Here is a 57,671-nt window from a genome sequence, read left to right on the forward strand (position 1 = left end):
ACGCACCGCGCACGTGGCCATAGAGCTCGCTTTCGAGCAGGTTCTCGGGAATGGCGCCGCAGTTCACGGGGATGAAGGGTGCGTCGCGTCGCACGCTCAAATAGTGAATGGCGCGCGCAGCGAGTTCCTTGCCGGTGCCGGTCTCGCCTTCGATCAGCACGGTCGCGTCGCATTGCGCCGATTTGCTGATCAAGGCCAGCGCCTCGACGAAGGCCGGGGACTCGCCTATCAGGCGATGGTCTCTTGCACCGCGAGCCACCGCGCACCCCGGTGCGGCGCCATCTCCGCGTGTCGATTGCCTCATCACAAACCTCGCTTTTCCAGGGCTCACTCTCAAGCCACCGGAGTCTGGCGCGCGGGATGCATCGGTGAAACGTGCAGCGTCGAACAGGCCCGAAAGCCGCATGAACGCTGGATTTGCGAGCCGGCGTTCATGCATGCTGCTCAACGATTATGGATGGCGGAATTGTCAGTTTCAAGGAAAATGTAATACGAATAGAAAGCTAACGTCAGGCAAAGTTTAGGGCTGGTTCAACCCTGACCAGGCGGTCGGGAGCGCGCCACCGTTCATTTGCACGAGCCCCGTGAACACGTTGCCTAGCACGGTGCCGATCACCGTCGGTGATTTCAGTCCGATGATGGCGGCGTAGCGCAGCGCAGCGATGACGGTGTTGTTGCCCAGCACCGCATACGTGGACATGACGGTCACTTCGCCCAGGGCCGACTCGACGCCTCTCGTGTTCGCCTGACGCGTCTGCGATGCGTTATTGGTGTAGTGGCAGGTCGTGACGCCGCCGATCATCGCCACGATCGACCCCGGTGCGGCCTCGACGCGGTTCGAGTGCACGTTGACCGTGCCGGCAAACGACGTCGTCCCAACCGGCGCGGTGATCGGCGTTGCTGGCAGCGCTTCGGATCCATCGATCAGGATGACAGACCATCCGTTGAGCTTCACACCGGTCTGCACGGTCCAGTTCGTCGTGCGAATCAAGTTGCCATCGAGGTCGAGCGTCTCGAACGGACCGGAGATGCCGACTGCGGACATGCGAACATTGCCGAGTTTGGTCGGCCCGACATCGATCATCTGGTTGCGCGAGAGTCGCATCACGGGCGTTTGCTCGACGTAGACCGCGCTGATCGGAATCGTCGTTTCGACCGGGGTTTGCGCGATTGTGTCCAGTCGGTTGTCCGCAAAGCAGAACGACGCGATCTGGCTCACCGACACGCAGCGCACCTCGCCGCCGACGTCGGCAATTTGTGCTTTGCCGACGGGCGTGAGCGCGTTGCCGCTCGCTGTGACGGTGTTGTTGCTCATTGTCAGATCGGCGTTTGGCCAGGCGGCGGCCCACAAGGCGAGGCCGCATTGCTCGAACACGTTGCGCTCGATGCGGATGACAGCCACCGACTTCGGGTTGGTCTGGCCGAGTGCAATCGCACGCGTCGCACAGCCGATGATCGCGTTGTCGACGATCGTCACACGCGGAATGACGGCTGCGTTGCCTTCGGTGCCGTCCTGGGGCTGCAGCATGATTGCCAACTGCGCGCATGCGAAGCGATTGCCGACGACATTGATCTCGCCCAGCACGGCTGCGCCGGGACCGGCCTGCAAATATTGCGCGACACCGGGCTTGCCGCCTGCCGCTGCGCCGTCGGCCGCTGCGGGTGCTGGAATGGTTGCACTGAAGAGCCCGACCGGCGTCGTCACGATGTTGGTATCGAAGTGGAGCGCGTCGAGCAGGTTGGAGCAGGCGACGGCCGCGAACGTATCGTTCGCGGCGGGCGCCACGCCGCCTGAGGGCTGCTCGCTGATGTTGAGCCCGCGCAGCGTGATTTGCTGGCTCGCGTCGATGGCGAGCGCGGCCGTGCCGAACGCCGGATCGCTCACGTAGTTGCCATCGGCGTTCGGCGCGGGCGTTACGCCTTGCAGCGCGAAATCGGCGAGCGTCACATCGGTGCTGCCGGTGATGATAAAGCCCATGCCCGCCGATGCCATCAACTGGGTCGCCGTGCGCTGGCCGCGCAGTGTCAGCGCTTTCGCGCCGCTGATCATCACCGGTTGGGCGAGCGTGTATTGGCCCGCCTCCAGACACACCGCGCCGCCGCCCATTTTGATCACCTGCTGCACGGCGGATGCGATCGTCAGCGTGCCTTGCGCGTGCGATTGCGGGCTCACGCAGACCGTGCACGCGCAGCTTTCGCTCGCGCCGCCCTGCGGTGGCCAGAATTGGCGGCAATCGGTGGGCGCCGTGGGCGGCGGGCTCACGAAGCCAAGCCGGGCGTAATGATGGTGGATGCCGCGCGGCGGTGCTTCGACGAGCTGCTCGATCGATGCATCGCCCGTGCGCGCGGCGAAGACCCAATAATCGCCGGTATGAAAGATGCCGCCCGCTGCGGCAATATCGAACAGCGCGACGATGCCGCTTTCGAGCGCGATCGCAACCGTGTTCGTGGCAGGCACCGTAATCACGCCGCCGTTCGTATCGGCATTCACGTAGTTGGAGGGCGGCGACGTGTCGGTGCGCAGCACCTGACCTTGCTGGTTCCAGCGGCGCACGCGTGTGCAAAGCGTCGGGTCGGGCGTGCCGACGGGGAACTGCGTGGCGTCGATCGGTGAGGTGACGGTGATCGTGAGCGTTGCGCTGTCCACGCCGTTGGTGGCGATCTGCAGCATGAGGCCGGGCAGGCCGTTTAGTTCGTGAGCGTTGTCGATCAGTTCGATCCAGTCGCCTCCTTGCAGGCCGAGCACCGCATCGCGGCCTACGCTGTCGACAGTGAAGCTCGTGCCGTTGACGACATTGAGCACGCGTGCCTCGATCGACGCGTTGTCGCGCGACCACTTGAACGTCGCGGTGCCGGGCGCGCCGGGATGGTGGATCTCGATTCGGTAGAGCTGGTTCTCGAGGCCCGTGTAGCCGCCCACGGGCGGGATGATGCATGGATCGGTGCTGCCGTAGGTTGCGGTCTGCGTACTGAGCCGTCCCGCCGTTGGGGCGATGAGCGTGCTCCAGCCCGGAATGTCGCCATCGGGCGACGAGCACGTGAGCGCGCCCGCGTTGTCGCCGAGCGACAGCAGCTTCACTTGCCAGACGAGTTGCGTGCGCGTCGTCGTATCGACGCCGCCGAGCGCCGGTTCAAGGATCTTGGGCGCTTCGTATTGCGTGACTTCGCGCCTCCATACGTCGAGATACGCGAGGCTCGTGCCGCTCGCCGGCAACGCGAGTGCATTGGGCAGATACGGTTGTTGCAGATACGGCGTCGGCAGCGTGCCGACGTTCTCGGCGAGCTTCGGATCCCACGCATAGGGCGCAAGCCCGTGATTCTGCGCGAGCAGACCGTCGACATAAATGCGGCCGACGCCGATCGTCAGTGCGTTGGTCGCGTCGAACGCGAGCTGGAACGCGTTGGGCGTGGACAACGGCACGAGCGCTGCACCGCCGAATGTGTCGAGCATGCTCGCCTGCGCGAGCCGGAAGCTCTCGGTGACGAGTTCGTTCCAGTCTGCATCGGTGAGCGGGCGGCCCTGTTGCAGGAGCACGCCCTGAAAATCGCAGGACGAATCGAACTCGCAACGGCTGTAATCTCCACTCATGGTTTGGCTCCTTCGTGGGCGGCTCGCGCGCGTCAGCTCGCGTAGATCACGCCTGCTTCAAGGCTGATGCGCAGATACTCGGCGAGCCGCACCTGCAAATTGGTTTCGCGTTGTGCGCCGTAGACGAAATTGAATGCGCCTGGCTGGCACTCGTTGTCGGCGCCAGTGAGGAGGTCCGCGCCCGACGTGGTCGCGAGTTGCGCATAGGCCGGAAAGCCATAGCGCAGCGTGGTGAAGCGCGGCATGCCCGCGGCCGGTGTGCTCGCCGACTCGGGCAGGCATTGATAGCGGCGCGGCACGCGCACGCTCGACGGTAGATAGCTGAAACGTATGCAGCCTTCCTGAAGCCGATCGGCGACGATCGCGGCCGCCCAGGTGTCGCCCGTTGCGAGATCGGCGAGCAGGATCGAGTTGCTCACGAGCGGCAGCGTTTGGGCATGAACCTTACCGATCACCGTGCATTGCTGCAGTTGTAGCGGCGCACCCGGGCCGGTGCCGTCCTCGCCCGCGTACGCGACGGCAGTCGGGGCCGTTGCGTCGATGATCGAATCCGCGGCGCTCAGGGTGCTATTCACATCGATGCGCTGCGGCCCGGCAATCGAGCACGAAAGCGTGACGGCCACGCCGGCAATACCGACCACGAGGCTCGGATCGCCGGGGTGCTGCGGTGTGCAGTCGGGCGCGAGCGAGAGGCCCGGCACCAGTGTGCAATGCGCGATGTCGAGCTGCGCGAGTGCGTTGCCCGCGCCCGCGTTCACGGCGAGCGTCGCGCCTGTGATCAGCAAGCCATGCAGGCCGATCTGCGCACCCGCGCCGCCGCCGAGCGACGATGCACCCGTGAGCACGAGCGTCGGTCGAAAACCGTTGTCCGCACGCACCACGATGCGCTTTCCGGCCGGCACGTTGATGGTCAGCGTCTCTTCATAGCGTCCGCTGTTGCCGATCACGACGACGCCGCCGTTCGCACCAAGATTGTCGATCGCGGTCTGCACGCTTGCGTAGTCGGCGGGCACGCGCACGAGCGCGGGTGGGGGTTCGGCATCGGTGACATCGGCGGTGCGGTCGTACTCGCCGCCGCCCAGCTCGGCGGAGAAACCGTACAGGAAGTCGACGAGCAGTTGCGTGCCCGCGGGGAGGTCGGGGCGCGAGGCGATCCGCCCGAGCACCGGATCGACCGCATACACGCCATTGGACGTCGGCAGATGCGCCCAGTTGCCCGCGACGTCCTGAAGATTGCATATGCACACGTTGTCGCCGTCGACGGCCGTGACGCCCGCCGCGCTCGACTCATAGAGGCACACGCTCAATGGGTAATAGCTGTTGCGCGCGGCGTCGAGCACGCGGCGGCTGATCGGCTCGGGCACGTCGAGCGGCGTCGAGAGACCCGCAAAGTCGTCGCGTGGTGCGGGCCGTGTATAGAGCGGCTGATCGATGCCAAGCGGATGAAACCGGTAGCGGCGCGCATCGACGGACACAGCGGGCGATGCGCGCAGCGCGTAGGCATCGATGCTCCAGACGAACATGCCGATGTTCGGAATGTTGTAGCGTCCGCGTCCGCTTTCGATGCGGCGCATCTCGGGGGTACGCATGATGGTGTCGAACGCGCCGCCGAGCCGCTCCAGCGGCTGCCATTGGCGCAGGTCGGGGGTCGCGAGACATTGCGCACGCAGATGGTTCATGTATTGCGTGACGATCAAGCGCTGGAAGTATTCGACGGCGGTCGCGTTCCAGCCGGTGACGTCGCGCGCGATCTGTTCGAGCGCGACGGCGGTGCCTTTGCGCCGTCGGTAGGCGATCGTGTGGGCGACTTCGGCGCGCGGGCTCGCGATCGCGGGGGTCACCCCGTGCAGCACCTGATAGCCGATCAGATCGCCGATATACGGCACAACCCAATCCGCGCAGGTCTCGACGAACTGGTCGTCGTAGAGCTGCTCGACGTTCTCCTGCAGCGCGGCGATCTGCTCCGCGATGACGCCGACGAGGCTCATCAGCGGTCCCGCCTGGGCACGCTGCTGAAGTTGCGCGAGTGTGTTTTGCTCCGTCGGCGTGAGCGGGTCGCCGTTGGCGACGAGCGTTTGCAGTTCGATCAGGGTGGCCTGGTCGTCGGCGTTCAGGATGCCGGGTGTGAGCTGCGCCCGGGCAAGATCACGGATGCGCAGGATGGCCGGCAGCAGCGTGAGCAGGTCCTGGGTAGCGAGGCTCATGGTGGTGTCTCCGTTGCGCCGGCGTGGCTCAGGTCATCACGCCCGCGTCGATCGCGCCGGCGTCGAGCGTGAGCAGTTCGGCGGGATTGACGCTGCCATCAGGCTGTAGCGCCGAGATGGCCGCCACCAGTTGCGCCGATGGCTGCGGCGCGAGCGGGCCGGTGTCGATACGGTAGAGCTGCTGGATGTCGGCCGCGAGTACGCCGCTGACACCCTGAATCACGGCATAGACCTCATCGAGCGTGACGGGCTGGCCGAAGTCGCGCGTGTCGAACGCGTAGGCCGCGCGCAAGGCCGCGATCACGTCGAGCGGCACTTGCGTCGGGTCCGCGTCCGGCGTGCATGTGATCGCGAGCTTGAGTGTGAACGTGGCGCTCGCGTAGCTCATGACGCTCACGGGAATCAGCGGGTCGCCGTGGCTCGCGAGGCTCGCGGCCAGGTTCGCCTGGGTGTCGCTGCCGGAGGGAATCGCGCTGCCGTTCGCGCCCGCGACACTCAGGTACATTCCGCGCGCGCGCCCGCCTGCGATCCACAGCGCGCTCGCCTTGGCGATGCCGGCGAAGGCGCTCGCAAAGTTCGCGTAGTCGTCGACGGAGACGACGCGATCGAGTGTGAGGATAGGCAACGGGGCGTTGAAGCGGGCGCTGTCGATGGATTCCGGATCTTGACCGCCTGTCGATGCGTTCGCGTTGGTGACGGCGCGCACGCCGAGGGGACGGGTGATCAGCGAGGTCAACTGACCGGAGCGCAGATTGCCGGCCGTGCCGAGTCCCTTGCGATACTGCAGCCGCACGTTGTTCTGGCCGCCCGGCACGCGCGCGCCTTCTACGCCGTCGCCGAACTGGATCGTCGTGACGGCGGTGGCGTCCTGACTCAGCGAGTAGACGTGCGCGTTGCCGGCCTGCGCATAGAGCGCCGGCACTTCCTGCCAAAGCAGATCGTTGACGCGCACCTGCAGCGTCGATTGCGCGCCCTGCGCCGCGCTGGCGCTGGATACGTAGGTGAGCGGCGCCTGGCGCAGCGTGAAGCTCTGATTCGCCAGTGCGGCGTTGCCGCTGCCTGCGATCTCGGTGACGGTCTCGCCGTGCGTCGCGTCGGCCACGTTCGCGTTGATGGCGAAGCTCAACCGGTCGTAGCAGTTGGCGAGCGACGACTGAAAGCGCAGCGTCGTCGTGGTGGCAGTCGCCGTAACGGCGTCGGCGCCGTCGTCGAGCAGCGCGACTTCGCTCAACACCGGGTCACTCGCGAGCGGCGCGATCAGGAGCAGTGCGCCTGCGGGGGCGGTGAGCTGGATGGTCGAGCCGTCGTCGTCCTGCAGCGTCCAGCGCCACGTCGCGCTCACGCCCGTGCCAGGCAGTGCGTCGGGCGTCAGCAACTGCCATTGGCCCGATGCGCTCTGCTGCGCGGGCGGCGCGAGCATCACGAAGCTCTCACCGCCAACGAGCGTGCGAATCCTGCCGCTCGCGAAGCTGATCGTACTTACGTCGCGCGGTAACGCTACGCGTTGCAGTTTGCCCGTGATCGCGAGCGGACGGCCCGGCACGAGACCGGCCTGACTGGAACCAAGCGTCAGCGTTGCACCGAATACCGGGTAGTACAGAGGACGCGCACACGGTGTGAGTTCATCGCTTTGCAGGTGTGCGATGGTCGTATTGAGCGGGAACAGTTGGACATTCGTGGGATCTTCGGGCGCGAGCCGCGTGATCTTCGCGGACAGGCCGAAGTCGGCGCGCGACACCTGACTTGCCGTTTGCACGCGATAGAGCGTGTACCAGCGCTCGTAATGGAAGCGGCTGCCGACGTTGATCGGCGGCGTTGTTTTTGTCACTGGCTGAGTGATGCCGGGAAACACCGTCGCGGCGGCGTTGGCCAATGCCGTGGTGTTCGGTGACAGGGCCTTGAAGCTCGCGGCGGACACTGGCTGGGCGGCCGTGATCAGTTTGGAGAAGTTCGGCGTGTTCAGCACAGGTGCGATGGCGGAATCCAGGTCGCTCAACGCGCTCGATGACAACGTGCCAAGCAGCGCAGGCGAAGTCGTGTTGTCCGAGATTGTCTTGAGCGTGGAGGCGACGTCGGCCGTCGCCGCCGCGATTGCCGAGCCGAACGATTCGAGCAGATCGACGGGGATGCTGCCGTAATACAGTCGCGGATACGCGAGCACGAACCAGCTCTGGTTGACTGCCTTCGGAAAGAGCGCGTCGAGATCGACGGGCCCGCCCGTGCTCACCGCGTAGCCCGGCCACGCCGTGTTCGGCGGCGAGCCGTTGAAGAGGTTCTGGTTCGTCGTGGTGTAGAGCAGATTGGGATTGGGCGCGGCCTGCCCGAAGAGCGCCCCGCGCTGGCGGAACACATAGACATGCAGCGCGAGTGCGGGCGGCGTGCTCCAGCCGCCGTCGAGCGCATCGCTCCACACGAGCCGCGTGAGGCCGCGCGTGCTGTCCTCTTCGACGCGGTCGAGCCAGCGCACATCCGAGAGTCCGGTGTCGGTCGTCGAGAGATAGCGGTCGCCGCCGACGAGTGCGATGACATCGCCGGGCTGGATCTGCAAGCCGGTGCCCGCAACGTACAGATCCGTGCCGCCCGCCTGCACAGCGGGCCATTGCGCGACTTGCGCGGCGAGCGCGTTCCATTCGACAAGCGCGGTGATGTCCTCGACGGTCTCGAAGTTCTGCGGCGACTGGTTCGGGTCGGGCACGCTCTGCACGCGCGTGCCGGTCGGAATCGTCACCGGCTGCGCGGCGAGCGCGGGCTGGCCAGGCGACGTATCGAGCGTGAATGCGAGCGCCGCGCTCGCCGCGACGCCGGGCGCGGGCCGATAGCCGATCAGCTGCGCCAGCGCTGTCACGGAACGCAATTCGGTCGCCGTGCGCAAAAACGATTCGTTGACGATGCGTTCCTGGTAGAACGTGATGACGTCGGCGGCGCAAGAAAACGCATCGAGCAACGCGATGGTCCAGTCGTCGTCGGTGCGCGCGGTGAGCGGCGCGAGCGCGGGATAGTCGGTGCTCGACAGGCGCGCGAGCAGGCTCGCCTTGAAGGCCGGCTGCGTGCCGATCCGGTAGACCACGGCGGGCAGTCCGGCGTCGTTGGTCACGCCGGTCGGCGTCTCGGTGCCGATGCCCGCGCAGCAACCGCAATTTCCGGCGTCGCTCATTATTTGCCTCCGTGCAGGTCGAGGCGCAACACACCATGCTCGGGAAAGTCGGGATCGTTATCGAGCCGTGCGATCTCGTACGGGCCGATCGTGAGCTCGCCCGTGATCAGGTAGCTGCCATCGTTCGTACCCTGACGCTGAAACGTCGTCACCTGCACGGCGGCGACGCCGGGCACCGAACGCGCGGCCTGATAGATCTGGCTCAGATAGACGCTCTGGCCGAACGTGTAGTTGTCGGGCCAGAAGAGGCCCGTGCCGCCGCCGGGCAGACGCCGGTCGCCGAGCCGCGCTTTGAGCCGCTGTGCGACGTCGCTGCGGAAATAGTCGCTTTTCACGCACACGTGCAGCGCGATTTCGAGCGACACATAATGCGGCGCGCTCACGTCGATATCGACGCCGGCCATGCGGTACGGGTCGAGTTCGCCGGGCAACGCCTCGTCGATCTGCGTGGCATTGGCGCCCGCGACGGGATCGGCGGTAATGAAGACCGTGTGCCAGCTGCCGGTCCAGCGCACTTGCGCAACCGCACGCTGAATCGAGGGATCGCGTTCGGCGATCGTCGCGTAGTCATCGGCGGTGACGGCGCGCTCCTGCGTGCGGAATGCCTGCGGCGCTTCGCGACGCACCGTCGCTGCGTCTTCGGCGTCGACTCCGCCGCTCGCCGCCAGCGGATTGCGCACGCCGCTGATCGCGCCCGTGGTGCCGACGACATGGCCGATCGCCTCGGCGCCGACGTTGCCTGCGCTGCCATTGCCGATGCGGTAGCGCGCGGTGAACGCCGTCGTCGAGGGCGGCCGCATGCCGTACGTGCCGTCGCCGAAGCGCAGCGTCGCGTCGCCGCGCTCGTCGACTTCGACGACGAAATTCGCATCGAGCCCGTCACTCTGGAGCAGCGTGCGCGCGGCCTGCCAGTGCGTCGCGACGCCGTTGTAAGTGCTGGCCAGCAGGATCTGCGGGACGACGTCGTTCATGTCGGTGTCGACAACGTCAGCGGCCGGACCGAGCGGATCGTAGGGGGAGGGCAGCGTGCCGGCCGCGCCGCTTGCCACGACCGTGAGTTGCCCGGCGGCCTGGGTGAGGGGCGTACGCGAGAGCATCGGCCGGTAGCGCGGCGGCACCGGCGCGGACGGATTCGGATTGCACGGATCGCCACTGCAGGCAGGCACGTCCTGGAGTGACACTTGCGGCACGCTGCCGAGATTCTCGGGGAGGATCGTCTGCCCGTGATCGACGAGCACGAGGTTGCCGCGCGCGACGCTGATATCGACGAGCGGCAGCGACCCGTGCGCGGCATCGGTATAACCGTTCACGCAGAGCGGGAACGGCAGCGCGTCGGCATTACTCCAGCCGATGATCGTCACGGCCTGAGCGTTGAGCGGATCGGCGCCGCTCGCATCGACGCTCGTGAGGCGCACAAAATGGCGATGTGTCGGGTCGGCGTCGCCGGGCTCGCCGGTCAGCGGGCCGATGCGCTCTTCGAAGACGAGCACGTCACCCTTTTGCAGTTGCGCGAACTGGCCTTTGAGCGTCGCGCTGGTCGCGCCGATCGGCAAGCAGCATTGGTCGTCGCTCCACGTGTAGAACGACATCGTGTCGTGCTGCTGGTAGAGCGTCTGCTGATAATTGCTCGCTGCGAAGCGTGGTTCGAGCAGCGCTTCGAACACGAGTGGCGCGAGCAGCATCGCGTTGGCGAGCTGCGCACCCGGCGCGATCTCGAATGGAAAGTTCGTGCATTGCGTGAGGAACTGCAGCCCCGGCAGCGTGAGCGTGACACTAGCCGCCGATAGCTGGAGCTGCACCCAGGTGCGTGCGTTGCAGCCGTCGTGCATCGGATAGTCGACGAGCACGGCATGGCGGCGCAGCGAGACGCGTCTTCGCGCGGTGCCAATATAGGCTTCAGTCGCGATCGCGTCTTGTTGATAGCTCAGTTGGTCGCATGCGTAAGCGATCAGCTCCGCGACCGCGAAACCCGTGTCGGCCTCGCTGCCCTGTTGCCACTTCGGCACGAGTTGCGCGAGGCGATCGAGCATCAACTGCCGGAATCCTGGGTAGTCCTTCGCGAGATAGTTGATGTCGGGTACGGGCGCGTCGGCGGGCGAGCACGTCGAGGACGGGGCGCAGTCGAAGTCGGACGGACATTGGACCTTGAAGCCGAACGCGATCTGGGACAGACGCGGGTCGAAGTTGGGCGGCGGATCGTCGTCGCTCGCGGAGGTCACGAGGCGCAACGTGTAGGTCGAAAAGTCGCCGGCCACCGCGGTGCGCACGACGAGCGTGCGCGTGCCATCCGCGAGTGCGCTGACGAGCGCGAGCGTGGCGGCTTCGGCGGCGGCGGTGTCGGGCGGCGCGGGCGTGGCGAGCGCCGTCGGCGCGGGCGAGCCGACCGACGCCCATTGCACCGCGATGTGGGTCACGCGCTCGCCGCCAAGCACCTGCACGTTGAGCGCGGTGAGCGCGGCGTTCCCTGTCGGCAGCGGCTTGAAGCAGTGCACGAGCAGTGTGCGCTGGCGCAGCGGATCGGCGTCGGGCAGATCGTGATCGATGACTTCGAGGTAATCGATGCCATTGAGCGTCGGATGCGCGATCACGGCTTCGCGGCGCTTCTCGTCGCAGCAGCGCCACACGATGTCGGCGACGGGGATTGTGCTCATGCCGCGCCTCCCGCGCCTTGCTGGAAGGTCTGCACTTGCCACTGGCTGTCCTGCACCGAGCGGAACGTCACGGTGACGGACAGCGTGGCGTCGGTCGCCTCGACGTTGACGTTTTGCACGACGATCAGCGCGCCGAGCCAGCGTTGCAACGCGCTCTGGATCAGCACCTGGGTCGCGCTCGCGAGTTCGAACGCGTTCGGCGCGAACACGAGTTGCGCGACGCCGCAGCCGAAGTCGGGCAGCATGACGCGCTCGCCGGGCGCGGTGAACAGCACCTGTTCGATCAGGTCGCGCAGATGCGTGTTGTCGTCGGTCTCGGCGGTGCGTCCGCGCGGGTCGTACTGGTAGGGATAGGCGAGATTCACGGCGCGTCTCCGCTGTGCGATGTGCTTGGCGTGGGTCAGGTCGCGACCACGCGCGTCTGCACGACGACGGGCACGAGCGGCGTGCCTGTCGGCGCGCACAGCGACACGCCGCTCTGGATCGCGAGCGGCTGGCCGAGCGCGCTCACGCGCGTGGCGCCCAGCGTCCATTGGCCCGTCGCGCACGGGCCCGGCGCGGGCGACACGAACGGGCAACCCGCGACAGCCCACGGCGCGGCGATGGTCGCGACCGGCTGACCGCTCACGAGCACGCGCGGCACCGGCGCGGTGGGCAGCGCACTGCCGCCATGCGTGCAGAGCACGGTGGCGCCCATATGAAGAACGGGACCCGGCATGATCGCCTCCATTGCCCTAGATGACGGTCAGCGCGCCGAGGTTGATGTCGACTACGTTGGCGGTCAACGTGATCGAGGCGCCCTGGCCGTTCTGGATGAAGATGCCCGCATCGTTGACGACAAGCATCGCGCCGCTCAGGCTCTTCAGCACGACGCCGCCAGTGGCGGGCGTGGGCGGCGCGTCGCTCAGCATCAGCATCTGCTGGCCGAGCGTTTGCAGACAGATGTTGGGCGAGCCGGGGATGCCCGCGAGCGCGAGCGGCGGAATGTCCGATGGCGCGCCCCAGCGGCAGCCGACCCACACCGGTTTTGACGGATCGCCTTGCTCGAACTCGACCCAGACGCCGGCGCCGATCGGCGGCACCATATAGACGCCCATGGGCAGGCCGGTCGGCCCCGCGAGCGGCACGCACGGTTCGGCCCAGCTAGTCGGCGTGAGGTCGCTGACATCGGGCACCTGCAACAGCAGGCGGCCGCGCATCAACGGGTCCAGATTGTCGAGCACGGTGCCGCGAAACTTGCCATAGAACGTGCGCGCCTGCGCTTGGGTGGTCGAGGCTGTCATGGCGTGACTCCTGAGACGTTGGCGACAAGCCCGTCGCGCGACAGGCTGAAGTTCTGCTTGTATTCGCCGCGTTTGAGCGAATGGGTGACGGTGTTCACGTAGTAGAGGCCGTCGTAGGCGATGCCCGCGCCGCGCACACCGACCATCATCCGTGCGCGCAGCACCTGACCGTAGCGCAGCACGTCGAGCGTGCCTTGCGCCGTGATCGAGTCGTTGGCTTTCCACACGACACCGAGTGCCTGGTTGGCTGCCGCGGCGAGAGAGAGCGTCGCGCCGCCTTCGTAGAACTCGACTTTCGAGGGCGGCGTGATGCGCTGGCCCATTGGCGGACGCAGCACGCTGATGTCGGGCACCGGAATCGGGATCGGAATCTTGTGCGTGAACGGATCGAGGACGGTGACGACGGTGATCTTCTTTTGCGTGCCGTCGAGGCTGAAACTCAGCGTCTCCACGTTGGTCGCCGCGTCCGAATTCACCGTGAGCGCGGGCTGCGGATCGGGAATGCGAATGTCGGGTCCGAAATACGCGATGTTCGCGCCGGCCACGGGTCCGGGCTCGATGTAGAACACGTAGCCGCTTTGCTCGGCCAGTTGCTTCAGATAGGCGAGGTCGGTGCCGATGTGCGTCGGCACTTCTTCGGTCGGATTCGACACGTCGGGCAGGATCGGCGGCACGGCGATCGGCGCGATGCCGAGCACCGCGTATTTCGCGAGAATCAGGTAGACGCGCGCGATCACCGGCATCGCCGGATAGCGCATGAACGGCATCTCGACGAGGTCCATCATGCGGCTCAGGTCTTCGCCCGTGAGGGTGAGCGTCGATTTGCCGACGTCGTTGCTCGGCGTGAGCTCGTGACGCGTGACCACGCCATCGGCGATCACGTTCGGCTGGCCGTTCACGGTCACGATCAGGATGATGCGCGTGACGATCGGATCGAAGGCGCCCGAGGGCAGCATCGACGTGAGCAGCGACGAGCCCTTGCCGACCGTGAACGTGAGCTGAAAGCCGGTCAGTTGCGCCGAGGTCGTGACTTGCGCGGTCTGCAAGGCGTCGATCATCTCCTGCGGCGCCGGTTGCGGAACGACCGGGCCGATCAGGATCGACAGATGGATGCCGCCGTTGAGCATCACGCGCCTCCATTTGTGCTGCCGGTATTGCCGGTGCCGGATGGCACGTTCTCGGGCAACGTGATGCGCAGCACGCGCCCGAGCGTGTCGGTGAGCTCCGATGGGCGCAGCGCGCGGTTTGCGTCGCACAGTCGCCAGAAAAGCAGGGGGTCGTTGAAGTACGTGTACGCGAGCGTATCGAGCCGGTCGCCCTGCACGATTGTGTGGCGTTGCAACGGCACGAAGCGCTCAGGCGGCGGCACGACGCGGCGCATGAGGTAGCTCACGGTGCGGCCGTCGGGCAGCGTCATCGTGCAGGTTGGCACGCCGTAATAGCGGCTGTTGGGCGCGAACGCCTGGCTCGCCGCGGCTGAACCTTGCAGGATCGATTCGAGCGTGTTCAATGCGTTGCTGGCTGCGCTCATGGAATGCCTCCAATGCCGAGCGTCGAAAGCGCGGGCGAGGGCGCGAGGCCCGCAAGACGCTCCTTCGCCTGCAGATAGTTGAGAAAGATCGACGTGCCGCGATGCGTGAACGGCAGGTCGTCAACGGTGAGCGTGCGCAGGCCGAGACTGAGCTTGGCGCGGATCGGGTTGAGCGACGGATCGAACGCGTCCTCGGTGACGCTGAAGTCGGTCACGCGCACCGGCACCACGCGTTGCGCGCTCCATACGAACAGCGTGAGCGGCGATTCGCTCGGCGCGATTTCCAGCGTGCCCGCCTGCGCGAGCGTGTTCTGGTTGATGAGCTCGACCGAAGTGGGATTGAGCAAGGCTTCAAGCGCGGCGATCTGCGGCTGCAGTCCGTATTGCACGGTATTGGGATTCTGATCGGGGAATTCGAGCTGATCGGCGGCGTCGAGTTCGGCTTCGAGCTTGAAGGTTTCGATGGCGGGGCCCTTCAGACGCAGCGCCTCGGAGCGGTCGCCACCTTCGCTGATGCCCTGGATCTGCAGCGTGCGCGTGACGGAATCGGGGTTGTACTGCAAGCTGATCACGCGCAGGACCTTGCCCGTCGACGGATCGAGCAGCACGATGCCCGCTTTCACAAGGCGCGGAAAGAGCTGGCTCATCCCTTCCTCTCATCGGCGCTTGCGGAGCCAAAGACGTTTTTGAGCAGCGTCTGCGGATCGAGATCGGGTTTGGTCACTTCGATATCCGAAGGACCTGGCACGTCGAGGCCTTTGTCGGAGCGATAGGTAAGCGGCTTCTTTACCTTGATGCCGAGCTGCAGACCTGTGTCGAACGTGCGTTCCGCGAGCGTCCACTTCTTCTCGGTCTCCACCTTGAACGGGCCAATGCCCGCCGATGCGCGAACCGATGCTTCGAGCGCGAGCCGGATCGCAAGTGCGAGGGTCGCGGCGAAATCGGCGCTCATCGTGTAGGTCGACTTCTCGTAGGTGAGCAACACGTTCGACAGCACTTCGCCATTCAGGCTCGCCGTGGCGCTGACCGTCAGATTGCCGGACACCTCGGCAACGACGACGTCGAACACAATCGATCCCGTAATCGCACCGGTGATGTGCGCCGATGCGCCGATCCATAACTGTCCGCCGATCTTGAAGGACAGGTTGGTGTCGTCTTCGAGCGGATCGAAATTGGCCTCGGCCGAGGCGTTGCGTATTTCTCCAGGACCGATCTGGTAGCCCGCCGACAGTTCGCCTTCGATGCGCGCCTTCAATCCGACTGGCCCGATACTCGCGCCGGGAATCGGAATGCTGATGCCGGCTTTGAGCAGTGTCGCCTGGCCGCCGAAGCCGTCGAACAGATGGATCGGCTTGACGAACGCAAGCTTGCCGCCAACGTGCAGTTTCTCGTCCTTGTCGAGGGCGACGGAGCCCGTCGCCTCGACGCCTTCGCGCACGATGATCGTGACGGAGCCGTCGCCCGTGAATTTTTCGGTGGGCAGCAGTTCGATGTTGAGCTTGCCGCGCGCGCGGCCCTTCGAGAATTCGAGCGAGCCTTTGCCCGAGAAGCGGCCGTCGAGATAGTGGACTTTCAGCTTCGCATCGAACCCCTTGTATTTGAAGCCGACGTTGTCGAGCTCGGCTTCGAGATGCTCACCGTCGTATTCGATGTAGAGATCGATGGGGTGCATGCGCGGCACGTCGAAGGTGCCTTTGCCCCTGAACATCCAGCGGCCTTCGGCGTTGCGCAGCGTGAGTGACGCATTCGTCACGCGTGGCAGGTCGAGCGTGACGGTGCCTTGCGCGTCGATGGCGAGTTCTTCGCCCGCGTTCTTGAAGCCGATGCTCACGTCGCCGCTCTTCACCCACTTGAACTTCTTTTGCAGGTCGGCGGCATGGGCCGTGACACCACCTTTCCAGCCGTCGGTCTTCGAGTATTCGACGACGCCGGTCGCCTCGACGCCGGGCAAATGCGCATTGAGATCACCCTTGAAACGCGGGCCGTTTTCGTCGGCGCTGGCCGTGAGCTTCGCATCGAGCAGGCTCTTGCCGCCCGGCGCGTAGTTGAAGGCGAGCACACCCTTGGCCGAGAGCGTCGGCGCGAGGCCGAGCTCGATCGACGCCTCCGTTACCTTCGTGTTAGGCAAGGGCGGCTTGATCGTGTTCGGGTCGATCTTCTTCGCTAGACCGAAGCTGCCATCCTGCGACTTGTAGGCGACAGGGAGGCGTCCCAGCATCGGCACGGTGGAATCGATATGGCCGCTGAAATCGACGCCGGTTTCGGTCTCGGTGAGCGACGTGATCTCGCCGGGCGAGAGGTATTTGTAATAGAACTTGAGGCGCGTGTCCTTCGCGTTGGCGAGTTTGACGATGTGCGTTTGCCGCGCGACCGTGAGCGTGACGTTCTTGCCCTTGCCGGTTTCGCCTGCGCCGAAATCGAGCGGCAGGCGGGTTTCCTCGCGTGTATCGATGGTCGCTGCGATGACGTCGTGCTGTTCGTTGCTGTGCTGCAGTGTCCTGAAGAGCAGGCCCGGAACCAGCGTGGCGGCGGCGTTGTTGCCGAGCTCGGTGAACTTGACGATGCGCTTCGACGTGCGCGCCGATGCGAACTCGCCCGGCACGGTCATTTCCGTCTCGTGATGGGCTGCCGTGGCGAGCACGTAGGGTTGGGTATCGTCGCTGTCCGCGGCTTTGGCGCCGACTTTTCCGATCTCCGCGCATCGCTCGACGGCGAGGCACGAGGGCTGCTTCTTGTTGGCCTTCTTCTTGCACGCGGCCGGAGGTTGCGGCTTCGTGGTTTTCGGCGTGGCTTGCGCGAAGACGAAGCGGACTTGCTCGACCTGATCCGTGTCGAAGTCGTCCGATTTCTTGATCGACTTGGCGAGGCCCGACAGCTCGGCCCAGATCGTGCCGCCCGAGGACTGGTTGTCGTCGGGATCGAGCGCCTGGATATTCTCGTTCGTGTTGTTGCCGCCGAGTTGCAGCTCGACGATGTGATCCATCTCGCAGGTCTGGCCGTTGAGCTGCGGGAACGGCTTGTCGCCGCCCGCGTCCTGCCAGTTGTCGTCGGCGTTCTGCGATGACCAGCCGTGGCGATTGAGCCAGCGCTTTTGCAGCTGTTTCGTGCCCGCGCGCTTTTGCCAGAGCGCGGCCTGCGGGTCGTCGCCGAGCTGGATCGTCGCGCTGAGCGCACCTTGCCTCGCGAAATCGTTGTAGAGGGCGCCCGCATTGGGGCCCTTGGTCTTGGGCACCACGAACCGGTCGATGGCGAAGGAGCGCAGTCCTTTGACCGAACCATCAGTCGGGTCTTTTTTCGTCACGGTGAAGGTGAGCGCTCCGAGTTCGCCCGCGTTGTCCACTTTGACCTTCACATCCTTCGGCGTCTTCGATTCGGGCTTCTTCGCGCGCGCCACTGTCGGCGCGCTATGCGTGATGCGCGGCGGGCCCGCCGTTGCGGACGGGCGGCGCATTGGCGGCGCGTTCACGTGCGCCGGGGACATCGGGAGTGACGCGGGCCGGTTCGCGTAGGCCGCCATGTCGTCGCGTGCGCGTGCGGGCGTGTCGCGCGCGGCCCCGTGCGGCGGCGCCGCGCCTTGCTGCGCGACGTGCGCGAGTTCGTGCGCGAGAAGGCGTGCACCCGACTCGGTGCCGGGCCGATACTCACCGCTTGCGAACACGATGTGCTCGCCGTACGTGAACGCGCGCGCGTTGAGCGCGTCGGCGGCGCGCGCGCCGCGCGGCCCTACGTGGATGCGCACCGCCGAGAAATCGCGGCCGAAGCGTTGCTCCATGAACGCGCGGGCAGCGGTGTCGAGCGAGGCGCCGCGCTCGTCGAGCACGTCGGCAAGCGTCGTCGAGGTCTCATGGCTCGCCGGTCCGCGCGCCTTGCGCTGCACGGGCGGCGCGGTTTCGAGCTTGCGCGGCGGCGCAGGTGGAGGCGCGCTCGCGTGCACGTCGGTCGCGCTCGGCGGTGCCGGGGCGGCGAGGGGCGCCGCGGCAGGCGCGGTGGCAGCAGGCGGCTTGGCGGAACGCGCGGCGTCCGCGCCTTGGGCCGGCGTCGCGAGCGGCGCGGGCTTCGTCTTCATCGACTGCCTGAAGCGGTCCAGGTCGGCGCGCATGCGTTCGGTGTCGGCGCGATATTTCGTGCGCTCGTCAGCGGCCGACGGCTTTTTCGGCTCGGGCTCGCCAGGAAGCCGACCGCCAAGCGTCGCGCCGACGTAGCTCGGCCGTTGTATCGGGCCTTCGTAGCGCAGGCCGAGATCGAGCCCGCTGTGACCCAGCTTCACGGGCGGCGGCTGGAACGGCAGCGGCGATTTCCCCGCCGCGAGTCCCGCGATCGCGCTGCCCGCCATCACACCGGCCGCTGCCGCGCCAGCGGGGTCATTGACGATGCGCTGGCCTTCGTCGCTCGCGGCGCCGATGATCTGTTTGCCCGGCGGCGTCTGCGCGAGCGCTTCGGCCACCTTGGCCGCCGCATCGCCGGCGCTGCTCGCGGGCGGCGGCTGACTCTTGTCCTGCGGATCGCGCTGCAACGTCCCTGTCGACGCACTCAGCCCGGCGGGCGGCGCATGGCGCATCACGGCATCGGCGGCGTGGTCCGCTTCGTGTTCGAGCGCGTCGCCAGCCTGCGAGACGCGCGACTTCTCCTGGCAGTACGGACAGCCGTCCTTGTGCGCATCTTTCGCCTTGCGTGCGAGTTGCGGCGGCGCGCGACGCAACGGAACGAAGCCGCGCGCGCTCATGTCACGCTCCGGACGAGCGCCTCGGCGAGCGCGCGTGCAATGTGGCGTGGATCGTCGTCGCGGATCGATGCGCGCAGCACGGTCACTCGCGTCGTGCGCCACGTCGCGCCGCCCGCGCGCGCGGCGAGTTCGGTGCGCAGATGGGCGAGCACACGCCGCGCGGTCCACTCGTCGAGGCCTGCGAGGCGCAGATGCGCGATCTCGATGCGCACGTTCATCGCGCGTCCTCCCGCAACCAGCTTTCCTGCCACGGTTTGTCGAGCTTCGCGCATTCGGCGCGCGCGGCCGCGATCACGTGTTCGAGTTCGATCGTGCCGCTCGTTTGCGCGGCGCGGCATGCGGCTGACCACGCGATGGCCGCGATATGGCCGCCCGCGATCGGCAGGCGCGCAAGCCGCACGAAGGGCAGCGCGGCGCACGGTGCGTCGGCGGGGAACGCGCGGGTCCAGATGTCGTGACGCGCCGCCTCACCCGGGAATGGAAAGCGCACGACGAACGCGAGACGGCGCAGGAACGCGGCGTCGAGCGCGCGGTCGAGGTTGCTCGTGAGGATCGCGAGTCCGTTGAAGGCTTCGATCCGTTGCAGCAGGTACGCAATTTCGAGGTTCGCGTAGCGGTCGTGGCTGTCCTTCACTTCCGAGCGCTTGCCGAACAGGGCGTCGGCTTCGTCGAACAGCAGCACGGCGCCGCCCGCGTCCGCGGCGTCGAATACGCGCGCGAGGTTCTTCTCGGTCTCGCCGACGTACTTGCTCACGACGCGCGAAAGATCGACGCGATAGAGATCGTGTCCGAGTTCGCGCGCGACGATGCGCGCCGCGAGCGTCTTGCCCGTGCCGGGCGGCCCGCTGAAAAGCGCGGCGATGCCGTGGCCGCGTCCGCCGCGACGCGTGAAGCCCCAGGCGTCGCCGACCACGGCGCGCGCCGCCGCGTGTTGCGCGAGGTCGCGCAACTGGCCCGCCTGCTCGGCGGGCAGCACGAGGTCGTCCCAGTTCACGGGTGAATCGATGCGATCCGCGAGCCCGCTCATGCCTGCTGCCGTGAGCGCGCGGCAGGCGCTTTGCGCGGCGCGCTCCGCGCGGGCAGCGCGGGCGTCGTCGTCGTTCGTGGCTGACGTCGAAGGCGTGTCGATTGCGATCTGCTCGGGCGCGTGGCGGAACTCGGCCGCGAGTCGCAGCGCGCCATCGCGGTCGAGCGCGGGATGCGTCGCACGCCAGCGCGCGGCATGCGCGACGATGCCGCTGCCGCCGATGCGCAGCAGCTTTTGCGCACGCAGGCCGTCCAGCGCGGGCGGGGTATCGGCGGCGACCACGCAGGTGGTGAGCCGTTCGAGCGCATGCAGCCAGCGCGCGGGCCAGCCGCTCGCATCGACGACCAACACGTTCGCTGCGAGCGCTGCTTCACGCCGCCAGCGGCGCACGAATTCGAGCGGATCGGGATCGGGTTGTTGCGCATCGGGCAGCGTGAGCAGCCACGCATTCGCGTCGATGAGGCGCGCCGCATCGAGGATGTGCGCGCGGCGTTCCGCGGCCGTGCCGCCGCATAGCACGACAAGCGGATCGTCATCGTCGGCGAGCGCGCGGGCGAGGGCGTCGGCGAGCGCCGGATCGCGCGGCGGCGTGACCGCCCGGCCCGGTAAAGCGCTCAGCCACGGCGCAAGCCAGGCGTCGATCGTCATGACTTCGCACAGCGCGAACACCACGCGCTCGTCGGCGTACAACGCGCGTGTGGCGAGCGCACCGTCGCCGCCGAAGCGCACGAGGTCGAACGCGCGCAACGGTGCGTCGGGCGCGAGCGCGGCGGGATCGGACGCGCCGAACAGACGCCACGCAAGCGCGAGTGTGGGCCACGGATGGCGCACGTCGCGCGCCGTGATGAGCGCGAGCGCTTCGCCGTCGAGGTCGGGCGCCGCGGCGAACAGCAGCAGGGCGCGAGCGAACGCCGACAGCCCGAAGCGCTCGGCCAGCGCGTCGAGCGCGGAGTCCGGCGCGGCGGGCCAGGCTCCCGCCACGTCGCCGCTGAGTTGCGTCTTCAACCAGTCAAGCTGGCGAGCGAGTCCGCTTGCCGCGTTCTCGCGCGAAGTGCCGGCGTCGACGACTTGTTCGAGCGTGCTCATCACGTCACCTCGATCGATGGTTGGCCGGGGGCGCCGCCCGAGAGGTCGACCGCGGACTGCGCGCCGTCGACGCTCAGCCGCACGAGCGTCGCGCCGGGCGTGAGGTCGGTCGGCACGGCTACGCTGATCGTGGCCGTCGTGTACGGCGGTACGGCGGGCTTGGTACGCGGCGCCACCGCAGCGGCGACTTCGCCGAACAACACGCTCACGTCCTGATCGAAACCGACGGGCGGCGTGACAGTGAGCGTGAGTGGGTTGCCGCGCCCGATCGTCAGCGGCAACGGATCGAAGCGCGGAATCAGCATGAACGCGACCGAATTCGATTCGAAGCCCGAGTGCGTTCCGCCACCTTGCGCGCCGAAATCGACGGACTGAATCAGGTAGACGGGCTGCACGCCCGCAGGCACGGTGTCGGGCACGCTCACCTGCACCTGCGTGCCGGTCGCGCCAGCGAGCGCGTTGGCGTTGACCGCGCCGATCTGCACGGTGGTCACGCCGGGTTGCCACAGTTGCGAGCCGGTGAGCGTGAGCGTGTCGCCCGCCGCTGCCACTTGCGGCTCGATATCGTCGATGCTCGGGTTCAGGAACGTCTGCACCTTGAGATTGGCCTGCGCCACCGGCTTGGCCGCCGCAACCTGGCTGGTCTGCTGGATCAGCACGCACGACGCCACATACGCGGCACTCGTGCGGTACTTCGCGCCGAACGCGGTCCATAGCCGCGAGATCTCTTCGGTCGAGAGCACCTCGGGCGTGAGCTTCACGAGTTCGAACTGATCGGCGAGACCCGACGTCGCAATCGCTCGCAACTGCGGCGGCAAGGCATTGGGATCGGGTGGCGTGACGCCCGTGAGCGCTGCGCGCAGCCCGTCGCGCGATAGCTGCGGCGTGTCGTGGAGCACCTGCATGCCATAGCCGAGCAAGATCTCGGAGTGCAGCTCCTGTGCGCCATAGGCCATCAGCAGATAGTGGAGATCGAGCGCGAGCGGCGGATTGGAAATGCGGTTGCCGTCGCTGCTGAATGCCGGGTAGCCCATGTTGCGCCACGCGGCGTTCTCGATCACCTGGTAGAGAAACAGGTTGAGCTGGCTGCGCGCGTCGGCGCCGTCGACGGGCACGCGATCGGGCGGGAGCGCCGTCACGGAGACGTCGCCGACCTGGGCCGCGACTTCGTCGTCGAGCACGCCATCGGTGAGCAGGTTCTTGAGCGCCTGCGTGACTGCTGCGACAGCGAGTGCCGTGCTCATCGCTTTGCGCTCCTTTGGGCGAGGTAGTCCGCGAGCGTGAGACGCGGCGTGCTCGCGGCCGTGCGCGACGTGCCGCTCGTCACGCGTGGCGCGGGCGGCGGCGCGACTTCGACGCGGCCAATGTGGATGTCGATCTGCAATGGGGCAACCGGTGTAGCGGGTGCGGGCGGTGGGCGTGCGCTTTCGGCGTGCCGCGGGTCCGCGCGGGGGACTTCCGGGTCCGTGCGCCTGCGCGGCACCGATACGCTCAAACGCTCGATGTTCCGCGCACGCGCTGCCGGTGGATTGGCGGTGCGCTCGTTCGCAATCTGCGCGGGCGGTGTCGCGACGCGCGGGTCGCGTGGTGCGCGATCACCTTCGTTTTGCCGAAGCGCGAGCGGTGCTCGCGCCATTTCAGACGCCGCGCGATGGGGCGCGACGAGGTCGCTCTGGTCCATGTCAACGTCGCCGCGTGGCTGGACGTCGCGCGACGGTTCGACGAATGCGACGTCCTCTTGTTGACGCTTGTGGGGTGGCGTCGCAGGCGTTGTGTCGTTGTCGATGGCGGGATCGAGATCGGCGCCGGCAAAGTCTCTGTGCGGCCGGATGCGCGCAAGCTCGCCGCGCGCACGCGCCAGCACGCCGCGAATGAAGTTCATGTGCCCTCCGCGCGCGCGAGATAGAAGCTCCGCCGCCATGCGCTCATCGCGAGCACGTCGGCCTCGCGCCAGCCGTAGGCGCGGCACAGTCGCGCGATGTCGTCGAGCTGGTCTTCGACCCAATGCCGCATGCGCTCGAACACGAAGGCGCCGGCGTCGAGCGGCACGGCATCGGCAGCGCCACACGCGGGGCAGACGAGATCGAGCGTGAGATTGGCGAGCGGCGCAAGCGCATCGAGCCTGGCCTCGCATTGCGCACGCAAGGCTGCGGGCAGATCGGTTGCGGCGCGTGCTTCGCCGTTGTAGCGCGCGCTCGTCACGCAGCGGCTAAACAATGCCGCTTCGCTGGCTTCCCCCGCCGGGAAGTCGAGTGCAGCGAGCACGTCGCGCGTATCGGGCACGCGCAGGCCGATTTGCCACGCGCCGTCGCGCACCTCGGCGATACCCGTCGGGACAAACTGCAACGCGGCGAGCGGCACGCAGATTTCCATGCGCTCGCCACATTGCGCGCAGATGGTCTCCGCGTCCAATGCAGCGCCCGCGACGCGCGCTGCAAGGCGCAGTGCGTCGTGTTCGCGCGTGCCGACGTCGAGCGCAAGCGGATCGTCTGCCCCTTCGCGCAGCACGGCGACGAGTGTGGCTGTGCGCGTCGCCGCCGGCTGCGCGAGTGCTGCCTCCCAGGTGCTCATCAGCGTATCGAGGTCCATGATCCGTGCGCTTGCGCGCTCAGTTTGGCGGCAGCGTGAAGCTCGGTTCGGTCGGTTCGATGACCGACGTATCGCGTTCCCAGCCTTCGTTTTCAAGCTTGATGTGCTGGATCGCGACTGCATTGGCGTTGGCGTCGAGATCGGGCAGCGCCTGATACTCGGACACCCATGCGCGATAGACCTTGTACGCAATCGCGAGCTGTCCTGCTTCGTTGTAGACCTCGAGGATCAGGTTCTTGCGGAAGTCCTTGAGCGACACTTCCGCGCCGAGCCCGGCGCCGAGATCCCACACTTTGTTCGCCCACTGCTCGAACGCGATGTCGTGCGTGACGCCGCGCTCGAGGGTGAGCGGCTCGTGCTTGGTGCGGCCCGGCGATTTGCGCGGCGTCGAAGGATCGCCGCCTTCGCGGTGCTCGATCACCTCGGTCGTGCGCTTGAGCGCGCTGCACTTCGACACGCCGGCCACGTAACGGCCATCCCACTTGAGCCTGAACTTGAAGTTCTTGTACGGATCGAAGCGTGTCGGGTTGACGGTGAACTGGGCCATGCGGACTCTCCTAGGACGCCTGCGCGATCATCTGCTGGATCTGGATCACGACGAACTCGGCCGGATCGAGCGGCGCGAAGCCGACGAGGATGTTGACGATGCCATTGCCAATATCGGTGGGCGTGGTGGTCTCGCTGTCGCATTTGACGAAGTACGCATCCGCCTGGCTCGTGCCCTGGAACGCACCCTGACGAAAGAGGGTCTGCATGAAGTCGCCGATATTCATGCGAATCTGCGCCCACAGCGCCGGATCGTTCGGTTCGAACACGACCCATTGCGTGCCTTGATACAGGCTCGATTCGATATAGAACGCGAGGCGGCGCACCGGCAGGTACTTCCACTGGTCCGCGAACATGTCGGCGCCTCGCAGCGTGCGCGCACCCCACACGACGAGACCCGTCACCGGAAAGTTGCGCAGACAGTTGCCCCCGAGCGGATTGACGATCCCGTTGTCCGCGTCGGTGATGAGCGCGGGATTGATGCCGTCGTAGGTGAGCGCGGAGACACCGGAGAGCGACGCATCGATGCCCGCGGGCGCCTTCCACACGCCGCGCTGCGCGTCGGTGCGCGCGTAGATGCCGGCGACTACGCCGCAGGGCGCGAACGATTGCAACTGGTTCTGATAGTTCGGGTCGGCGATCAGGAGGCGCGGGAAATAGATCGCGGCGTTGTCGGCCGGGGTGATTTTGGCGGCGCTCGTGAGATCGTTTGCCGCTTGCGAACTCGAGGTCCAGCTCGAAGGCCCATCGACGATCACGACGGCGCGCCGGGGCGCGCAATACGTGACGGCCGCGTCCCATGTAGTCTTTAGCAGATCGTTTCCGATATCGCGTGTGAAAGGCGGGATGCATAGCAGATTGAAGATCTGCGCCTTGTCGAGCAAATAGAGTCCCGTTCCCGCGCCGAGCGCGCTTGCGCCGACCACCTGCTCATCGCTGATGGCAACCCCGTCCGAGCCGCTTTTGAAGACGCCGGCGGCCGCGTTGGCCGAGGTCGTGCAATTGGCCGCCGCGAACGGATCGTCGCCGGGGTTGAGGTCGTCGTTCTTGGGAGGCACGTTGGCGCCGGTGACGATTGCGCGAACCAGCATCGACTGTTGCTGGAGGACGGTCACCACATAGCGCGCATCGGTCGACACGATCGACAGGTTGCGCCACATTTCGATGACGCCCGTACCCGCATCCTTCACGAACAGATTGAAGAGATTGGGGTTGGTCGGCGGCGTACCGGTCTGATAATCGATGTGGAAGCACAGTTGGTCGCCCCACGAACCTTCGTTGGCCGCCGTGAGCGTGAAGGTGGCGGAGAGCACGAACTGGGTCGCGCTCGCGGTGTTGACGACGCGGCAAATCAGCGCCTGGGTGCCGCCGTTCTGGAAGAAGTGCTGCACCGCATAGCTCACGGTGCTGTCGACCGACAGTCCGCCGTAGTAGCGCGTGAAGTCGCCATAGCTCTGCACGAGCAGTGGCTGGTCGCTCGGGCCGCGCAGCGTGCGGCCCACGAACGCGGTGATCGACGTGGCGACGCCGGTGATGATGTGCTGCCCGCTGGGCAGTTCTTCGACGTAGACGCCGGGAGAAGTCAAAGCGACGGGCATCGTAGTTCCCTCGTTGACGGTTGATGGAGGAAGCGCCCGCTTCAGCTTGCGTTGCGGCCGACGAGCACATGAATCACGATGTCGCCCTCGGTGTCGCCGCCGTAGCTGAAGGCGAGTTGGGCGCTACCGTCGCCGAGCAGCGACACCGCACCCGAGCCGACGAGCAGCAGGGTGCCGTCGAGCGCGGCGGTGATCGCGCCCGTCTTGTAGGTGAGTTTTGGATCGTGGATCGAAGGCTTGATCATGAGCAGCGACACGCCGGACCAGTTGCCGGGGCCGACGCTCAACGTGGCGCCCTGGGCCTTCGTCACGGTGACCTGAAGCTTGTCGTAGCCGTCGACGGCGGAGGTGCCAGCGTGGGACAGTTGGGGTCCGCCCGTCGCGCTCGCGGAAAGATTCCAGTTGAGCTTCTCTGACATGGTGCCTCCAGCCATATGGGCGCAGTAGTCGACATTCGGCGCTACGGATGCTTGTGCGGCGGCCTCGGCAGCGATCCGGCCGACCAGACCGTATTGCCATCGGGCAAGAGCGTTCTCGTGATCCGGCCTTCGCTCGCCAATTGCTCCAGCGCGGCTTCTACGAGCGCAAGCGCCACCTCGCGCTCGGGAAGCCACCAGCGCTGGATGCCGCGTGCGCTGTCCGCGGCAGCGGGGTGCTGCTGCAGATAGTCAACGATGCGCGACTTGATGGATTCGAACGTGGGGTCCGCACTATTCATCGCTGCCCGCCTGCGTGATGGCGCGCATCACGCAAGCGCCATACCAGTGGCGCGGCGACACAGAACGGCAACGGGAAAGAAGAACGGCGCGGCGATACGCGAAAGCGCAGGCATGGCGAATCCGCCATATGGGAAACCCCCGGTGAACACGCGCGAGCGGGGCGAAGCGCGGCACACGGGATGAGGCTTTCGTGCCTCACCCTTGAGGCGAAATCGGGGCCGCCATTCGATCGGCGGGATTGAGAAGAACCACACGTGGGACCGTCGTGGCGAATGTGCTTTTCGCTTGCTTGCCGAAGTAGCGCCCCTCCGTACGGTCTGCAACGCGATGTACGTGTCTCGCGTTAGCAAACCGTCGGATCGCAGGCACATCCGGAGGAAAGGGAGCAACTGCGGCACGCGAATCAAACACAAAAACGGCATTGCCCGGCGAAAATTATCGACTATTCTTTCAGTGGGGTTACGCGTGTTCGCGCCGATCGCCGGCCACGCGCGCACGCTCTACCGGCTTTCCAGCCGTCGGCCAGTGGTCTATCTGGCATATCGATCATTTTGTTTGCAGTCCTTTTTATCTCAACAGGACGCGGTGTGTCTGGACGAGCCGCGCGTGCCAGAAGGTGAACGCGATGTCTTCCTTCGACCAGCTGCTCCTGCAGACCATTCAGACGCCGGGATTGTTGTCTCCCGATGCGACGCTCGACGAGGAGCGCAAGCAGTTCGAGAGCGAACATCCAGAACCGCCTTTGCTGGTGCTCGATATCGCGCCGATTTCCGATCGCGCGATCAACATGATCATCGCATTCGAGGTCACGAGCGAAGCAGCGTATAACCGGCTCTATCAGCACCCGACCTGGCCAAAGGGCAACTCGGGCGTGACGATCGGCATTGGATACGACATCGGATATACGAGCGCCGCGCAGCTTGCGAAAGACTGGACGGCGTCGCTGGGCGCGGCGGCGTTGACGACGCTCACGCCGGCATGCGGCAAAACGGGGCCGGCGGCAAGCCAGATTCTGCCGCAAACAAAATCCGTGATTGTCCCGTTCCCGGCGGCGGACGCAGTTTTTCGCCAGACCGACGTACCGCGCTACACGTCGCGCACGCTTGGGGCACTACCGGCAGCCGCGGCCAACCTGAATCCCGACTGCCTCGGCGCTCTGGTTTCGCTCGTGTACAACCGTGGCGCGTCGTTCAACGCCGTCGGCGATCGCTACACCGAAATGCGCGCGATCGGCAACGACATCCAGAATCAGAAGTTAGCGGATATTCCCGCCCAGATCCGCTCGATGAAGCGTTTATGGGCCGGAGATCCGAATATGGCCGGCCTCGTACAGCGACGTGAGCTGGAGGCCGTGCTGTTCGAAGAGGGGCTTGCCGCGTGAGTGCGGTGCGAGGCCCCCGCGCAGGCAGCACGCGAAGGAGACCACGATGCCGATCCGCAACATTCCCGGTGGCGATATTGAGTACTACCTGATCCTGTTTGACGAGAACGGCCGCGAGCGTGCCGAAGCCGACGGCACGATGCTGAGTGCGGCGGTAAACGCGCGTCTCGCGGCGGCCGACGATCCGATCACCGACGTCTTCGTCTGCAGCCACGGCTGGCAAGGCGATGTGCCGGCGGCGATCGATCAGTACGATCGCTGGATTGGCGCGATGGCGCAGTGCCAGGCCGACCTCGCCGCCATGGAGGCGCGCAATCCGGCCTTCAATCCGATGGTGATCGGCGTGCATTGGCCGAGCCTGCCGTGGGGCATGGAGACCGTACCCGCGACCGCCGCCAGTATCACGTCGGCTTCCGGTGTGCTGGCACCCACCGATGACGCCTCCAGCAATGACGCGATCGACACGTTGGCCGGGCAACTGGGCGGCGACGTTGCCGCGCGAGACGCGCTGCAACGCATCTTCGCTTTTGCGGACAAGGCAAGCGACACAAACCTGCCGGGCCACGTGCTGGCGGACTTTGAAACGCTGTTCGTCTCTTCGAAACTGCGCACGGGCAGTTCCGCCGGCCGGCCGGGCGCCGATCAGGACGGCTTCGACCCGCAGGCGATCGTCGACGCGCTCGCCCCGCCAGCCGGCACGGCGGCGGCGCCGGCCGCGGGCGCGGCGGCGCCGCATGTGCTAGGTATCGTTAGCGCGATCAAGGATGCAGTGGTCGCGCCGCTGCGGCAGCTCTCGTTCTGGAAGATGAAAGACCGCGCTCGCACTTTCGGCGAGGGCGGCGCGCACGCGTTGCTCGGCGCGATGCAGAGCGCCAGCGCAACCGCGCGCTTTCATCTGATGGGCCATAGCTTCGGCTGCATCGTCGTGTCGGGCATGATCGCCGGCGAGAACGCCGCGAGCGCGATTCCCGCGCTGCGCCGGCCCGTCGATTCGCTTTTCCTCGTGCAGGGCGCACTGTCGTTGTGGTCCTTTGCGGCCGATGTGCCGTTTGCGCCGGGCACTTCAGGGTACTTCTCGCGGATCCTCGATGGCGCGCTGGTTTGCGGACCGCTGCTCACGACGCAGTCGACCTGGGACACCGCAGTCGGCAAGTTCTATCCACTCGGCGCGGCGGCAAAGGGACAGTTTCTGCTGGGCGCCGATTCGTTTCCGAAGTATGGCGGCGTCGGCGCTTTCGGCATTCAGGGCGCGCCCGAAACGGTGGCGTTGACGCTCGGTGCGCTCGACACGCGATACGACTTCAGCGACGCGCACGTATTCAACTTCGATGCGAGCGGCGTGATCCGCAACGGCAACGGGCCGGCCGGTGCGCATAGTGACATTGCGCATCCAGAGGTCGCGCATGCGTTCTGGTCGGCTGCACTCGCGGGAGCATCGGCGACTGCGGCCGGCACCGCGCACCGCGGCGCGGCTGCCGCCGAGGCCGCCGCGCTGCCGGCAGTGCGTCCGCCTGCGGCCACGCTGCCGTCGCGACGAGGCCTGCTCGACATCGAGGAAACGTTGGAGCCTCCCACTGGCGCGGCGAACGTGCAGCGCGGCGGCCTGCTCGATATTGCGGATGCACCGCAAGCCGATATGGCATCGGATGACGCCTCGTCGCCAGGCGGCAGCGCGCCGGCCGCTTCGTCACCGCCGACGGAGCCCGCGGCAGCCGCGCCCGGCAGCGCGCCCCCGCTTCCCGCAGCCGCACGCTGGATCAACGCCGGATTCGAGGACAAAGACCCCGCCGATCCGCTCGTCAAAGGCCAGTGGCATACGCTGGCCTTCGGCGTGGACGTGACCGCACATCAAGATGAGCCGGTCAGCGTGCCGTTCACGGAGCGTGGCGTCTTTGGCCCCGGCGACGCCACCGTCGTGCTCACGGTGCAGATCGACACCGACGACTTCGACCTTTCGGGGAAGACGGGCTTGATGCGCGTACCGCCCACGGGCAAGGGCTACTCGAAGGCGCGTTTCGACATCGCGGCGCGCAAGGACGGCCCGTGCGCGCTGAAGGCGACGATCCTGAAGGACGGTCAGTTCATCCAGCAGATCGACCTGATCTTCGACGTGGGATCGGCGACGAGCCCGGCCGTGCAGGTTGCCACGCGCGGCCGCGGAATCGACGGCCTGGCCGTGCTGCAGCCGCGCGACCTGAGTCTGCAAATTTATCCGGGCGCAGCGGGTGATTACGAGTGTGTGCTGTGCGGCGCTGTCGCGACGCACGTGCGCTTGCCGGTCAATGCCGCGTTGATCGACGCGTACATCCGCTCCGCCCGCGACAGCCTCATGAAAGTCGTCATGTATCGGGACGCGGGCGGCAACTATGTGTTCCAGAGCGGCATCGACGTGCCGCAGGACGCGCTCGACAAGGCGTTGCCGATCATGGCGGACGCCGGCGCGCTCCTCCTGAACACGCTCTTTTATGGCCCGGGCGCCGGCGACGACGTGCGCGCCGTCGGCAATGCGCTACGGCAGCTCGGCACGCGTCCCGATCTGCGGTTGAAGATCCAGATCGTGGCGCAGACGCTGCCGGTGCCGTGGCCGCTGCTTTACCTCGGCGACGTGAGCGGGGACGTACCGTACAGCTGGGACAATTTTCTCGGCATGCGGCACATCATCGAGCAGATCCCGTTGCAGAATCCGATGGCCGTGACCGAGCCGGAGATCACGAGCACGCCGAGCCTGAACGTGAGCCTGAATTTTCACGCGGGCATCGACGCGGCAATGGGCGTCGACGTGGTCGCCTCGCAGCGTGCATTCTGGCAGGCACGCGCGGGCACGACCATCGAAGACCGCGAGAGCGGCGACGATTTCATCAAGGCGCTGCGTCAGGCACAGACGCCCGATCAGATCCTTTATCTCTATTGCCACGCCGTCTCGAAGGGTTTGACGGATCCCGGCGGTCCAGGCGCATCCTGCATCGAGCTCACTGACCGGCTGGTCAGCCTGAACGACCTGAAGCTGCGCGCGCCGACCGACACGCGACTGGCCGGCAAGCCGCTCGTGTTCATCAACGCGTGCGAGTCGGCGGAAATGTCGTCGACGTTCTATGACGGGTTCGCACCGTACTTCATGGACAAGGGCGCGCGTGGCGTGATCGGCACCGAGTGCAAGACGCCGGCCCTCTTCGCTAAAGCCTGGGCCGACCGCTTCTTCGAGGAATTCCTGGCAGGCGTTGCGTTAGGCGACGTCATGCTCGGCCTGCGCGACGAGTTTCTGAAGGAGCATGGCAACCCGCTTGGCCTGCTTTACGCGGTACATTGCGACGCCGATACGCGGATCGATCCTGCGTTGCAAGCGTCGAAGACTTCGCCCGTCGCGGTTGCCGAAGGCGCAGTGAAGCGCCCCGGTGACGTGCCCGCGCCTGCGGCCGGAGCGGCGGGATGAGCGTCGTCCATAGCGTGGGCGACGCACCGGACCCAGCCGCCACCGCCTCCGCGTCGCCCGCGGCACCGCACGACTCCCCGGAGGTCGTGACGCTGCGCGGCGTGTCGCTCGGCCAGCATCGTCCGGTATTGACGAACCCGGCGTCGCGCGATTCAGCGCAAGCCGATGCGTCGAACGCGTCCACAGCGCCCAACGCACCGCTGCGAATCGAGGTCGTCAACGCCGACCTGAAGTTCGTCGACGAACCCGTGATGTGCGGCCACTATCGCGGAAGCGTCCTGGCAGGCGCGGAGTGCGTGCTCGACTGGCTGGTGGGGCGCGCGATGAGCACGTCGATCCGGCTCGGGCGCTATCCCCAGGCACTCAAGGCACAGCAGGTTTTCGTCAACGCGTCGGTCGATCGCGTCAATCCGCTGCGCAGCATGCCGCGTCCGGCGGGGGTGATCGTCGTCGGGCTGGGCGATGAGGGTCATTTGCGCGCGAGCGGTCTCGTGAACGCGGTGCGGCTAGGCGTTATCGCCTGGGCGCAACATGTGGCCGAAGATGCGCGCACGCGTCAGGGCGCGGCCGGCGTGCCGTGCGTGCCCGCGTGGTTCAATCTCGCGGCCACCCTGGTGGGCAGCGGCGGCACCGGCATGTCGCCGGGACTGGCTGCGCGCTCGGTAGCGGAGGGCGTGCTGGAAGCGAGCCGCATGCTCGCCGCGGTGACCTGGCCGAAAGTCGGCACGCTGACGCTGGTCGAGTTGTATCTCGACCGCGCTGTCGAAGGTTGGCGCGCCGTGCAACTGCTGAGCGAATCGGCACGCGGCTGTTATGACGTGCAGCACTACGTGCGGATCGGGACCGGCGCGCTGCTCCGTCCGCTGGAATCGAGCTATCGCGGCGCGGACTTCGATCTGATTTCCGCGGCCACGCAGATCGATCAGGACGGCGCGTCCTCCATCGTGTACACGCTCGACACACGCCGCGCCCGCACCGAAGTGCGCGCGGTCGCGGCGCAAGGGCGACTGCTTCAGGAACTCGTCAGCGTTGCGTCGTCGAGCACGTGTAACGACGCGAGCGTCGGCCGCACGTTGTTCAAACTGCTCGTGCCCGTGGAGATGCGGCCACTGCTCGACGGGTCGAGCGAAATGCAGATCGAGCTCGATTCCGGAACGGCGGCCATCCCGTGGGAGCTGCTGGATACGACGCGCGATCTGGAGAGCGCGGAGACCACCGGGAGTGGCGGCCACAAGCCCTGGGCGATACGCACCAAGTTGCTGCGCAAGCTGCGTACGCAGGAGTTTCGCCGCGAGGTGGAGGATACGGGGCGCGAAGCGCCGATCCTGCTGATAGGGGATCCATGCGCCGACGACCGCCGCTACCCACTCCTGCCGGGCGCGCGGCGCGAAGTGCGCACGGTGCGCGATCTTTTGACGAACGGGCTTGCCGGGGCGCGGCGCGTGACGACGCTCGTCGCGGACTCGGACACGGCACGCGGCCCCGACGCTCGCGAAGTGGTGGTCAATTTGCTCGATAGCGACTGGGGCGTCGTTCATATCGCGGGTCATGGCCAGCCGGTCACCGACCACCTCGCGACCACCGATGCCCTTGCGCCCCGGGGAGGGATTTTTATTGCACCGGCCGCCACGGCTATGGGAGGCCCAGGCGCGGCGCCGGCCGGCGCGGCTGCAAACGGCAACGGCGCGGGGCCGTCCGACCCACGCGCCACCGAAGGGGGCGCCGTCTCGAAGAGCGCCGCCGCGCGCGCGGGCGGCGTGGTGCTCTCGAACGGCGTCTTTCTCGGCGCGGAAGAATTCGCGAAGATGCAGCGGGTACCGGAGTTGGTGTTCATCAACTGCTGCTATCTGGCGCGCAGCGATCCGGGCAGTCTGCTGGAAGTCGTCGTGCCGCCACTGAACCGGCCGTACTTTGCCGCGAGCGTGGCCGAAGCGTTGATCCGCATCGGCGTACGCTGCGTGGTGGCGGCGGGTTGGGCCGTCGATGACGTCGCCGCCGAGAATTTCGCCAAGAGCTTTTACGAAGCGCTGCTCGATCGCCGCCGCTTTCTCGACGCAGTGGCGATCGCGCGCGAAGCGGCCTATTCGCCGGACAACAACACCTGGGCCGCGTACCAATGCTATGGCGACCCGGACTGGTATCTGCGTGCGCCGCTGCTGGACCAGGAAAGGCCGACGGCCGACGGCGTGCGGCGGCGCGACTTCGGGGAAAAGGCGTTGGCCGACCGCTACGCGTGCATCGCCTCCTCGCATGGCCTGATGATCGCCTTGCGGCAGATCCAGACCGAACTGCGCGTCAACAACGCCGACATCGCAGCGGCCAGAGCCCGGCTCGACTTCCTGCATGCGCAGTATGCGCAACCGGCGCCGCACTGGGAGCGCATCGGCGAAGTGGCCGAAGCGTTCGCCGACGCCTGGAAGGAAACCGGCGATCTGGAGCAGGCCGCGAAGTGGTATCAGATGGCGGTTCAGGCCAACGACGGAAGTGCGACGCTGCATGCGACCGATCAGCTCGCCTTTACACAGGTCCGGCTTGCGCTGCACCGCGTGCGAGAAGCGGCGGTGGGCGGCGATCCAGCACGGCTGCAAACGGCCGTCGAGGCGGCGCGCAGCATATACGGCGCGACGACCTCCAGCCTGGGTCATCTCGTCACCCTGTATCCGTCGATGGAGCGGCTTGCGCTATGCGGATCGGCAAGTATGCGGCTGGCGATGGTCGAGCGCTTCGCAGGCTGCCGCGAAGCGCAGCTCGCTGCGATCACCCAGGCCATGACCCACTACATCAGAGCCGAAACGACGGGCAGCGACACAGGCGATGCCAGGGTGTACTACGTACGTATCCAGCGCTGTGCGATAGAACTCGTCGCGCATCTCGCCGGGCAACTCGAACAGTACCGCGAGCCCGACTGGACCGTAATCGGCGCAGATTCGCCCGAGGAAGATGAGACCGAACCCGACTTCTGGAGCCGCTCGGCGCGCAGTACGGTCTGGATTTATCAGAGTGTCGCGCGCAGAGCGCTTGCGCAAAACATGCAGCCGGTGATGAGTGATCTTGCGGATCTGCACCGGTGCCTGCCCGCCCGCAACAACTGGAGCGCGCTCTACGATCAGTGCGATTTCGTGCTTGCCGAATACGCACAAGCGTCGGCAAGCCTCGAACGCGATGCGGCCCACTCGCTATTGGCGCAGTTGCTCGACTGGACCGCGACCGATACGGCACAGGGACCGTAGCGGCCGCGTTTCCGGCCTGCGCAGTCAAAGGTCCGGTAACTGGCTGATATAGCTCTTGCTGTGTTGCGCGACGCGATTGCTGAGATCGGGTTCCAGCGAGTCGAGAATCGCGGTGTCGATCTGCGCCTGCGAAGCGTAGTGGGAGAACTGGACGTCCTCATGCTTCGCCTTGAAAAAGAGCACCTGCGTGACGACGGCGTTGGCCTTGATCACGAAGGCCATCAGCGAGACGACGAAGCTGCCATCGGGCGCGGTTTCGGCCAACGCGACCTGAAAACTCGACGCATTCACAGCCTGCGTCTCGCGGTCGAAGATCGTGATCCAGGGCTTGCTCGTATCCATGGTCGCGAGCGCGTTGAGCGTCGTGCTGATCAGCGAGAGGGCGCTCACCGCACCGGGACCGAGGAGGAGTGTGGCGACGGCAAGGATCGCTTCGTGCGTTTCGAATTCGTTCGCCGTGTCGGCGGTGTGAGTCGTTGTCGTTGTCTGCACGAGCCAGCCGATGTTCGCGAGCACGGACGTGTATTGCTTGTACCAGTCGTCGATGTCGCCGCCGTCGGGCACCGCGCGGCGCGCGACGAGTTGCGCGAGCAACAGTGAGTTCGTGACGGCGAGTCGGCGCTCGGGCGGCACGCCTTGCGCGAACGTCACGACGCCCGAACCCACGACGACGGCCTGGTCCTTGCTCGCGTCGAAGCTGGGCGTGGTGTCGTCGAGCAATAGCGATGCGTGCGACTTGTCGACGGGCGGCAGCGTGACGCCGAGCAGATACGTGCGCGCGGAATCGATCGTTACGTTGGTCATGAGCGGCTCCTTGGGGAATACGCCTGCTTCGCAATACATCGTAGTTCATGCGCAGCGGGCGTGCTGCGGATTCCTTGTGGAGAGAAGCGCGACGCGAGAATGGTCCTTCGTTTGGCTCGTTGTTGCACGTGCCACGCGCCCAGCACAGCGACCTCGTCGACATCGGGAAAGCCGGGCGGTGTGGTGGGAGCAAGGCCAGCAGCGAGGGTGACGCGTTCTCGCGGCGTTATGTTTTAGTGACAAATACGTTCATTATGATAAGAATACTTATCGTTATAGCATTGTCGCATGTCTTGTTTTCGCGGAAAACTTGGTGTTGCTACATGCTTCGGCGGCGGCGCCTCTTCCCGACGGCGACGAGCGCTCTCGGGAGCCAGTCATGGGACAATCAGGACGGTACTAGCGGTGCAATCTGTTTAAAGTATGCCGAACAATACTCACCATTGAATCGCTCATCTTTGCGTCGATACCCATCGTTGGGTACTTGCGTATACAATAGTACGCATTATGGGGGTGCCCGCGTGGCCACCGCGTCCCGAGCCGCACGCAATGCGCGCAGTTGATGCGTGTCCTTGTCAGCTCCGCAATCGATAGGCCGAAGGTGAGTCCTTGAGCGAAAAATCCAATACATCGTTACGTGAGATCGAGCCGCCAGCGGATGCTGGGCAAGGCTCGCTTGCACAATATGTCTACACCCGACTTCGCCAGGAGATTCGCAACCGAGAACTCGTTTCGGGAACCCGATTGCGAGAGACCGATATTGCCGAACGGCTAGCCGTTAGTCGTACCCCGGTGCGCGAGGCGCTCAAACGGCTCGAATCGGAAGGCATGGTGCGCTTCGCGCCGCCGCGCGGCTTTGTCGTCGAGCAGCTTTCGGAGCGGCAGGTCATGGAACTCTACGCGATGCGCAAGGTACTGGTGGGCGCGGCGGCGCGTTTCGCGGCCGAACAGGCTTCGCCGATCGAAGTGCTCTCGATGAATCAGGTCGTCGCGCAACTGGAACGCACGAAGGTGCCAGAGGAAGTCGCGGCGCTCAATCGTCGCCTTCATGAAATCATCGTCGCCGCCGCGCACAACGAGTATCTCTCGAAGGCCGCAAGCGTCCTCGGCGACGCGCTCGCGCTGCTCGGCACGACCACGTATTCGCAGCCTGGCCGCATTAAGAGTGGACTCGCCGAGAACAAGCAGATTGTCGCCTGCATCGCGCGGCACGACGCGGACGGCGCGGAGAAGGCCGCGCAGGCGCACGTCGCAGCCGCGACGGAACTGCGCCTGCAGATGCTCTTCGGCCCGGAAAGCGGCCAGTCCGGCAGTTAAGCTTCAGAACCGCCCGGCCGCCGTGCCGAGCGGTTCATCCGGCGTCCCGGCAAGCGCGGGATTGATCGTTTCGAGCTTGCGCCCCGTCGTGCGTGCGCCGAACGCGAGTGTCACGGCGGCCACTGCGAGCCACGCCCCGGCGATATACGCGAACACCCAGACATAGCCGAAGCGCGTGAAGATCGCCGCGACGATGAACGCGTTGCCGACATTGGCGAGCCGTCCCACGCCATAAGCGAAACCCGCCCCCGTGTTGCGAATATCGGTGGGATATTGCTCCGGCGTATACGCGTAGCAGAGCGAAACGAAGGTCTGCGTGAGCATGCCCACGCAGAATCCGAATGGCACGATCACGAAGGGGTCAGTGCCGAGCCCGTAGAGCAGGCCGCACACGGCGATCAGCGCGGACGTGCCGGCTATGCTGAACTTGCGCTCCACGCGGTCGGCGAGCGCGGCTGCGAGCAGCGCGCCGGGCACCGCGCCCAGATTGATCAGCGTGATGTAGGTGAGGCTCTGCACCACGGTCACGCCATGCCGAACCAGCAAGGCCGGCACCCACGCCTGGAAGCCGTAGAAACCGACTGTCTGGAGGATCCAGATGGCCCACAACGTGAAGGTGCGCCCGGCGTAGGGGCGCTTGAAGAGCGCGTGCCAGTGCGTGCGCGGTTCGGCCGCCTGCGAGATCAGCAGCGGCGCGGGCAGCGGCCCGGCGCTGCGCTCGACTTCGGCTTCGATCGCGCTCAGCACGCAGTCTGCTTCGTCCATGCGGCCGTGTCGCGCGAGCCAGCGCGGCGACTCGGGAAAGGAGCGGCTGAACGCGAGAAAAACGGCGCCGAGCGCTCCCCAGACGAAGATGAGCCGCCATCCGTTCGGACCGAGCGGCACGACGAGCCGCGCCACCCAGCTCGTGATGGGCACGGCGCTGAGCGCGATCGCCATCGCCCAGCCTTGCCAGGCGCCACGGCGCGCGGCAGGGTACATCTCGACGATATAAGCGATCACCACCGCCGTCGCTGACGACACTCCGATGCCGGTCAGCAGCCGCGTGATCATCAGGAGCGGGACGTTGGGCGCGAGGGCGTTTGCGAGCGAGAAGAACGAATAGGTAGCCACGAACAGCATGAGCGCGCGTTTGCGCCCGATGCGGTCCGACAGAATGCCGCCGAGCGTCGCGCCGAGGAACATGCCGAAGAACCCCGCGGAGGTGAGCATGGCGATGCTGGTCAGAGAGAGCCCCCACTCCTTGACGAGCGCCGGTGCGGCATACGAAAACGTGAAGATGTCCGAGATATCGAAAAAGAACGGCAGACTGATGAGCAGCAGCAGCCTGCGATGAAAGCGCGAGACGGGCAGCCTGTCGACACGCGCGGCAATCAGTTCATCGTTCATGGTCAATGCGCCCTTCCATGTCGGCTTGCGATCAGGGGACCCAGGCGGTTTCGTCCGAACCGTCGCCGGGCGTCGTGCTCAGCGCGAGCGGCGCGCTTGCGCCGGCTGCGCCCGGTAGCGCGCGCCTCGCCATGAGCGTGCCGAGCAGGGCGATGTCACTGGCTTCGTCGATGGCTTCCAGGCGCTCGTAGAGCGCGAGCGCTTCGGATGTGCCGATCGCCCGACTGCAACGCGCGACAAAAGTATCGCAGCTGAGATGCGCGGGCGGGGTGGCGTCCGGGATGTCGCCGAGCGTGGAGGCAGCTTGCGCGAGCGCTTCAATCAGCGTGTCGTCCTGCGTGAGCTGCGCCGCAGCTCCAGTCTCGCCTTGTTCGGCCAGCATGACTGCCTGCAGTGCCACGCGGGCGCGTTGGCCCGCACGTAAGGGCGTTGCGAGCGCGTCGCCGTTCGCGGCGGCTTCGGGATCTGCCTCGTTCGTCGTCGATGCGCCGAGCACGAGCGCTGCCGCTGTCGCCGCAGCGTCGAAGCAAAGCAGGTGGCTCGCGGCCGCGACGGTAGCAAGGATCGTGGCGAGCCCAGGCGCGACGGTCGGTGCCGCACTGGCGAGGCTATGCGCGGCTGCGTCCCCGGCGAGCCACGCCGCATGGAACCGCTGGCCAGGGAGCTTGCGCGCTTCGGCCAGCGCGAAGAGGGCGGCGAAGCGCGCGGCATGGCCTTCGCCACTGCCGCCGCCTGTTTCGTGCGCTCCGGCGCTTGCCGCTGTGCCGTTCGCCAGCGCGGCGTCGAGCATCGCCACCCGCCGCGTGGTGCCGGCGGCGAGGCATGGCCCGCTTGCCGCGCGTGCGCCGGCGTTTTCAGCGAGCCACTGTGCCGCTGCGCTGCCCGAGCCGCTCATCAATGCGCCAACCGCTTTGATGATGGCTTCACGCGCCGCGGCCCTGGCGCGCGGCGCGGCAGCGCGCGCGTCGAATGCCGCGACGCGCACGGCCAGCGGCAGCGCGGCGGCGGTGAAGGTGCGCTGGTTCATTGTTGAGCCCTCGCTGAGCGCGTTCACGAGCGTGCCGACGTGCGGCCGGCAATGCGCCCGAACGTCGCTCCGGAAACGAGCCCCGTGCCCGCGGGATAGTTGTCGTAGAAGAGACCGCCGACCATCTCGCCGCATGCGGTGAGCCCTGGAATGGGCCGCCAGTCGGTGCCGATCACGCGCGCCTGATCGTCGATCTTCAGGCCGCCGAAGGTGAAAGTGATGCCGCCCGTGGCCGAATACGCATAGAACGGCGCCTTGTCGAGCTTGAGCGCCCAGTTGGTCTTATCGGGGCTCAGGCCGCGCGTGGCGAGGCCGTCCTTGCCGGTCGGGTCGAAGCCGTCCGCCGCGTCGTGGGCCGCGGCGTTATAGGCCTGCACAGTACGCAGCGCCTGTGCCTTGTCGTCGATGTCGATCTGGGCAATGAGCGCCTCCAGCGTGTCGGCCTTGATCGGCTCGCTCGTCGCGTAGCGCGGCTCCAGCAGGTGAACGGTCTGCGAATCGAAAAGCTGGTAGACCTTCGCGCCTGGCTCCGCGAGAATCGCGCGGCCGTATTTCGCGTAGGTGAACATCGCGCCGTCCTCGCCTTCGTCCACGAAGCGCAGGCCGTTTCGGTTGATCATCACGCCGTAGAGGTAGCTCAGGCGGTTGCTGCGGTCCGTCATTTCGCGCGGCGCGAAGTTGCCCCAGTCTGCACTGATCGGCGTGGCGTGGCAGCCGCTCCACTGGCCCCACGGCATTGCGCCGATCTCCATCGCCATGCGCAGGCCGTCGCCCTGGTTGTGGGGCGTGCCGCGCACCTTTGCCCCGCCCACGAGCGGTCCAATATGTTGCGTGCGCATCTGCACGTTCGCTTCGAAGCCGCCGCAGCCGAGGACCACCGAACGGCTGTTGAGGGTGTGGATGCCCTCGTCATCGCGCACGCGCACGCCGCACACGCGGCCGCTCGCGTCCTGCAGGATCGCCGTGACCGCTGCGCCGTAGCGCACTTCGACGCCAAGTCGTTCCACCGCCGCGAACCACCCGCGCGAAAGGCCCACGCCCTCGTGCTCGGCACGCACCACGAGCCCGCGTGCCCAGATGATCTGATTGCCCTTGCGCACGCCGGTGAGGCTCACCGCTGGCTCCATGCGGATTTGGCCGGTTTCGTGCATCCAGAACACGGTGTCTTTCGAATTGTCGACGAGCACGCGCGATAGCACGGGGTCAGTCTGGCCGCTCGTGACGCGCATGAGGTCGCCGTGGAAATCGTCGCGCGTATAAGGATTGATGCCGGCGTAAAAGTCCTCGAACTCTTTTTCGACCCCAGGCAGCAGCGGGCCGATCTCGCGCGGGTCGTCAAAGGCGAAGCGCAGGACGCCGCCGCTCCAGTGCGTATTGCCGCCGCGCATGCCGCGCGGGGCCTTCTCCAGCACGACGACGCGCTGCGCGCCATTTTCGCGCGCCGATACGGCTGCGGCGAGTGCGGCGTTGCCTGCGCCTACCACGATCACATCATAGTCGGTCATTCCGGGGCTCCTCTCGGTGGACGTTTGGGGGGCGTTTCGGTGTCAGCCTGTACGGGTGGTCCGCGCGTCTTGTCATGCCTGCGCCGACAATCGTTTCGCGCGCAACGAGAGCGGTTTCGCACGCGGCATGCAGACCGCCTGATTGTCCGATTGAGAGTACTAGTGTATACACAAGTACACCAGTAAGTACATTCCCTGGCTACATGACGGGTCGGGGAAAGGACTAGGCTTTCGCCATCTCGTCAGCCATGGCGAGTTGGGGCAGCGACGCCTCGCTGTGTGCCATGGCTTGCGCCGGCGTGCCTGCTGCGCCGGAAGGACTGCACCGATCCGGCAACCGCCATTACGCACGCAAGGCACGCAGGGCCGTGCGCCGCGGCGGCTGCGCCAGAACCACAAGAACGTGCCTCGGCCAGCGGCGTGCGTCCGTTGGCCCGAGCGTTTGTGCAAAGCCAGGAGAGACGAGTATGGCAACCCCGACCGGCCCCTTGTCGATTCCCGTCAGCAGTGCAGCCGCGATTTCGGAGCAGGCCACATACCGCAAGGTTGCGTGGCGCCTCACGCCGCTTCTGCTGCTGTGCTACGTGGTCGCGTATCTCGACCGCGTGAACGTGGGCTTCGCCAAGCTGCAAATGGCGGCCGACCTGCAACTCTCGGACGCCGTGTATGGGTTCGGCGCGGGCGTGTTCTTTCTCGGCTATTTCCTGTTCGAAGTGCCGAGTAATCTGATCCTGCATCGCGTGGGCGCGCGCGTGTGGATCGCGCGCATCATGATTACGTGGGGCCTGGTTTCGATGCTGACGATGTTCGTGCGCACGCCGGGCATGTTCTTTCTGATGCGTTTCCTGCTAGGCGTAGCCGAAGCAGGGTTCTTTCCCGGCGTGATTCTCTATCTGACGTACTGGTATCCGGCGAGCCGGCGCGGCATGACTACGGCGTGGCTCGTGACCGCCGTGGCGCTTTCCGGGCTGATCGGCGGTCCGCTTTCGGGCTGGCTGCTCACGGCGCTCGACGGCGTGAACCAGTGGCATGGCTGGCAGTGGCTCTTTCTCGTGGAGGGGTTGCCGTCTGTGCTCATCGGTCTCCTCGTGCTGGGGAAGCTCGACGAGCGTATCGAAACGGCCCGTTGGCTCAGCGACGAAGAAAAGTTGCTGCTTCTCGACAATCTGCGCGCCGATGCCGAAGCGAAAACCCAGACTTCGGTTCGCATGGTCTTCACGAATCCGCGCGTGTGGCTCATCTCGCTCATCCACTTCCTGTTCGTGATGGGGTTGTACGGCGTGGGCTTCTGGCTGCCGACCCTCATCAAGGGCACTGGCGTCGCCGATGCGCTCACGATCGGCCTGCTTTCGGCGATTCCGTTCGGCGCGGCCGTGGTCGTGATGCTCGCGGCGGCGAAGCATGCCGACATCCGGCGCGAGCGCCGCAGGCACGTCGCGGGGTCGGCATTGGCGGGCGCGCTCGGGCTCCTGCTTGCCGTGCTGTGGGCCGACCATACGGCGCTCGCCATGTGCGCGCTCACGCTCGCGACGGCCGGGATCATCACGACGTTGCCGCTGTTCTGGTGTCTGCCCACGGCTTTCCTGGGCGGCGCCGCTGCAGCGGCGGGTATCGCATTCATCAACGCGATCGGCAATCTCGCGGGTTTTCTGGGCCCATACGCGGTGGGCTGGCTCAAGGAAGCGACGCACAGCAGCGCGCCTGCCATGTATCTGCTCGCGGCTTGCATGGCGCTCGGCGCCGTGCTCGCGCTCGCGTTGCCTGCGCGGCTCGTGGACCGTTAGCGCGCGACGCTGTCACGCACCGCATGACCCGCACAACCAGCACGGCGCGCGCAACGCGCGGCCGGACAAAGGAGGCGATGTGGATATCAGGAAGTGTCGGCTGTATATCGACGGCGAACGCATGGAGCCGTACAGCAAGCGCGTGCTGCCGAGCGTGAATCCCTATACGGGCGAAGTGTGGGCCGAAATTCCCGAAGCCGGTGAACAGGACGTCGCGCGCGCGGTGGCGGCCGCTTCGCGCGCATTCCACGCAGGCTGGCGGCAGACCTCGGGCGTGGCGCGCGCCGCGCTCATGCTCAAGCTCGCCGCGCTGATCGAAGCCAACGCGGACCGCATGTCGGCGATCGAGAGTACCGACAACGGCAAGATCGTTCGCGAGACGCGTCCGCAAATGCTGTGGGTGGGGCGTCAGCTGCGCTATTTCGCGGGCTATGCCGACAAGCTGTTCGGGCAACACGTACCGCTCGACCAGCCGGATACACTCGATTACGTCTCGCTCGAACCCTACGGCGTGGTTGGCCTCATCACGGCGTGGAACTCGCCGCTGTCGCTGCTCGCGAACAAGCTCGCGCCCGCGCTCGCAGCGGGCAATTGCGTGGTGGTGAAGCCGTCGGAACACGCTTCGGTCTCGACGCTCGAATTCGCAACGCTCGTCGAGGAGGCGGGTTTTCCGCCGGGCGTCTTCAACGTGGTGACGGGCGGAGCCGAAACCGGCCGCGCGCTCGTGAACGATCCGGGCATCGCGCTTGTGAGCTTCACAGGGAGCGCCAACGTGGGCCGCGAGATCGCGGCGGCCGCCGGGCGCCGGCTTGTGCCGGTGAAGCTCGAACTGGGCGGCAAGTCGCCCAACATCATTTTCGATGACGCCGATCTCGACAAGGCTGTCGTGGGCGCGCTCGCCGGCATCTTCGGCGCAACCGGGCAGACCTGCGTGGCTGGCTCGCGCCTCTTCGTTCAGCGCGGCGTATATGGCGAAGTGGTCGAGCGCCTCGCCGCGCGCGCGCAGTCGATCCGCATGGGCGACCCGTGCGACCCCGCCACCGAAATGGGCACCGTGGCCAACGAGCCGCAGTTTCGGCGCATCCTTGCCGCCATCGACGCTGCGAAAGCCGCCGGTGCGCGCCTCGTCACGGGCGGCGCACGCGCGCAAGGTGCCGGGCTCGGCAAAGGCTTCTTCATCGAGCCGACCATTTTCGCCGACGTCGACAACCGCAGCGAACTCGCGCAGGAGGAGATCTTCGGACCCGTCCTCGCGATCATTCCATTCGACACGGAAGCCGAGGCGATCACGCTCGCCAATGATTCGCGCTACGGGCTCGCGGCCGGCATCTGGTCGCAGGACATCTCGCGCGCGATGCGCGTGTCGAAAGCGCTCAATTGCGGCACCGTGTGGGTCAACACATATCGCGCGCTCGCGGCGCAGGCGCCGTTCGGCGGCATGAAGGAGTCGGGCATCGGCCGCGAGCGCGGCGAAGCGGGCCTGCGCGAATACCTGACCACGAAGAACGTGATGATCGACTACTCAAGCGCCGTGCGCGATCCGTTTGCGATCCGCACGTAAGAACCGCGCGTCACCAGGAGAAGCAAGGACATGAATCCGTATTCCAGCATTGGTTTCATCGGTCTAGGCGTGATGGGCAGCGCCATGTGTGCGAATCTCGCGCGCAAATCGTCGCTGCCGGTCCATGTGTTCGACACCTCGAAGGAGGCGCTGGCCGAAGCCGTTGCAAGCGGCGCGCAGCCGGCGGAGTCGGCAACGGCGGTGGCACGCGCCGCCGATATCGTTTTCCTCTCGCTGCCTTCGATCGACCAGGTCGAGACGGTGTGCGCCGAACTGGCGCGCGCGGGCGAGCGCCTGACGACCATCGTCGACATGAGCACGAGCGACGTCGCGCGCACGCGAGCGCTCGCGAAAGCGCTCGGCGAGCGTGGCATCGCGCTGATCGACGCGCCCGTCGCCCGCACGCGCGAGGCCGCCGTGAAAGGCACGCTGATGATTTCGGTGGGCGCGAGCGACGCGGGCTTCGCGGCCGTGCAACCGCTGCTCGCGCTGATGGGCTCGGACGTGCTGCATTGCGGCCCGGTCGGAAACGGCCAAACGATCAAGATCCTCAACAACATGCTCGTGTTCATGACCGTCAGCGCGCTCTCCGAAATCATCACACTCGGACGGCGCGCGGGTTTCGACGGCGAGACGCTCTTCAACCTGCTTTCGAAGGGGTCGGCGGACAGCTTCGTCCTGCGCAACCATGGCATGAAGTCGCTCGTGCCCGACAGCTTCCCCGAAAAAGTGTTCCCGCTCGTCTACGCGATCAAAGACGCGGGCCTCGCGCTCAATCTCGCGCGGGAAGCGGACTTCGAGCCGCATATCGCGAACTACACCTACGACCTGATGTGCCGTGCGCGCGATGCGGGCTTCGGACAGAACTATCATCCGGCGATCGTGCAACTCGTGGACGGGCGCGTCACGCCGTCCACGAACGAGCCCGACTGAGCACCGAGCCGAGCTTGCCGCGGCGCATCGCACGGCGCGCCGCCCGTTGCAGCTTCACCGACGTCACGGAGGCGGACCATGGTCCCGCAGGAAGCCGAGGTCATTTCGAAGATTCGCCGGCACATCGTGCCGCTGCTGATGCTGTGTTATTTCGCGGCCTATCTGGATCGGGTGAATCTGAGTTTCGCTGCGCTTTCGATGAACGAGGAGCTGGGTTTTTCGCCGGCCGTGTTCGGCGCTGGAGCGGGCATCTTCTTCCTGGGCTATGTTCTGTTCGAAGTGCCAAGCAATCTTGCGCTACGCCGCTTTGGCGCGCGCCGCTGGTTCGCGCGCATCATGCTGACCTGGGGTGTGCTGTCTTTGCTGTTCGCCTTCGTGAGGACGGCGCCGCAATTCATGGGCTTGCGCTTCCTGCTGGGCGTGGCGGAAGCAGGCTTCTTTCCCGGTGTGATGCTGTTTCTCACGCGCTGGTTTCCCGCCACGCATCGCGCGCGCATGATCGGCGCGTTCGCCGTGGCGATCCCGGCTTCGGCGGGTATCGGCGCGCCGCTTTCGGGCCTGTTGCTGAACCTGCATGGTGTGGTCGGTCTGAGCGGCTGGCAGTGGCTATTCATCATCGAGGCGGTGCCGTCGCTGGTGCTTGGCGTGGTGCTGCTGCGCGTGCTGGTCGATTCGCCGGACAAGGCGTCGTGGCTCGACGACGCGGAGCGTCAATGGCTCAATACGCGCCTCGCTGACGAGCGTCGCGCGCTGCCGCCCGGCAACGGCCACGCTGGCGCGTGGCGCGCGCTGCGCAATCCGCGCGTGTGGGTGCTGGGTTTCGTGTATTGCGGCATCGTCGCGGCTAATTACGGTGTGACTTTCTTCCTGCCGCAGATCGTGCGCGCGTTTGGCGCCTCGTTCACGGCGGTGGGTTTCCTTTCGGCGTTGCCATTTGTCGCCGCGGCGATCGGCGTGCTCTGGTGGGGCGCGCGCTCGGACCGCCTGCGCGAGCGGCGCTGGCATCTCATGATTCCCGGCATCGTCGCCGTGCTGGCGCTGATCGTCGCGGCGTGCACGGACTACCCGCCGCTGCGTCTTGCCGCGCTGACCGCGGGTGGCTTCGGCGCGTTCGCCAATCTGCCGGTGTTCTGGGCGCTCACGCCCACGCTGCTCGCCGAGGCGGAGGCGCCCGCGGGTATCGCGGTCGTCAGTTCGATCGGCAATATCGCCGGGTTTCTCGCGCCGTATGCGGTGGGCGTGCTCAAGCAGGCGACCGGCACGTTCGCGGCGGGCATGCTGGGGCTGGCTGCCTTCGTTGCGCTGACCGTGATCGTCGCAGCCGTGCTGTTGCGCGCGGACCGAGCGGGCGGTGCGCTGGCGAGTGGCGCGGCGCACTGAATCGACAAGCAAGGGCGGCTTGCAGCGCGGTTAGCGGGCCGTGCGGAGGCGGCGCGCGCCCGCACGTTCTTCCACAACGTTCGCAGGACATTCCCAAATGGCCGACCTTGATGCGAAGCGTGACCCGTGGAGCGAGCGACGCGCGCGGCGAACTGCCGCGCCGCCGCATCGCGTGCGCGTGCGCCGGTTCTCAGGCCGGCTGGCGCACCGGTGCCCAGACGAACGAATCGTCCTCGCGCACCCCGGCCGCGCCCGATGCAACGAGTCTCGCGCACTCCTGCGCGCTCAGTCCGGCGGCTTTGAGGATCTCGAGGGTGTGCTCACCGAGTTCGGGCGGCGGCAGCGCGCCGGGTGCAGCCGCCGTAGACGCGGCGCCTGGAAACTCGGGCACCTCGAATGGCAGTCCGCGATAGTCGACCGAACGCAGTTTGCCCGGTTCGTGCGCCTGTGGCGCCTCCAGCACGCGTTCGAGCGGCAGGACTTCGGTGCAGCCCACACCGATCGCCTTCAGGCGCGCGGCGATGCTGTCGAAGGTGCAGGCGCGCACGGCGTTGCGCACGATTTCCTCGACGTTTTCACGCGCTTTCTTGCGCTGACGCAGCGTGACGAGCGACTCGTCGGTGGCCTGCGGCAACGCGAGCGCCTCGCAGAACTTGCGCCAGTGTGCGTCGTTGAGCATCAGCAGATAGATCCAGCGGTCGTCGGCGGTGAGATACGCGCCATAGCCCGGCATGCTGAATTCGCCGTGAGGTTCGCGCTCGGGGCGGCCGAAGAGATGCGTCTTCAACTGCACGCCGACGAGGTCACGCGACGCCACGTGCAGACCCGTTTCGTAGAGGCCCACTTCGACATGCCGGTCGTTGCCGTGCGCACCGTCGGTCTCGCCGAGCATGGCCGCGAGGATGCCGATCACGGCATAGGCGCCCGCGAACTGGTCGTGGTACGAAGGCCCGAGCCGGCTTGGCCGGCCGTTCACGCGATTGGCTTCCATCACACCCGTCGACGCCTCGGCGACAGGGTTCGATGCGAGATCGTCGGCCTGGGGCCCCGCAGCGTAGCCGCGAATATGGCAGTAGACGAGCGACGGATTGATGGCGCGACACGCCTCGCGCGTGACGCCGAGCTTGCGCGCGGCCTTGGGCGCGAGATTGTGCACCAGCACGTGCGCGCCGGCGACGAGCTTCATGAATGCCGCCCGGCCTTCGGGCTTGCCGAGGTCGATGCACACGCTCTTCTTGCCGTGACTGTAGGCGACGAAGGTGCCGCTCGGGCCACCGCGCACGAGGCTGCGCGTCGGGTCGCCGGCGGGCGGCTCGACCTTGATGACCTCGGCGCCCAGCTGCGCAAGGATGTGGCTGGCGAAGGGGGCGGCCAGCATGGTGCCCAGTTCGATGACGCGTCGTCCGGCGAGGGGTGTGTGCTTCATGGTTGCCTCGGCTGTGGGAATAAGAATGCATTCTATATTTCACGATAAAACGAGAAAACTCAATAAATGCGGGAAAAACCCTGACTTGCACCTTCTGAAATAGTTTATAGAATGCATTCTTAACGACACCAACAGGTGAGACCATGCGCAGAAGAACATTCGTCTTCAGCAGTGCGGCGGCCGTATCGGCCGGATTGCCCGGCCTCGGCTTCGCCCAGCAGGCGACGCCGGGCATCGACGCGGGCAGCAAGACCATCACGGTAGGGGCGTTCACGCCGATCACGGGTCCGGTGCCGTTCTATGCGATCGTCACGCGCGCGACCGACGCCTGCTTCAAGTGGGCGAACGAGACCAACGCGCTCAAGGGCTGGAAGATCAAGTACGTCATCTACGACGACGGCTACGAGCCCGCGCGCAGCGTCGCCGTCACGCGGCGGCTCGTCGAGGAGGACAAGATCTTCGCGCTCGCGGCGCCCGTGGGCACAGCGCAAACCGAGGCCGTGATCCCTTACGCGAAGGAAGAGGGCTTGCCGATGGTCGGCCCCGTGGGCGGCGCAAGCGCGCTGTTCACCGAGCGCCTGTCGTTTCCGCTGCTGCCCGACTACGGCTGGTCCGCGGCGTCGAACGCCGACTACGCGCTTAAGTCGCTCGGCGTGAGCCGCGTGGCGCTGCTATGGGAAAACGACGAGCTTGGGCGCTCGGCCAAGCGCGGCTTCGAGCGCTATCTCGATGGTGCGAAGAAGCAGGCCGTCGAATCCATTCCATTCGAAGTCCGAAATACCGACTTCACGCCTCACATTCGTCGTCTCGCGAACGCGAAGGCCGACGTCGTCATCCTGTTCGGCTCCAACTCCAATCTGGCCGCCGCGCTGAAATCGGCGGATCGTATCGGTTTCGAGGCGAAGTGGATGGCGCCGTTCTTCACCGCTGATCCCACCACGCGCAAACTGGCGGGATCACTGCTGGACGGTGTGTACTTTTCGTCGTGGCTCATGCCCGTCACCTCGAACGACCCTGACATCAAGGCCTATCGCGATAGCATCGCAAAGTACTACGCCAGCGACCCGGTGGGCGTGTTCGGTCTCAACGGCTGGAGCAACGGGATGCTGTTCGTGAAGTCGTTCAACATGCTGCTGGAGAGCGGCAAGCCGCTCACGCGCGCCAACCTCGTCGACGTCATGGAGACCATGCGCGATCAAAACATCGGTGGCACGCGCGGCGTGAGCTTCAAGCCCGGCGATCATCGCGGCGCGCGTCAGGAGGGCATCATCCAGGCGACCAACGACGGCTTCAAGCTGGTGCGCGATTTCAAGCCGTATCCGGAGCAGGTCTTCGACGCGAGGCTGTCGTGAGCGAAACGGAACTGGAGAACGTGTACGAGTCGTGGATCGGCCGCGAAGAAGCGCACGTTGCGCGCATCGAGGCCGGCACGGCGCGGGCGATGGCGGCCACGCTCGATCTCGACGCCGCGCCCGCCCCAGGCGAACCGCTGCCGCCGGGCTGGCAATGGCTCTTCTTCAATCCCACCGTCCGCCGCAGCGGCCTTGGCGCGGACGGGCATCCGCAGCGTGGCGGCTTCCTGCCGCCCATCGCGTTGCCGCGGCGCATGTGGGCGGGCAGCCGCATCCGCTATCTGCGACCCTTGCCTGTCGATGTCAGCGCGACGCGGCACAGCCGCATCCTGAAAGTCGAGAAGAAGTCGGGCAAGCGCGGGGCGCTGTGGTTCGTCACGGTGAGCCACGTCACCTCGTGCGAGGGCGCGCCGTGCATCGAGGAGGAGCAGGACATCGTCTACCGCGAGCCTGCACCGGCGGCCGCGGCGAGCGCCCCGACGCCCGCGATACACGAGGCGCAGCCGCAATGGACCCGCGCATGCCTTGCAGATTCGACGCTGCTCTTTCGCTATTCGGCGCTCACCTTCAACGGGCATCGCATTCACTACGATCAAACATATGCGCGCAACGAAGAGGGTTATCCCGATCTCGTCGTGCACGGGCCGCTCACTGCAACCCTGCTGCAGCAATTCGCCCTCGAGCACGGCGACGGGCGGCGTCTCGCGCGTTTCGATTTTCGCGGTGTGAGCCCGCTTTTCATCGACCGGCCGTTCTCGCTGGAAGGGCGCGCGGCGCCGGACGACGGTCTCGAACTCTGGGCGCGCGGCGCGCAGGGCGAACTGGCGATGTCGGCCTCGGCGACGTTCGAATAAGACGTAGCACGCCGCCACTGACATCCCCGGCAGTTACCCAACCTCAAGCGAAATACAGGAGACGCAACACATGGCGCAGCATTTAAGCGGTCCTGCGAATCTGGAAGGGCAGGTCGCATTAATCACCGGCGGCGCGGGCGGCATGGGCCGCGCCATTGCAAATACGTTTCGCCGCGCGGGCGCGCGCGTGATCGCCACCGACATTGGCGTGCACGAGAACATCGGCCCGGGCGTGCAGTATCTGCGCTACGACGTGACCTCGCGCGTCGAAACCGATCGCGTAATCGATGGCGTGTTATCGGATCATGGCGCTATCGACATTCTCGTGCTGTGCGCCGGCATCATCGCGCGCACACCGCTTGGCGACAGCACCGACGAAGAGTGGGACTCGATCATGTCCGTGAACGTGCGCGGCGTCGTGAACCCCACGCGCAAGCTTTTTCCGCTGATGTGCCAGCGCGGCTTCGGCAAGATTCTCGCCGCGGGCTCGATCGCCGCGAAGAATGGAGGCGTGGCGTCGGGGCCGGCCTATGTGTCGGCGAAGGCCGCCGTGCACGGCATGATGCGCTGGGTGGCCAAGGCGGGCGCGCCGCACGGCGTCTACGCCAATGTGCTCGCGCCCGGACCGGTCGAGACCGCGATGTGGTCGAACGTGACGGGCAACGGCGCGCCTTCGGCGAACGCGACTGTACCGCTCGGCCGCTATGGCAACGCCGACGATATCGCGCAGGCCGCACTGTTCCTGTGCTCGCCGGCTTCGAACTGGATCACCGGCACGTCGCTCGATATCAGCGGCGGCATGTGGATGGACTGAGCGCGAGGAGCGAGCCATGTCTACAGAGAACCAGGTGGTGATCGGCTTCGTCGGCCTCGGCGTGATGGGCGGCGCAATGTGCCGCAACATGGCGCTCAAGCACGCGGGCGGCGTCGTGGCGTTCGACACGAACGACCACGCCTTCCATGTGCTCGACGGCACGAAGACGCGGCGCGCGGCGTCGCTCGAAGACCTCGCCGGCGAGGCCGACATCGTCTTTCTGTCGCTGCCTGGCGGGCCGGCCGTGGAAGCCGTGACGCTCGGCCCGCAGGGGCTCGCGGGCGGCGTGCGCCGGCCGAAGGTGATCGTCGATCTGAGCACGACCACGGTAGCTTCGGCGCGCGAAGTGGGCGCGGCGCTGGCTGCGCGCGACATCGCGTTTGCGGACGCGCCGGTAGCACGCACGCGTGAAGCGGCCCAGCGCGGCGAGCTGAGCATCATGGTGGGCGCGGACGCCGCACTTTTCGGGCGCATCGAACCGCTGCTGCGCTACATAGGTACAGATGTCACGCACTGCGGCGCGATCGGTTGCGGCCAGGTCGTGAAGCTCATCAACAATGCGCTCGTGTTCGAGCACACCGTGGCGCTGGCCGAGATGATGGTGCTCGGCGAGCGCGCGGGCGTCGATCCGGGCACGCTGCTCGACGCGGTATCGAAGGGCTCGGGCGACAGCTTCGTGCTACGCAATCACGGGCGCAAGTCCATGCTGCCGCGACAGTTCCCGGAAAAGTCGTTTCCGCCCGAGTACGTGCTCAAGGACATCGGCTACGTGCTCGAGTTGGCCGGGCAGACGGGCGTGGCGACACGCATCACCGAGCTTGCGCACCGTTATTACAGCGCCACGGCGCAGCAAGGCTACAGTGGCCGCTATTTCCCGGCGGTGATCGAGCTGATCGCGCGCGATGCCGAACTCGTGCCGCAAGGGGCGCAGCCATGACGGACTTCCTCGGTCTCGTGTGGGCGGGCCTGGTGAGCGGATGCCTCTACGCACTCGGCGCCATCGGACTCGTCCTCATCTACAAGAGCTCGAACGTTGTGAACTTCGCGCACGGCAATCTGGCGGGTCTCGCCGCGTTCCTCGTGTATGGCTTCACGGCGGGGACATTCTCCCAGATGAACTGGGGTGCGGCCGTGCCGCTCGCGCTGATCCTGATGGTGGTCGTGGCGACGATCAGCTGTGCCGCGATCGCGCCGCTCGTGCTCAAGTCCGACCTGACAAGCACGATCGCCACGCTCGGCATCGGCCTGATTGCGCAGGGCGGCACGCAACTGCTGTTTGGCTCGAACGTCGTGTCGCTCGATCTGCCGTTGCCGTCCTGGCGCGCCCATCTCGGACCCGTACGCGTGACGTCCTACGACATCGCCGTGCTGGTGGCGACGTTCGCCATTGTCGGGCTGCTCTACCTGCTGATCGAGCGCACGCGCATCGGCGTGGCGTTTCGCGCGGTGTCGGCCAATCCGTTCGCGAGCCGCGTGTGCGGGCTCAAGCTCGGACGCATCCATCTGTTCTCGTGGGTGCTTGCTGGCCTGCTCGGTCTCGTTGCCGCGCTGCTGATCGTGCCGACCACATTCCTTTCTTCCACGAGCGTCGCTTCGTTCATGCTGCAGGCGTTTGCCGCGGCGGTGGTGGGCGGCTTCAGCAGTCTTCCCGGTGCCGTGATCGGCGGAATATTCGTAGGCATCCTGATGAACATGCTGTCGTTCTATCTCTCCGCCGAATTCAACAACACGTACATGCTCGTGCTGATGCTGCTCGTGCTCAACCTGTTCCCGCGCGGTGTGCTCGCCGCGCGAGGAGGCGCCCGTGCCTGATCTTTCCATCCCCCCGGCTGCCGCTGCAAGCGACACGCAGGATATGCCCACGCGGCGTCATCGGCCGTTGCGCGCATTCGGCACATTCGGTGCGGGCGGTGTTGCCGGGCTCGCGCTGCTCGTCTTGCCGCTCATCGGCGGCGGATACTGGATCTATACGCTCGGACTGTGCTTCGCCAATGCGATCGCCATCATCGCGGTGAGCTTTCTTGTGCGCTACGGCGGCGAGGTGTCGATCGGACACGGCGTGTTCGTGGCGGCGGGCGCCTATGTCGTGGCGCTCGTCGAGAAGAACTTGGGCCTGCCGGTTTTCGTGAGCCTGCCGCTCGCCGCGCTGGCGGGCGGCGTATTCGGCGTGCTGTTTTCATATCCATCGCGCCATCTCAAGGGCATTTCGCTCGCGGTGACGACCATGGCGCTCGCGCTCGCGTTTCCCGAGTTTCTCATGCACTTCTCGAAGATCTCGGGCGGCTACGAAGGTCTGTACGTGAAGCTCGACGCGCTCGCCGGCGTGCCGCGCAACCTGCAGCGCTATTATCTGCCGCTCCTCGTGCTCTTCGCCGTGGTCGCGCTGCTGCGGCAATTCCGGCGCTCGCGCCAGGCCATGGCGTTGCTGCTGATCCGCGATTCCACGCATGCTGCCGAATCGTTCGGAGTGCGGCGCAGTTGGGCGCGCGTCTCGTGCGTGGCACTGAGCGCCGCGATCGCCGCCATCGCGGGGGCGATGCAGGCGTTCGCTGCCTCGACCGTCTCGCCCAACAGCTTCACGCTGTGGACCTCGATCTTCCTGCTAGTGGGCTCGGTGGTGAGCCTCTACTCGCTCTCACTCGTGGGCGCGCTGGCGGGCGGGCTATTTCTGACACTCGTGCCCGTGCTGCTCGCAGGTGCGGGAGACTGGGTGCCGATTCTCTATGGCGCGGCGCTGCTGGCCGTCGTGCTCGGCGCGAACGCATTGCCCGCGGCGTGGCGTGCCCGGCTCGAAGGGAGGCGTCAATGAGCGAGGCGATGGCGGTACCCACCGTGGCACGCGCAACGGCAACTGTGGACGTGGCCGCACTCGTCGTCGAGCAGCTTGCGCTCTCGTTCGGCGGCAATGAGGTGCTGCGCGATGTAAACGTGCGGCTCGAGGCCGGCGAAATCACCGGGCTCATCGGCCCGAACGGTGCGGGCAAGACGAGCTTCTTCAACTGCCTGACCGGACTCTATGCGCCCCAGCGCGGCAGCATCTGCTTCGGGGGAGAAAACGTCACGCGCGTGCCGCCCACGGGGCGCGCTGCGCGTGGCTTCTCGCGCAGCTTCCAGCACGTCGCGCTATGCCCCGAGCTGACGATCGCAGAGAACGTGATGATCGGCCTCGACCGCGAAGCCGCTGCCGGTTGGCTCGATGCGTTCTTGCCGCTTGCACGTGGCCGCGCCGAACGCGCACGCCATCGCGACATGGCGCTCGCCGCGCTCGCGCGCCTTGGCATCGAGCAGGTGGCCGACTCGTTGCCCGCGCAACTGCCCCCGGGCGTGCTGCGTCTTGCGGAAATCGCACGGGCGATTGCGGGCGCACCGCGCGTGCTGCTGCTCGACGAGCCAGCGGCAGGCCTGAACTCCGTCGAAACGCGCGATCTCGCGAACGCGCTGAAGAAGCTGCGCGGGCCCGATCTTGTGCTCGTGGTCGTGGAGCACGACATGGATCTCATCATGGACGTGTGCGACACCATTCACGTGCTGAACGTCGGACGATTGCTTGCATCGGGCAGCCCGGCGCAGATTCGCGCGAACGCGGACGTGGTGCGTGTCTATCTGGGAGAAGAAGATGAGTGAGGCGCAAGCGGAGCGTCTTCTCGAGGTCGAGGATCTCACCGTGCGCTACGGCGCGGGCCCGGTCGTGCACGGCGTGCGCTTCGGCGTGCGTCGCGGCTGCGTGGGTGCGCTGCTTGGCGCGAACGGCGCGGGCAAGTCGAGCACGCTGCGCGCCATCGCGGGTCTCGAAGCCGCGCAAGGGCGCGTGCGCTTCGATGGCCACGATGTGAGCCACATGAACGTCGCGGCGCGCTTTCGCGCGGGCATCGTGTACGTGCCGGAAGGGCGCGCCATCGTCGCGGATATTTCGGTGGCCGAGAACCTCACGCTCGGTGGGTATTTCGTCGATGCCGGCACGCGCGTACGCCGCCGTGACATGGTGCTCGACTTCTTTCCCGAGATCGCCAATCGCCTGAAGGCGCCCGCGGGCCTCTTGAGCGGCGGCGAGCAACAGATGCTCGCGATCGGGCGCGGTTTGATGTCGGGGCCGCGTCTGTTGCTGCTGGACGAGCCGTCGCTTGGGCTCGCCCCGCTGCTTGTCGCGCGCGTCTACGAGCGGCTCGCACGCATTCAGCAGGAGCAGTCGCTGACGGCGCTGCTCGTCGAGCAGAGTTTTCACGCGGCCGCGAAGCTGGCTTCGCATGCGTGGGTGATGCGCCACGGACATATCGTCGGCGAACTCGACGAGCCGCTTTTGCGCAGCCGCGAAGGCCGGCAGCGGGCCGTTGACGCTTATTTGGGCGCGCGTCAGGACGAGCGCGCGGACGCACACATTTAGGACTGGAGAGGGCACGACGATTATGGGAGCTCGCATGAATCTCACCCTGCAGGGCCGCGTGATGGCGACTGGTCTGAAATTTCCGGAAGGGCCGGTGGCGTTGCCCGACGGCAGCGTGCTGGTGGTGGAAATCGCCGCTGGACGCCTCACGCGCGTGATGCCGGACGGTGAACTCAAGGTCGTGGCGGAAGTGGGCGGCGGCCCGAACGGCGCGGCGCTCGGCCCGGATGGCCACTGCTACATCTGCAACAACGGCGGCTTCAGCTGGCGCACCGACGTCGGCTTCACGCGCCCCACCGGCGCCGCAGCCAACTATGGCGGTGGGTCGATCCAACGCGTGAACATCGCGACAGGCGAGGTGATAACGCTCTACACGCATTGCGGCGACGTGCCCTTGCATGGACCGAACGACATCGTGTTCGATGGCGACGGGGGCTTCTGGTTCACCGACTTCGGCAAGACCTTCGAAGACCGCATCATGCGCGGCGCGGTGTACTACGCGCGCGCGGACGGCAGCCAGATCCGCTGCGCCGCGCACCCGGTGCTCACGCCCAATGGCGTTGGCCTCTCGCCCGATGGACGCACGCTCTACGTGAGCGAGACGGAGACGAGCCGCCTCTGGTCGTATCCCGTGACCGGGCAAGGCGAACTGGGCCACGAAGCGTGGCCTTCGCCGAATGGCGGCCGGCTCGTGCATGGGCTCGCGGGTTATCAGCGCTTCGATTCGCTCGCGGTGGAAGAGAGCGGCAACATCTGCGTGGCGACGCTGGTACGCGGCGGCATCAGCGTGTTCTCGCCGGGCGGCGAGTTGCTCGAATTCCACGAGGCGCCCGAGGGCTATTGCACGAACATCTGCTTTGGCGGCCCGGAACGGCGCACCGCGTTCATCACGCTATCCGGCTACGGCCAGTTGTTCGCGGCGCAATGGCCGCGGCCGGGGCTCGTGTTGTCTGCCTGAGCGGGCACGCCACGCGGCGCGATCGGTTGCGCACGCAACCGATCGCACGGTGGCCGCGCTCGTGGTTGCACGAATAACTAACTCGCTCTCAGGTATTGGCGGGCGTAACGAACTCGCAGGTTCGTTTCGTTATCTCAAAAAGAATGCATTCTGCACCATCTTCACAAACCTGATTAACCGACGGAGAAGCCACTTGGACACCACGATCCTCACCCCTGCCCAAAGCGACGTGGGCAACGCACCGGCCGAAGGCCGCATCACCGATCAGGCCATTGCGGAGGCGCGCGCGATGATCGGCCTGCAACTGCGCCCCGAAGGGCCGTATCTTCAGGATGCAAGCCCCGATACGCTGCGCAACTGGTGCAACGGTATTGGGGACCTGAATCCGCTCTATCGCGACTACGGTTACGGTCCTTCCACGCGCTTCGGCTCGATGGTCGGGCACCCGATGTTTCCGATGGCGTTCGGATGGCTCGGCAGGACGCGCTGGGGCCTTGCGGGCGTGCATGGTTTTTACGCGGGCAACGACTGGGAACTGTTCCGTCACGTGCGTCCCGGCGACCGCATCACGGCCATTGAGCGCGTGGTCGGTGTCGAGGAAAAGGAAAGCAAATTTTCGGGCCGGCTCGTGCTGCAGTACGTCGAGGCTTGCTACTACAACCAGCGCAGTGAGCTCGTGGCGCGCGCGCTCGGCACCTGCACGCGTCACGAGCGCAAAGCCGCGCGCGACACCGGCAAGTACAAGGAAATCGTCCAACACGAGTACAGCGACGAAGAGCGCGACCGCATCGACCTGATGGTGCTCGACGAGCCGAAGCAGATTCGCGGCTCAAACGCGCGCTACTGGGAAGACGTGCAGGTAGGCGAGGAACTGCCCACGATCGCGCGCGGCCCGCTCTCGCTCATGGATACGATGGGTTTTCTCGTCGGTTGCGGGCGCGGCCATACGCACGGCGTGGTGCTGCAAACGGCGGTCAAGCATCCGGGCCACTTCTTCCGCAATCCAGAGGCGGGTGGCGGCGTGGAATACACGGGCATTGGCCATCATCGCGAGTCGGTGGCGAAGGAAGTGGGCGTGCCCGGGACCTATGACTATGGTCCGCAGCGTTCGTCGTGGATGTGCTCGCTCGTCACGAACTGGATGGGCGACGCGGGCTTCCTGAAGCGTGTGCGCACCGAAATGCGGCGCTTCAACATCATGGGCGACACCACGTTCTGCAAGGGCAAGGTCGTGCGCAAGTACGTGAAGGACGGCGCGGGACTCGTCGACATCGAACTCGCGGCCGTGAACCAGCGCGGTGAAGTGACCACGCCGGGTCTCGCGACGGTGGCGCTGCCCTCGCGCGACGTGCGGCTGCCCGCCTTCATCGACGGCGCCGGCGTCGACCTCGAACTGCCGGTCGTGCGCTAGGCGCGTGTCGGCGCCTCGCCGCCGCCTGACCACA

At 66.4% G+C, this 57,671-nt stretch carries 44 protein-coding genes (1 of these 44 only partly in view); 18 read left to right on the forward strand and 26 right to left on the reverse strand.

The genetic code is table 11. The annotated features are described in order from the left end of the window. The 21 genes from JMY28_RS19740 to JMY28_RS19840 form a co-directional block, all read right to left on the reverse strand. On the reverse strand, positions 1–304 hold the 5' end (the start) of the coding sequence (locus JMY28_RS19740) for a sigma-54 interaction domain-containing protein (RefSeq protein ID WP_201697596.1). Its footprint begins 737 nt before the window's first position; 304 of the gene's 1,041 nt are visible here — the first part of the coding sequence; it begins with the start codon at positions 302–304; its stop codon lies beyond the left edge, outside the window. A 216-nt stretch (positions 305–520) separates the two neighbouring features. Beyond that, positions 521–3,589, reverse strand: a complete 3,069-nt coding sequence (locus JMY28_RS19745; protein WP_201697597.1) for a DUF6519 domain-containing protein — start codon at positions 3,587–3,589, stop codon at positions 521–523. A gap of 32 nt (positions 3,590–3,621) precedes the next feature. Continuing rightward, positions 3,622–5,793, reverse strand: a complete 2,172-nt coding sequence (locus JMY28_RS19750; protein WP_201697598.1) for a hypothetical protein — start codon at positions 5,791–5,793, stop codon at positions 3,622–3,624. A gap of 28 nt (positions 5,794–5,821) precedes the next feature. Then, complete coding sequence (locus tag JMY28_RS19755; RefSeq protein ID WP_201697599.1) at positions 5,822–8,947, reverse strand: putative baseplate assembly protein; 3,126 nt, start codon at positions 8,945–8,947, stop codon at positions 5,822–5,824. After that, positions 8,947–11,598, reverse strand: a complete 2,652-nt coding sequence (locus JMY28_RS19760; RefSeq protein ID WP_201697600.1) for a putative baseplate assembly protein — start codon at positions 11,596–11,598, stop codon at positions 8,947–8,949. The genes JMY28_RS19755 and JMY28_RS19760 overlap by 1 nt, the downstream gene beginning before the upstream one ends. Further along, positions 11,595–11,963, reverse strand: coding sequence for a GPW/gp25 family protein (locus tag JMY28_RS19765; protein ID WP_201697601.1), 369 nt, complete (start codon positions 11,961–11,963; stop codon positions 11,595–11,597). Before JMY28_RS19765 ends, JMY28_RS19760 begins: the two co-directional genes overlap by 4 nt. Positions 11,964–11,998: 35 nt before the next feature. Beyond that, entirely contained in the window at positions 11,999–12,316 is a 318-nt protein-coding gene (locus tag JMY28_RS19770) for a hypothetical protein (RefSeq protein WP_201697602.1), read from the reverse strand. A gap of 16 nt (positions 12,317–12,332) precedes the next feature. Further along, a complete protein-coding gene (locus tag JMY28_RS19775; RefSeq protein ID WP_201697603.1) occupies positions 12,333–12,881 on the reverse strand; it encodes a phage baseplate assembly protein V in 549 nt (182 codons plus the stop codon). Continuing rightward, positions 12,878–14,008, reverse strand: a complete 1,131-nt coding sequence (locus JMY28_RS19780; RefSeq protein ID WP_201697604.1) for a hypothetical protein — start codon at positions 14,006–14,008, stop codon at positions 12,878–12,880. The genes JMY28_RS19775 and JMY28_RS19780 overlap by 4 nt, the downstream gene beginning before the upstream one ends. Further along, a complete protein-coding gene (locus JMY28_RS19785; RefSeq protein ID WP_236596942.1) occupies positions 14,008–14,412 on the reverse strand; it encodes a LysM domain-containing protein in 405 nt (134 codons plus the stop codon). Before JMY28_RS19785 ends, JMY28_RS19780 begins: the two co-directional genes overlap by 1 nt. Then, positions 14,409–15,059: a hypothetical protein gene (locus JMY28_RS19790; RefSeq protein ID WP_201697605.1), complete on the reverse strand. Its 651-nt coding sequence runs from the start codon at positions 15,057–15,059 to the stop codon at positions 14,409–14,411. The genes JMY28_RS19785 and JMY28_RS19790 overlap by 4 nt, the downstream gene beginning before the upstream one ends. After that, positions 15,056–19,135 (reverse strand): eCIS core domain-containing protein, encoded by a 4,080-nt coding sequence (locus JMY28_RS19795; protein WP_201697606.1) that lies wholly within the window; start codon positions 19,133–19,135, stop codon positions 15,056–15,058. The genes JMY28_RS19790 and JMY28_RS19795 overlap by 4 nt, the downstream gene beginning before the upstream one ends. Continuing rightward, a complete protein-coding gene (locus JMY28_RS19800) occupies positions 19,132–19,353 on the reverse strand; it encodes a hypothetical protein (RefSeq protein WP_201697607.1) in 222 nt (73 codons plus the stop codon). The genes JMY28_RS19795 and JMY28_RS19800 overlap by 4 nt, the downstream gene beginning before the upstream one ends. Next, entirely contained in the window at positions 19,350–21,248 is a 1,899-nt protein-coding gene (locus JMY28_RS19805; RefSeq protein WP_201697608.1) for an ATP-binding protein, read from the reverse strand. Before JMY28_RS19805 ends, JMY28_RS19800 begins: the two co-directional genes overlap by 4 nt. Continuing rightward, positions 21,248–22,492 (reverse strand): DUF4255 domain-containing protein, encoded by a 1,245-nt coding sequence (locus JMY28_RS19810; RefSeq protein ID WP_201697609.1) that lies wholly within the window; start codon positions 22,490–22,492, stop codon positions 21,248–21,250. The genes JMY28_RS19805 and JMY28_RS19810 overlap by 1 nt, the downstream gene beginning before the upstream one ends. Next, positions 22,489–23,130: a hypothetical protein gene (locus tag JMY28_RS19815; protein WP_201697610.1), complete on the reverse strand. Its 642-nt coding sequence runs from the start codon at positions 23,128–23,130 to the stop codon at positions 22,489–22,491. Before JMY28_RS19815 ends, JMY28_RS19810 begins: the two co-directional genes overlap by 4 nt. After that, positions 23,127–23,837 (reverse strand): hypothetical protein, encoded by a 711-nt coding sequence (locus tag JMY28_RS19820; protein WP_201697611.1) that lies wholly within the window; start codon positions 23,835–23,837, stop codon positions 23,127–23,129. Before JMY28_RS19820 ends, JMY28_RS19815 begins: the two co-directional genes overlap by 4 nt. A 19-nt stretch (positions 23,838–23,856) precedes the next feature. Continuing rightward, positions 23,857–24,384 (reverse strand): phage tail protein, encoded by a 528-nt coding sequence (locus JMY28_RS19825; RefSeq protein ID WP_201697612.1) that lies wholly within the window; start codon positions 24,382–24,384, stop codon positions 23,857–23,859. Between the two features lie 10 nt (positions 24,385–24,394). After that, a complete protein-coding gene (locus JMY28_RS19830; RefSeq protein WP_201697613.1) occupies positions 24,395–25,981 on the reverse strand; it encodes a phage tail sheath family protein in 1,587 nt (528 codons plus the stop codon). Positions 25,982–26,022: 41 nt separating this feature from the next. After that, positions 26,023–26,400: a hypothetical protein gene (locus JMY28_RS19835; RefSeq protein ID WP_201697614.1), complete on the reverse strand. Its 378-nt coding sequence runs from the start codon at positions 26,398–26,400 to the stop codon at positions 26,023–26,025. Positions 26,401–26,441: 41 nt separating this feature from the next. Then, positions 26,442–26,699, reverse strand: coding sequence for a hypothetical protein (locus JMY28_RS19840; protein WP_201697615.1), 258 nt, complete (start codon positions 26,697–26,699; stop codon positions 26,442–26,444). A 626-nt stretch (positions 26,700–27,325) separates the two neighbouring features. Between JMY28_RS19840 and JMY28_RS19845 the strand changes: the two genes are divergently transcribed. Genes JMY28_RS19845 through JMY28_RS19855 form a run of 3 tightly spaced genes read left to right on the forward strand, consistent with a single transcriptional unit; the run spans position 27,326 to position 34,741 of the window. Next, on the forward strand, positions 27,326–28,081 hold the full coding sequence (locus tag JMY28_RS19845; protein ID WP_201697616.1) for a lysozyme family protein: 756 nt from the start codon (positions 27,326–27,328) through the stop codon (positions 28,079–28,081). Positions 28,082–28,127: 46 nt separating this feature from the next. Continuing rightward, positions 28,128–31,511: a CHAT domain-containing protein gene (locus JMY28_RS19850; protein WP_201697617.1), complete on the forward strand. Its 3,384-nt coding sequence runs from the start codon at positions 28,128–28,130 to the stop codon at positions 31,509–31,511. Further along, on the forward strand, positions 31,508–34,741 hold the full coding sequence (locus JMY28_RS19855; RefSeq protein WP_201697618.1) for a CHAT domain-containing protein: 3,234 nt from the start codon (positions 31,508–31,510) through the stop codon (positions 34,739–34,741). The genes JMY28_RS19850 and JMY28_RS19855 overlap by 4 nt, the downstream gene beginning before the upstream one ends. Before the next feature lie 24 nt (positions 34,742–34,765). Here JMY28_RS19855 and JMY28_RS19860 read toward each other — a convergent pair whose 3' ends face one another. Then, complete coding sequence (locus JMY28_RS19860; RefSeq protein WP_201697619.1) at positions 34,766–35,545, reverse strand: hypothetical protein; 780 nt, start codon at positions 35,543–35,545, stop codon at positions 34,766–34,768. 609 nt (positions 35,546–36,154) lie between these two features. Between JMY28_RS19860 and JMY28_RS19865 the strand changes: the two genes are divergently transcribed. Further along, the gene (locus JMY28_RS19865; RefSeq protein WP_201697620.1) at positions 36,155–36,862 is read left to right on the forward strand and encodes a GntR family transcriptional regulator; all 708 of its coding nucleotides are present in this window, start codon (positions 36,155–36,157) and stop codon (positions 36,860–36,862) included. A gap of 3 nt (positions 36,863–36,865) precedes the next feature. On the opposite strand, the gene JMY28_RS19870 is transcribed toward JMY28_RS19865, so the two are convergent. The 3 genes from JMY28_RS19870 to tcuA are packed head-to-tail and all read right to left on the reverse strand — an operon-like array spanning position 36,866 to position 40,783. After that, on the reverse strand, positions 36,866–38,251 hold the full coding sequence (locus tag JMY28_RS19870; protein ID WP_201697621.1) for an MFS transporter: 1,386 nt from the start codon (positions 38,249–38,251) through the stop codon (positions 36,866–36,868). A 31-nt stretch (positions 38,252–38,282) separates the two neighbouring features. After that, positions 38,283–39,278: an MmgE/PrpD family protein gene (locus JMY28_RS19875; protein ID WP_201697622.1), complete on the reverse strand. Its 996-nt coding sequence runs from the start codon at positions 39,276–39,278 to the stop codon at positions 38,283–38,285. Between the two features lie 23 nt (positions 39,279–39,301). Continuing rightward, positions 39,302–40,783 carry an FAD-dependent tricarballylate dehydrogenase TcuA gene (gene tcuA / locus JMY28_RS19880; RefSeq protein ID WP_201697623.1) on the reverse strand — a complete coding sequence of 494 codons (1,482 nt, stop codon included), beginning with the start codon at positions 40,781–40,783 and terminating at the stop codon, positions 39,302–39,304. Between the two features lie 467 nt (positions 40,784–41,250). Here tcuA and JMY28_RS19885 point away from each other — a divergent pair, with 467 nt between their 5' ends. The 4 genes from JMY28_RS19885 (at position 41,251) to JMY28_RS19900 (ending at position 46,441) form a co-directional block, all read left to right on the forward strand. Next, positions 41,251–42,567, forward strand: a complete 1,317-nt coding sequence (locus JMY28_RS19885) for an MFS transporter (RefSeq protein WP_201697624.1) — start codon at positions 41,251–41,253, stop codon at positions 42,565–42,567. 79 nt (positions 42,568–42,646) lie between these two features. Further along, positions 42,647–44,128: an aldehyde dehydrogenase gene (locus JMY28_RS19890; protein WP_328809432.1), complete on the forward strand. Its 1,482-nt coding sequence runs from the start codon at positions 42,647–42,649 to the stop codon at positions 44,126–44,128. A 30-nt stretch (positions 44,129–44,158) separates the two neighbouring features. Then, positions 44,159–45,061, forward strand: coding sequence for an NAD(P)-dependent oxidoreductase (locus tag JMY28_RS19895; RefSeq protein WP_201697625.1), 903 nt, complete (start codon positions 44,159–44,161; stop codon positions 45,059–45,061). A gap of 78 nt (positions 45,062–45,139) precedes the next feature. Then, positions 45,140–46,441 (forward strand): MFS transporter, encoded by a 1,302-nt coding sequence (locus tag JMY28_RS19900; RefSeq protein WP_201697626.1) that lies wholly within the window; start codon positions 45,140–45,142, stop codon positions 46,439–46,441. A gap of 190 nt (positions 46,442–46,631) precedes the next feature. On the opposite strand, the gene JMY28_RS19905 is transcribed toward JMY28_RS19900, so the two are convergent. Then, complete coding sequence (locus tag JMY28_RS19905; RefSeq protein ID WP_201697627.1) at positions 46,632–47,867, reverse strand: CaiB/BaiF CoA transferase family protein; 1,236 nt, start codon at positions 47,865–47,867, stop codon at positions 46,632–46,634. A gap of 143 nt (positions 47,868–48,010) precedes the next feature. On the opposite strand from JMY28_RS19905, the gene JMY28_RS19910 reads away from it, so the two are divergent. The 10 genes from JMY28_RS19910 to JMY28_RS19955 all read left to right on the forward strand — a co-directional run bounded on the left by JMY28_RS19910 (position 48,011) and on the right by JMY28_RS19955 (position 57,637). Then, positions 48,011–49,219 (forward strand): ABC transporter substrate-binding protein, encoded by a 1,209-nt coding sequence (locus tag JMY28_RS19910; protein ID WP_201697628.1) that lies wholly within the window; start codon positions 48,011–48,013, stop codon positions 49,217–49,219. Continuing rightward, positions 49,216–50,073, forward strand: a complete 858-nt coding sequence (locus JMY28_RS19915; RefSeq protein ID WP_236596943.1) for an FAS1-like dehydratase domain-containing protein — start codon at positions 49,216–49,218, stop codon at positions 50,071–50,073. The genes JMY28_RS19910 and JMY28_RS19915 overlap by 4 nt, the downstream gene beginning before the upstream one ends. A gap of 70 nt (positions 50,074–50,143) precedes the next feature. Continuing rightward, positions 50,144–50,887 carry an SDR family NAD(P)-dependent oxidoreductase gene (locus JMY28_RS19920; RefSeq protein WP_201697629.1) on the forward strand — a complete coding sequence of 248 codons (744 nt, stop codon included), beginning with the start codon at positions 50,144–50,146 and terminating at the stop codon, positions 50,885–50,887. A gap of 16 nt (positions 50,888–50,903) precedes the next feature. After that, complete coding sequence (locus JMY28_RS19925) at positions 50,904–51,824, forward strand: NAD(P)-dependent oxidoreductase (RefSeq protein ID WP_236596944.1); 921 nt, start codon at positions 50,904–50,906, stop codon at positions 51,822–51,824. Beyond that, the gene (locus tag JMY28_RS19930) at positions 51,821–52,699 is read left to right on the forward strand and encodes a branched-chain amino acid ABC transporter permease (RefSeq protein ID WP_201697630.1); all 879 of its coding nucleotides are present in this window, start codon (positions 51,821–51,823) and stop codon (positions 52,697–52,699) included. The genes JMY28_RS19925 and JMY28_RS19930 overlap by 4 nt, the downstream gene beginning before the upstream one ends. After that, the gene (locus JMY28_RS19935) at positions 52,692–53,696 is read left to right on the forward strand and encodes a branched-chain amino acid ABC transporter permease (protein WP_236596945.1); all 1,005 of its coding nucleotides are present in this window, start codon (positions 52,692–52,694) and stop codon (positions 53,694–53,696) included. The genes JMY28_RS19930 and JMY28_RS19935 overlap by 8 nt, the downstream gene beginning before the upstream one ends. Further along, on the forward strand, positions 53,693–54,511 hold the full coding sequence (locus tag JMY28_RS19940) for an ABC transporter ATP-binding protein (protein ID WP_236596946.1): 819 nt from the start codon (positions 53,693–53,695) through the stop codon (positions 54,509–54,511). Before JMY28_RS19935 ends, JMY28_RS19940 begins: the two co-directional genes overlap by 4 nt. Continuing rightward, entirely contained in the window at positions 54,504–55,268 is a 765-nt protein-coding gene (locus tag JMY28_RS19945) for an ABC transporter ATP-binding protein (RefSeq protein WP_201697631.1), read from the forward strand. The genes JMY28_RS19940 and JMY28_RS19945 overlap by 8 nt, the downstream gene beginning before the upstream one ends. A gap of 34 nt (positions 55,269–55,302) precedes the next feature. Further along, entirely contained in the window at positions 55,303–56,226 is a 924-nt protein-coding gene (locus tag JMY28_RS19950; protein WP_201697632.1) for an SMP-30/gluconolactonase/LRE family protein, read from the forward strand. A gap of 193 nt (positions 56,227–56,419) precedes the next feature. Further along, the gene (locus JMY28_RS19955) at positions 56,420–57,637 is read left to right on the forward strand and encodes an FAS1-like dehydratase domain-containing protein (RefSeq protein WP_236596947.1); all 1,218 of its coding nucleotides are present in this window, start codon (positions 56,420–56,422) and stop codon (positions 57,635–57,637) included. The last annotated feature ends 34 nt before the right edge of the window (positions 57,638–57,671 follow it).

The sequence above is a fragment of the Paraburkholderia hiiakae genome (assembly GCF_904848665.1).
GTDB lineage: Bacteria > Pseudomonadota > Gammaproteobacteria > Burkholderiales > Burkholderiaceae > Paraburkholderia > Paraburkholderia hiiakae.

Bases quoted from the DNA above. Each gene is read 5' to 3' on its own strand.
- JMY28_RS19745 (WP_201697597.1), bottom strand. From the start codon at position 3,589: ATGAGTGGAGATTACAGCCGTTGCGAGTTCGATTCGTCCTGCGATTTT.
- JMY28_RS19750 (WP_201697598.1), bottom strand. From the start codon at position 5,793: ATGAGCCTCGCTACCCAGGACCTGCTCACGCTGCTGCCGGCCATCCTG.
- JMY28_RS19755 (WP_201697599.1), bottom strand. From the start codon at position 8,947: ATGAGCGACGCCGGAAATTGCGGTTGCTGCGCGGGCATCGGCACCGAG.
- JMY28_RS19760 (WP_201697600.1), bottom strand. From the start codon at position 11,598: ATGAGCACAATCCCCGTCGCCGACATCGTGTGGCGCTGCTGCGACGAG.
- JMY28_RS19770 (WP_201697602.1), bottom strand. From the start codon at position 12,316: ATGCCGGGTCCCGTTCTTCATATGGGCGCCACCGTGCTCTGCACGCAT.
- JMY28_RS19775 (WP_201697603.1), bottom strand. From the start codon at position 12,881: ATGACAGCCTCGACCACCCAAGCGCAGGCGCGCACGTTCTATGGCAAG.
- JMY28_RS19780 (WP_201697604.1), bottom strand. From the start codon at position 14,008: ATGCTCAACGGCGGCATCCATCTGTCGATCCTGATCGGCCCGGTCGTT.
- JMY28_RS19785 (WP_236596942.1), bottom strand. From the start codon at position 14,412: ATGAGCGCAGCCAGCAACGCATTGAACACGCTCGAATCGATCCTGCAA.
- JMY28_RS19790 (WP_201697605.1), bottom strand. From the start codon at position 15,059: ATGAGCCAGCTCTTTCCGCGCCTTGTGAAAGCGGGCATCGTGCTGCTC.
- JMY28_RS19795 (WP_201697606.1), bottom strand. From the start codon at position 19,135: ATGAGCGCGCGCGGCTTCGTTCCGTTGCGTCGCGCGCCGCCGCAACTC.
- JMY28_RS19800 (WP_201697607.1), bottom strand. From the start codon at position 19,353: ATGAACGTGCGCATCGAGATCGCGCATCTGCGCCTCGCAGGCCTCGAC.
- JMY28_RS19805 (WP_201697608.1), bottom strand. From the start codon at position 21,248: ATGAGCACGCTCGAACAAGTCGTCGACGCCGGCACTTCGCGCGAGAAC.
- JMY28_RS19810 (WP_201697609.1), bottom strand. From the start codon at position 22,492: ATGAGCACGGCACTCGCTGTCGCAGCAGTCACGCAGGCGCTCAAGAAC.
- JMY28_RS19815 (WP_201697610.1), bottom strand. From the start codon at position 23,130: ATGAACTTCATTCGCGGCGTGCTGGCGCGTGCGCGCGGCGAGCTTGCG.
- JMY28_RS19820 (WP_201697611.1), bottom strand. From the start codon at position 23,837: ATGGACCTCGATACGCTGATGAGCACCTGGGAGGCAGCACTCGCGCAG.
- JMY28_RS19825 (WP_201697612.1), bottom strand. From the start codon at position 24,384: ATGGCCCAGTTCACCGTCAACCCGACACGCTTCGATCCGTACAAGAAC.
- JMY28_RS19830 (WP_201697613.1), bottom strand. From the start codon at position 25,981: ATGCCCGTCGCTTTGACTTCTCCCGGCGTCTACGTCGAAGAACTGCCC.
- JMY28_RS19835 (WP_201697614.1), bottom strand. From the start codon at position 26,400: ATGTCAGAGAAGCTCAACTGGAATCTTTCCGCGAGCGCGACGGGCGGA.
- JMY28_RS19840 (WP_201697615.1), bottom strand. From the start codon at position 26,699: ATGAATAGTGCGGACCCCACGTTCGAATCCATCAAGTCGCGCATCGTT.
- JMY28_RS19845 (WP_201697616.1), top strand. From the start codon at position 27,326: ATGTCTTCCTTCGACCAGCTGCTCCTGCAGACCATTCAGACGCCGGGA.
- JMY28_RS19850 (WP_201697617.1), top strand. From the start codon at position 28,128: ATGCCGATCCGCAACATTCCCGGTGGCGATATTGAGTACTACCTGATC.
- JMY28_RS19855 (WP_201697618.1), top strand. From the start codon at position 31,508: ATGAGCGTCGTCCATAGCGTGGGCGACGCACCGGACCCAGCCGCCACC.
- JMY28_RS19860 (WP_201697619.1), bottom strand. From the start codon at position 35,545: ATGACCAACGTAACGATCGATTCCGCGCGCACGTATCTGCTCGGCGTC.
- JMY28_RS19870 (WP_201697621.1), bottom strand. From the start codon at position 38,251: ATGAACGATGAACTGATTGCCGCGCGTGTCGACAGGCTGCCCGTCTCG.
- JMY28_RS19875 (WP_201697622.1), bottom strand. From the start codon at position 39,278: ATGAACCAGCGCACCTTCACCGCCGCCGCGCTGCCGCTGGCCGTGCGC.
- tcuA (WP_201697623.1), bottom strand. From the start codon at position 40,783: ATGACCGACTATGATGTGATCGTGGTAGGCGCAGGCAACGCCGCACTC.
- JMY28_RS19885 (WP_201697624.1), top strand. From the start codon at position 41,251: ATGGCAACCCCGACCGGCCCCTTGTCGATTCCCGTCAGCAGTGCAGCC.
- JMY28_RS19895 (WP_201697625.1), top strand. From the start codon at position 44,159: ATGAATCCGTATTCCAGCATTGGTTTCATCGGTCTAGGCGTGATGGGC.
- JMY28_RS19900 (WP_201697626.1), top strand. From the start codon at position 45,140: ATGGTCCCGCAGGAAGCCGAGGTCATTTCGAAGATTCGCCGGCACATC.
- JMY28_RS19905 (WP_201697627.1), bottom strand. From the start codon at position 47,867: ATGAAGCACACACCCCTCGCCGGACGACGCGTCATCGAACTGGGCACC.
- JMY28_RS19910 (WP_201697628.1), top strand. From the start codon at position 48,011: ATGCGCAGAAGAACATTCGTCTTCAGCAGTGCGGCGGCCGTATCGGCC.
- JMY28_RS19920 (WP_201697629.1), top strand. From the start codon at position 50,144: ATGGCGCAGCATTTAAGCGGTCCTGCGAATCTGGAAGGGCAGGTCGCA.
- JMY28_RS19925 (WP_236596944.1), top strand. From the start codon at position 50,904: ATGTCTACAGAGAACCAGGTGGTGATCGGCTTCGTCGGCCTCGGCGTG.
- JMY28_RS19930 (WP_201697630.1), top strand. From the start codon at position 51,821: ATGACGGACTTCCTCGGTCTCGTGTGGGCGGGCCTGGTGAGCGGATGC.
- JMY28_RS19940 (WP_236596946.1), top strand. From the start codon at position 53,693: ATGAGCGAGGCGATGGCGGTACCCACCGTGGCACGCGCAACGGCAACT.
- JMY28_RS19945 (WP_201697631.1), top strand. From the start codon at position 54,504: ATGAGTGAGGCGCAAGCGGAGCGTCTTCTCGAGGTCGAGGATCTCACC.
- JMY28_RS19950 (WP_201697632.1), top strand. From the start codon at position 55,303: ATGAATCTCACCCTGCAGGGCCGCGTGATGGCGACTGGTCTGAAATTT.